The sequence below is a fragment of the Lactiplantibacillus nangangensis genome, from assembly GCF_005405065.1.
In the GTDB taxonomy this organism is placed as follows: Bacteria; Bacillota; Bacilli; order Lactobacillales; family Lactobacillaceae; genus Lactiplantibacillus; species Lactiplantibacillus nangangensis.
Genome location: NZ_BJDI01000019.1, coordinates 1 through 50,450, shown reverse-complemented (window position 1 = coordinate 50,450; position 50,450 = coordinate 1). Strand labels below are relative to the sequence as shown.

Sequence of the window (50,450 nt, the reverse complement as noted above, 5' to 3'; positions counted from 1 at the left end):
ACCGCAGTGAAGCCGCTTAAGCAACACTCGCAAAATTATATTATTTCATCTGTCAACTTGACAGGGACTAGTACAAACTAATGGTTGGTTTGGTAGGGACCTTTTCAGTTACTTTTCAATGACGATACGACCGTTATGAGGCTGATCCAATAACTCGTGGCCTTCGATAAAACCTGCCAAGCTAAAGGGTAAATGATAGCCGATATTAGTCTGTAACTGACCAATACTGAGTAATTTAAATAACATTTGTAAGGCTGCCTGATCAGAGATCGCATTCGTGGCGTGAATCGACCGGAAGCGAATAGATTTACTCGTCGCTGGTAAGCTGCCAGCCACTGACGCAATCGTCGCGTCAAACTTAGCCATGGCTAAGTCAGCCTTGCCATCGACGCCATTCAAGGCCACATTAATGATGACATCCCCACAGTCTGCTAAGACGTGTGCGGGGTCCTGATGATCATAGGCGACGAATTGGTCGACGCCTAATGCGGTCAATCGATCCGCATGTTTTTGGCTGGCGATGGCAATAACTTTTGCGCCCACGCGTTTTGAAAGTTGGACGACCAGTGAACCAACCCCGCCAGCGGCGCCTTTGACGATGACCGTTTGATCTGGTTGTACATCAGCAAAATAACGCACCGCTTTATAAGCCGTAATGCCGGGTGTAATCAAACTGACAGCTTGTGTCGGGGATAAATTATCCGGCACGGTAACGGTACTGTCAGCGTCCAAACAAACTTGTTCGGCGTAAGCGTGTTCTGTATGAGCTGCCACCAGTGTGCCAACTGGTAAGTCCGTGACTGCGGCGCCAACTTGAACCACGCGGCCAACAACATCGTGGCCGGGGATCATTGGTAATGGCGTCGATACATTGGCGCCTAAGCGTTCAATTCGATCCTCATCGTTTAAGTTGACTGCTAAAGTCGCAATCACCACCTGATTGGCAGTCGGCTTTAAAGCCGGTTGATCAATTGTTTCAAAAACGGCGGGTCCCCCAAATTTTCGATAACCATATGCAAGCATCCTGTTCCCCCTCCTTGATAAAGAAATTCCTGCAACTTAATTGTAGCGGGGGGACGGTGATAATCACAAGTCACGACCATCGGATTCGAGCTTGTGTTTACTGACTAACTTAGTAAGTTCCTTTGCTTGCATTTGGGTTATGGCTTTATGCTGGATTGATTGGGGTTATGAGAGATAGTCAATAATTGCCGCTTCCGGTTGTTGTTGAGTGCATGCGGGCGAGGGGGCCGACGTTTCTCAGGCTGGCCCCGGTCCCACGACCGCCTGTTATCAGCGGCACCCAGAGGCGGAAACGACTAGCTTAAGCTTTAGCTGGCTTTTGTCGTTTCAATCCCCAACCGGTGAAGCCGCTAATGATTGAGAAAACGGGTGATAATAAACTAAAGAAACAGAATGGCAGGTAGGCGAGGGTGGAAACACCTAACGTATTGGCTGCGAAAGCTCCAGCAACTCCCCATGGAATCAAGTAGTTGATCACGGTTCCACCGTCTTCAAGCACCCGACTTAAGGCTAGATTTGCCAAGCCTTGCTCATTAAACGTCTTTTTAAACGCTTTGCCGGGTAAAATGACTGATAAGTATTGTTCCCCAACGAAGATGTTGACGCCGATACCGGCTAAGATGGTCGCGGTAACAGTCATGCCAGCGTTTTGTAGTCGTTTTGCGAGTGGCACCATCGCAGTTTGAATCAAATTGAAACGCATCAATAGTCCCCCTAAAGATAAGGTTAAAAGGATTAAGGAGACGGTGCCCATCATCGCGCTGATGCCACCCCGTGAGAGCAACTGGTCAACGCTGGCGTTGCCGGTTTTAGAAACAAAGCCGGTTTCGATCATCGTCGCAATTTTGGTGAGCGGGGTGTGGGGATTCTGAACAAAGATCATCACGATTGCTAAGGTAATGTTCATTAATAAGGTGGCGATCGCCGGGATTTTCCGTAAGGCACAAATGAGCATTAAAATCAGCGGCAAAGCGGCCCACCAGCTAATCGTGAAATTCTGATTGAGTACGGCTAAGGTCGTGTTGATTTTGCCAAGATGGGTCTCAGTGGCGGCGCCAGCGCCGAGAATCGTGTAGCCGATCAGTGAGACGATAAAAGCGGGGATCGTTGACCACATTAAGTTACGAATGTGGTCAAACAGGTCACTTTCAGCAATTGCGGCCGCTAAATTGGTCGAATCGGAGAGTGGGGACGTTTTGTCGCCAAAAATAGCCCCAGAAATAATTGCTCCGGCAATCAAGGCCGGATTGATACCCATAGTGGTTCCAATCCCAAATAAGGCAATCCCAATGGTGGAAATAATCGTGAAGGCACTCCCAATGGAAGTCCCGATAATTGCACAAACTAAGAAGACTGATGGGACGAACCATTGCGCTGAGATCAAATGGAACCCGAAGACCATCATAGATGGAATAATCCCGGCCGCAATCCAAACACTGATCAGGGCCCCAATTAATAAGAAAATAAAAATTGGAATAATCCCAGTTTTGATGCCATCAATAATCCCACCATGAATGTCATCCCAGTTGGCACCGCGGACCCGTCCCCACAAAATAACCAGTGCAATGACTAGAATTACTGGGGTCTGCGGCGACAGTCCAAATTTAATGACACCCAATCCCATAATTGCCAACATAATCAGTAAAACCGTTAAGGCTTCCGGCAAATGAACCGGCCGCCAATTAGCTGTATTTTTCATTTTTTTAACCACTCCTCTAAATTTTTTTACAAAAAAATCGTCCCTGTTACAATAAATGCAACAGGGACGATTGATTAGACCGTGGTACCACCCAGCTTGAAAGGCCAGACGCCTCTCCACTCGCTAGCTGGTAACGGCCGCTAGATGATCCGCCGGGTGACCCCGGACGTGAACTACCGTATTTCATGATGAAACACCTGATCGGTTCGCAGCAACCACCGACTTCCTGACGCACAGTGTTTATCCTACTTGAAAGTAGTTTTATCGTTCGCTATGAAGTTAATTGCGATGATAGCATGAACAATTGCCACCGTCAAGGACTAGTCTTTAACTTGCGCGGCATCATCGTTAAAGGTTTGTTCCACAATATCCATGATTTGTTTGAATAGTCCAATCGGAAATTGGTGGGCGCGCCGGATCAAATTAATATGGACGCTAGGAACTTGGACGTCTTCAATTGGAATCTCAATTAAGTCATCATCTGGTGGCGTGGCGATATCGGAAATGAAGCCCAACGCTAAGTTCTCTCGGACTAAGCCACTGATTAAAGTGCTGTTGTCGGATTCAAATAACACTTGTGGTTCAATTGAAAGTTGTTCCGCCAATTGATGGAAGACCAGTTTGTTCAAGTAAGTGGCGTTCAAGATGACAAATGGGGACTTTAACGCCTCTTTGAAAGTTGGATGTTCTACTTGCGCGAGCGGATGTCGCGGACTCGCTAAAATCTTAAATTTGAATGGGCGAAGGGGCGTAACTGCCAAGCGTTCATCCAACGTTTGGTCCAAGTTACCACTGATCGCCAAATCAAGCTGACCACCGAGCACTTGTTTAACTAACTGATTGGCGCCCATTTCAACCGTATGAACGCTGCTTAAAAGGTCCTGTGCAATGATTGGCTTGGTTAAAGCTGGCAAATAGTGTTCGCCAACGGCTGGTTCAACGCCTAGGCGTAACGTGTGTTGACGCAAGTGACCGATGGATTCGTTGACGTGTTGCCAATTGGAGATAATATCGTTAGAAGCTAATAAAAGTTGCTGCCCGCTTGGCGTCAGGACTAAAGCTTTGGTCTTGGCCTGACGGAAGAAGAGCGTCGTTTGGAAATGACGCTCTAAGCGCTTGATGGCTTGCGAGATGGTGGGCTGACTGACATGGAAATCAGCAGCCGTTTGAGTGTAACTTTGAGTACTGATTAGACGCTGGAAGTAATACAGATCCTTAATGTTCATGAAAAATGCAGCCTCCATAAAAATTATTGATGTTAAGTGATACTTAGCGGTAACTTTATTAAGCAAACTTGCTGTTAAGTGGCGTTTATCAATCCTTTTATTAATTAAGACGGCAGGTTACTTTACCGCCTTAATAATATAAGTTACTGATTAATCATACCACTGATAAACTAAATAAGTCTGGTCGTTAGTCTGACGAAAAAACGAGGAAACTGGAGTTAGCCGTTTTTGATAACGCTTACTAATATTCTTTTGACTTAACTTGAGCTGATCCCGGATGTGCTAGGTGTTGGTGAAAATGACTATTAGGTTAACTTATCGGTTAAGGGGTTGTCATATATTATGGCAACAACAGTCCCAATATTAATTAATTTATCAAAATTTAGTCTAAAAAGACCTAATTAAGTGTGACCATTATTAACCACCAGTAGAAAGATTAATGGGTTTAAGTGATAAGAAAAAGTTATCGCATGATAGCGCTTTAACTAGTGATTAGTGATAAAATCCATGATTGATAAAATGTGTTATAAATTATTTTTATCAGTTAAAGGGCTGTCATATATCGACTGATAATTGAAAGCGCCTAGTGTGGCCTTAGTCGGCAGTAAGGCTTATCTTCATTTTAGCGTTCCTTCACCGAAATAGCTCGAACTAAAGTTAACCCCTTGAAACGATAAAAGTGCCTAATGGTCATTTAAAATGACGGATCAAAGCACGCTTGAAAAAGCTAAGGTCCATTTGAGCTGTCATAAGGCTAGCTTATTAGTTAAAGGGGGTGACTTAAAGTGACGCTGCTAGGTCGTTAGTAAGTCTTAGCAGAATTAGACCACAATTTGACAATAAACCATTTATAATGATAATTCAACCGAACATAAATTATTATAATACCTAAAAATTATAAATGCCTACAAAATGCACTTTGTGTTAATGTTCGTTAAGTGAACATAAATGTTTGTAATAATCATTTCGACCATCAGGATAGCAAAAGCCAATCGGAAATCATCTCTTGATGTTTCTGATTGGCTTTTTGAATTTTGTTCCATACTTAAAATCAATTCTGATGATTTTCGTCATCATTTTCGTCCGTTGCTAATGCTTGTAATTTAATGCGGCCAAAAATATCGAGGCCGATACCTAAGACGACCATCCCGGCTAAATACAGTCGTAAGGTGGCATAAAGGGTAGCGGGATTGTCACGCAGGGTAATCATGGCGGCACCGATGACACTGATCAACGCGAAGATCAAGCGACCGTTGACCATAATGAATTTTCGATCCAAATCAATTTTCCTCTCAGTTATCCGAATGAACTTACTTACCAATTTGCAAAATTATAAATGCGAGAGCGTTTGCAAGTCAATTTGTTTGACTGAAATTTAATTTTCAGTTAATCATCAGATAACGAAAGATTGCCGCTTCCGGTTGTTGCCGATAACATGCGGCCGAGGGACCGGGTCAAGCCTGGAAGCCTTGCTTAAAACCACAAGACTGCATTCTAGCTGGCACCGTCCCTCGTAGGACACCAATTCTGGCATAACTGGGTTTACGCGTAATTTGTCACTTTCAACTTCTTTAGTAAGTCATTTATCGATTTGATTCGGTTGATTGATGTTTAAGCAAGTGATTTAAGGTCAGAATAGTGATTAGCGCTAGTCCAGCAAAAAACGCGCCGCCGTAACCTAAACGTGTTAAACCACCATGTGCTAAGACACCAGCTGCCGTCGCGGACCCAACGGAGATGCCAATGTTGAAGAAAATGGCATTCAGGGAGGCGGCCAGTAGAGTGGCTTGTGGATAGTCGGCTTCTGCCACATCCAAGAAATGAATCTGGACTGGCGAGCTTTGGACACAGATGATCAGTGCCAAAATTAGAAAAACGGCCATGCCGGTAATTTGATTTTTCATTGCTTGCGGTAATAATAACAAGAGGACGATATCGACGATGTAGAATCGTGGTAAAGTCGTTAACCCGTGGCGTTCAGCAACGGTGCCAGAAAGTCGGTTGCCCAAAATACTCATGAGTCCTAATACAAAGAGTAGCCAGTTTAGTTCGGTCGTATTAAAACCCAAAGCAGTGGTGAGTAGCGGCCGGATATAAGTGTAGTAAGCGTAAAAGGCCGCTGCTGAAAAGAGAATCAATACCGCACCTAGCGTAATGCGGCGGTCGGTTAGGAGAACGAGTTGACCTTTTAAATGGCTAGCTGGTGCTTTGGGTAGCTGTCGTGGCAAAATTATTGCGAGCGCAATGCAAGTCAGTAAGCTCAGCACTGAAATGAGGTGAAATGCCATATGCCAACTCGTGGCAGTGCTGATGGCAGTACCGATGGGTAAGCCAATGACGGAAGCAATACTGAAACCCGCTGCAATCCAAGAAATCAAAATCGCGCGTTTATGACGTGGTGCTAAATCATTGGCAAAGAGCGTGATCAAAGATTCAATCGTCCCAGCAACGGCCGCTGTTAGGAGTCGTGACACTAAAAACCAGTTATAGCTGGTTGCGAAGCCACTGGCAGTGTTGCCAATGAAGAAAAGCACCATCAGCACCATTAATGTCCGGTACCGATCAAAGCGATTGGCAAATAGCGTCACGATCGGTGTACTGATTGCGTAGACAACGGCAAAAATTGTGACCAAGTATCCCGCGGCGGCAACAGTTACTTGTAAGGATTTGGCAATATCAGAAATCACGCCAACGACCATAAATTCGTTACAGCCTAACATAAATGAGACTAAAACTAAGACGCTGGCTTGCCAGCGGTATTTATTCATTAAAATCTGACCTCTCTATTAATATCGTCATAATCTAATTGTACTATAGTCAGTTGTTTACTAGGGATGATGGCGAAAATTAGGCTAAAAACATGGCTAGAACGCGATTATTACGAAAAATAGTAGCTTGAATCAGCATAATGGTTAATTAGATTGACGATATTTAACTGTAATCATTGTTATGCTCATCTAAGTTGGCTTATAATTAGGTGGCTGGGTTAATGTTGAATTAGCTTAACCATCATAAATCTAAATCAGAAGGGAGGGAAAGAGATGCGATTAAATAACAATCGAGTTCATCAACGTTTGACCGTTTTCTTAGCAGGAACTGCGACCTTGTTAACTTTGTTAGCAACGGGTACCACTGCTGCGAAAGCTGATACCACGGTGACAACAACCGCCAAAACGACGAGTGATGCCACGATGACTAGTAAAAGTGCGGTGACACCGGCAAAAACGGTGGCACTACGCGGGAGCAGTGCTGAAAGTCAGTATCGTTCAACCAGTTCTAGTACAGTGGCGGCATCGACTAGCCAAAGCGCCAGTTCTGCGTCAACTAGTTCGACCGCCTCAGTGACCGCCACGACGAGCGCTGCTAGCACGAGTTCGACCAAGTCCGATACGACGGACCCAGCCAAATTCGTCAGCAGTGTTTCGACGGCTAGCGCTAGTCAGCGCCAAAGTAGTTCGGCGCAAGTTCAAGCTAAGGCAAAATCTAGTAGTGCTGAGCGCCAGAACCAACAGTCGACAACGACCCAATATTCGGCGGTGACGACGAGTCAAAAAGGCTCAAGATCGCAGTTGAAGTCCATGGCGATTCAATCGAAAGCTAGCGTGTCTAAACTCAGCTTTACTCGGTTGGCGACGTTGGTTGCCAAGGCTGAAATTCCGGTTCATGGCATGACTGCTGCGGATGCAACTGTCACCGACAGTGATGGTAAAATTTATAGCGCCAGTGATGTTTTGGGCTTTTATGAAGGCTATAAGGCTCATTATAATTGGTCGATTGATGACGATGTGACAATTAGAACTGGAGATACTGCGACACTGACATTACCGAAGAATGTGTTGTTTACTACTGGAACGACGGATTTAGATATTACAAATCCGGCAGGCAAAATGATTGGAAAATTTAGTGCTGCGGCAGGGTCCCAAACAGGAACCTTAACGTTCAATAGTTATTTTGAAGAGTATCCGGCTTCCAGTCGTAGTGGTAAATTTGATTTTTATGTTACTGGTACAGATATGAAGGTCGGTGATGATTCTGCCAAGATTAACAAAGTTGGCTGGGTTGATCCGAATAATAACTCGGACATGGTTTGGCAAGTTGTTGCAAATCTTGGTAGTGAAAAATGGGATAATGTGGAAATTGTTGATCGTTTGGGCCAGTACCAGACACATAATAGTGTGATTACTTTTGAAAAAGGCGCTTATGTGAATGGGCAATTTGTAAAATCTGCAGAATTGGGAACTTATGATTTTGATACGGATAAGTTTGTACCTGCGGATGGTGCTGAAGATGCAAACGTGACGGTTAGTGTCATTGGGAACCAAATGAAGATGAATCTGGGAAACATAACGACTGCGATTAATATTTGGTACACGGTCGTCATGATTCCTGGTCACACTTACACGAACAGTGCGAGTGCAACTTACACGCCAGCGGATGCCACTGATCCTGATACCGGAGGAACAACCAATCCCGGTGGCGGTGATGGTGATGGCGGTAATACGCCAGATAACTCACAGACTGTGAATGCCAACCCTTCTTATGGTTTCGGCGGGAGTGGTTCTGCTGATTGGAAGACATACAGTTTAATGGTCAGCAAAATAGACTCCGTGACTGGCGTAGCAGTCCCAGGTGCCACCTACCAGTTGCAAACAACTGACGGGACAGTCTTACAAGCCGGTGCAGTGACAAACGCTACTGGTCAAATTGTATTTACCAATTTGGCAGCAGGGACATATGTGCTTGTTGAAACGACGGCACCAACTGGTTATCTCTTGAACAAGACGCCACAGTCAATCGTGATCAGTGAGGATTCTGCCATTAGTGGTATTGTTTCACAGACCGTTAAGGACACTAAAATCCTAACGACCAATCTCAAAGTAATTAAGACTTGGAAAGCTGTTCCAGCCGGTGTCACGACACCAGATGTTACCGTGAAATTGTATCGTGGTGAAGAAACGACGCCGGTGCAAACAGTGACGTTAACTTCAGCCGGCGGTTATCAAGGATCATTTAACGGCTTGGCAACCACGGATGCTAACGGTAAAAAGATAACTTATCGAGTGGTCGAAGACGACTTGACGGGCTATGTCGGCGCACAAGCTACTGCTAGCGATGGCACAATCGAGTTAACGAACACGTATCAAACGGGGACGTTAACGGTTACGAAGACTAATGTTGCTGGTGATCAGGCTTTGGCTGGTGCAATTTTCACGTTGACCAATGCTAGTGGTCAGGTCGTTCAAACGCAAACCACCGACATCACTGGTCAAGCGAAATTCACGGGACTAGCTCAAGGTGTTTACACTTTGCAAGAAGTACAAGCGCCAGCGGGGTACTTATTAAATCCTGAGACTAAGACGGTTGAGCTAGATCGTAAAACTAACTATCAATCTACTGTGACAGTTGCCGATGAACTAGAACCCACAGGTCATGTCACGATTACGAAAACCGATACGGCTACGGGAGCTGTTTTAAGCGGTGCCGAATTTACTTTGACGGATGATAAGGGCAACGTGGTTGCAACTGGAACCACTGGATTAGATGGTCAATTAATTTTTGACAATTTGACTGTTGGAACCTATCTCTTAAGTGAAACTAAGGCACCAATGGATTATCAACTGACATTCAAGCCACAAAAAGTGACAATCAATGCAGCTGATCATTATCAAACAACGGTTGCCGTTAAAGATGATGCGATCAAAGGTAGTTTAACGATTACTAAAGTTGACGGCACAACTAATGTAAAATTAGCTGGTGCGACCTTTGAATTAATTGATGCGAATGATAAAGTTGTTGCTTCAGGAACGACAGATGTTAGTGGTCAATTAACGTTTGAAAACTTGGCAATTGGCACATATACACTGCGCGAAGTTTCAGCGCCAACCGGGTATAAGTTGGCTACTGAAACTCAAACGGTGGCGATTGACAGTGCCAATAATTATCAAGCCATTGTGACAGTTAAAGATGACGCAATCAAAGGTAGTTTAACGATTACCAAAATCGATAGTGTCACTAATACTAAATTAGCTGATGCGACCTTCGAGTTAACTGATAACACTGGTAAAGTTGTTGCTTCTGGAACGACAGATGCTAGCGGTCAATTAACGTTTAAAGATTTGGCAATTGGAACGTACACGTTGCGTGAAACCAAAGCGCCAACAGGTTATGATCTAAATGCTGACTCTCAAACAATTTTGATCAATTCAGGCAATGATTATCAAGCCGTTGTCACAGTTAAAGATAATGCGACACCAGTAGTTGTGCCAACAGGTAGCTTAACGGTTACCAAAGTTGACAGTGCAACTAAGGCTAGATTAGCTGGTGCAGAATTCGACTTAATTGATGTCAATGGTAAGGTGATTGTTTCTGGAATCACTGATGTAAGTGGTCAATTAATGTTTAAAGATTTAGCAATTGGCACTTACACGTTACGTGAAACCAAAGCACCAGCGGGTTATGATCTAAATCATGACTCTCAAACAGTTTTGATTCAGTCAGCGAATAATTACCAAGCTGTTGTCACAGTAAAAGATGATGCAGCACCAGTAGTTGTGCCAACGGGTAGTGTAACGATTACCAAGGTTGACGGTGCAACTAAGGCTAGATTAGCTGGTGCAGAATTTGACTTAATTGATGCCAATGGCAAGGTGGTTGTTTCTGGCATTACAGATGTTGCTGGACAATTAACGTTTAAAGATTTGACGGTTGGCACTTACACGTTGATTGAGACTAAGGCGCCAGCTGGTTATCAGCTAAACGCACAATCGCAACGAGTTGTTTTGACTGAAAGCCAGACGTTAGTTGAGTTGACAGTAGCCAATACGGTGATTCCACCGGTGAAACCAGTTGAACCTGACAAACCGGTTGAACCTGACAAGCCAGTTGAACCCGGCAAGCCGGTTGAACCCAGCAAACCGGTTGAACCTGGCAAATCAGCGGAACCTAATAAGTCAACAGTACCTGTAACACCGATACCAACAACGCCAAACAAACCAACGCCAGTAACACCGGCGCCAGTTCGTCCGGTGATGTCGACGAAACCGGTAGTTGTTGCTGATCAGGTGACACCAACAGTTGTGGTGAAACCGACTAAAACTGAGGACGCTGCAAAAAATGTTACACGTGAAACATCGCAAAAAACCCAGACGCTACCACAAACTGATGAGTCAAATTCAGTTTGGTTAGTCTTGATTGGTTGGTTAATGTGCTTATTGACTGGCTATGAAGTGGCTCGGCGCGTGCGTGCTTAGTTTTAAAGAATAACAGGACACTAAAACAGCTCGTCGGGATTATGCTCAATCCTAACGAGCTGTTTTTTGATTATCTGACGATTAAATTATCGACGATTTTGGCCTGAGCGTTCATCGTGTCGTACTCTTACTGGTTGTGCTGCTGGGACGCGATTGCCGGCGACAACACCTGCAACTGCGGCGAGCCCAGCGGCCGCTAATAAACCTGCTAATAACATGTGCAGGACCTCCTTACCGTCTAAACCATTTCCGCTTGTTACCTACAGCTTAGGCGATATTTGCGCCAGTTGCAATTAATAAGTCAGGGCTTAACGTGATTTTGAGAAACTTGAAATTTTCTTAATTAATTGACGATTATTGTTGATCCGTGCAAAGGCCGTCGCATCATTAAGCAATTCCGTAGTTCTGGCTGGTTCAATGCTTAATTGTGCTTGTAGGAACTTAACCTTAGCCACGTAGAAAGTGACATGGAAACGCGCACAAATCTTGATTGCGTAGGCGAGTAGCTTTTCACTTTGGGCGGTTTCACCGATGCTAGCGTAAAAGTTCCCCGTATAGTAGGCCAAGTTAATGACACGCCAAACACTTGCTGTGGTCTCGAGTGATAAATTGGGCAGTGCATGGCGAACTTTTTCAAAGTAATACTGAGCCTTATCTGCTTCATGGTTATTTTGATAAGCAATCCCAGTGCCACAATAGGCCAGTTGGGTGTAAATTGTCGCGTGCGGCTCATCTAAATCAGTAATAATTTGATCAAAGTTAAAAAGCACGTCGCTAATTGGATGTTGATTTAAAGCAGCGACGTAACCCTTGAGAAAACAGTATTGTAGCTTGGTTTCTAAATCGTGCCGTGGTTCATCCGCAATTTTGTCTAACCGCTTTTCGGCATCCGCATATTCACTAGTGATGAGGTCGAACTCGATCTTTTCCATTTCGGTTAAAACGGCGGCGTCGGCCACGCGTTCGGTTGGAAAGACGTCTTCTAGTTGTAAATGTAGTCGTTGACAGAGTTGCGCCACAATCCGAATCGCAGGCGCTTTACCGTTGTTTTCAAATTTACTTAACGTTGCTTGAGTACAAATTCCCGCTGACAATGCTTTTTGTGACAAGCCTAGAGCCTTCCGGCGGGCGATGAATAGTTCAATGTTCAAGTGAATGACCCCCCTTAAAGGTTATCGAATTAACTTTAGCAGACTTGGTGCTGCACGACAAGTTAAATTAAACGGACTAATGCTTATTTGACGGCATTGAAATCGCATTCAAAAACTGTTTGTCAGGCGAACGACCTGCTGACGACTAAAGTCAGTAATGATTTAATTATATAACAGGACATTACTAAAATGTGTTTATTTTATTCGGCTAGTTAATTAGTTGACCAACGCTTAGCGCTACCAAAAAACGCCTGGAATCATTTCCAGACGTCTTTTTACAAATTAACTATTTAGCCATGTAGGCTTCTTTAAAGTTGTAGTTGATACTGGCAGTGTTGTAAACCAAGCCTTTCAACTTAGGATTGACCATTTGTGCGACCACGTTTTGTGAGAGTGGTGCGACACCTTGGTCCGTACCGATTTCTTTTTCGGCTTTGACTAAGGCTGCCCAACGTGCTTTGGTGCTAGTCGTACTGTTAGCCGTCTTGATGGCTTCATCGAAGGACTTGTTAGTCCATTTTCCGAAGTTGTAGTCGTTCGTCGAGGTCATGATCCCTAAATCAGAGATTGGATCGGCGAAGTCGGCTTGCCAGGCGGAGATGACCAATTCAAAGTTACCAGCGACTTCACGCGCAATCCGTGTCTTGTAAGGAACGGTGACACTCTTGACGGTTAAGCCAGGCAGTTCCTTTTCTAATTGACCTTGAAGATATTCGGAAAGAGCCTTCATCTGGTCAGTATCATCATGCGTCAAAGTTAAAGTCAGCTTCTTCTTGCCAACTTCAGCCAAACCGGCTTTCCAGAGCTTCTTGGCTTTGGTAGTGTCATAGCTGACAGAATCGGTTACCTCATTTTCGCTAGCAAAGTCTTTGCCGGTGGTTGGGTCTTTGGCTAGTCCCGCCGTGACGAATCCTTTAGGCGTCACGGATCCATCACCTAAGACGTTATTGACTAATTGTTTCCGGTTCAAGGTTAGAGACATTGCTTGGCGAAGCTTCGTGTTGCTGAGCGCTTTAACTTTCTTTTGGTTGAATTCCAAATAGTTCAAGCGTGACGATTTGCGGATGACGAGCTTGCTGTTGTTCTTTTCATTCTTAACTTGTTGGCCGGAGAGGGTGGCCATGTCGAGCTTGCCACTCTGGAAGAGGTTGAAGGCGGTCGTCGTAGATTTAACGACTTGATCCTTGATCTTCGTCAAATGAACGTTCTGCTTGTCCCAGTAGTTGTTGTTTTTAACCAAGGTCCAGGTAGAGTTCGTTCCTTGCCAGCCCGTCATCTTAAACGGCCCATTATAGACCATCTTACTTGAGCTCGTACCGTATTGCTTACCATACTTTTCAACCGCGTGTTGATTTTGCGGGAAGAAGACCACGAACCCCATCAAAAGTTTGAAGTATTGGATGGGTTTTTCCAGCGTCACGGTCAACTTGTAATCGCCATCGGCTTTGATCCCCAAGGTTGAGGCTTTAGCCTTACCGTTCGTGATTTTGTCCGCGTTTTTGATACCGGAATAGAGGTAGGCGTATTGTGAAGCCGTCTTAGGATCAACGGTCCGCCGCCAGCCATAGACAAAGTCTTTTGCGGTCACTTTATCGCCGTTACTCCACTTGGCGTTCTTGCGTAACGTGAAGGTGTAGGTTAGCTTATCCTTAGAAACTTTAGTGCCGGTCGCAATGCCGGGAGTGGCTTGGCTATTTTTGCCTAAGCGATAAAGGCCTTCTTGCGAGTTGTTGATCATCGTCCCACTAATGACATCAACAGCCAACGATGGGTCCAAGGTTGAGAGGTCTTGGCCATTTTCAGACCAATTTAAGACTTGTATTTTTGCTAACTTCCCGCTAGTGGTGCTAGAACTAGTCGTTGATTTTGATTGGCTCCCGCAACCGGTGAGCAAAAAGCCAGCCGCGGCGGTAACCACTACGGCAGTAGAAACTGTTTTCCATTTCATCATATGTATGCCCCTTTTTATGTGTGCTGTCGTTGTGAGTGACTTAATGGCGATAGCAGTTGTTTATGATATGACAATGAGAATACATTAAAAATAGATTAAAATCAACATTTCTTTTTCACATTTTGATCAAAAAGCGCTCGGAAAGGCTGGTTTCCGGGCGTTGATTGAATATAAAAAATTTTATTTAGCCATGTAAGCACTCTTGAAGTTGTAATCCAAGCCCGCAGTATTGTAGACGAGCCCTTTCAATTTAGGATTGAGCATTTGAGCGATGACGTTTTGTGATAATGGTGCGACGCCTTCGTCTGTCCCAATGATCCGTTCAGCCTTAGACATTTCTTCCCAACGTTCCGGCGTGCTGGTCGTCGCATTCGCAGCTTTTACAGCCGCGTCATAGTTGGCGTTGGCCCAGTGACCGAAGTTGTAGCTGTTGTTGGTAGTCATGATGCCAAGGTCTGAGATTGGGTCAGAGAAGTCCGCTTGCCATGCCGAGATGACTAACTGGAAGTTGCCAGCAGTCTCACGTGCTAAACGGGTCTTGTAAGGCAATGTAATGCTGGTGATCTTCAAGCCTGGCAAATCTTTTTCCAATTGGCCTTGAACGTATTCGGAGAGGGCCTTCATTTGGTCGGTATCGTCATGCGTTAAGGCTAAGGTCAGCGTCTTCTTACCAGTTTCCTTTAAACCTTCCTCCCAAAGCTTTTTGGCTTTAGTTGGATTGTAATCGGTTGAGCCGGCAATCGCGTTTTCGGATGCAAAGTCTTTGCCAGTTGAAGGGTCTTTGGCTAAGCCGTTGGTGACGAAGCCTTTTGGAACCACGGAGCCATCACCCAAAACATCGGTGACTAATTGCTTGCGGTCCAAAGTTAAGGACATGGCTTGCCGTAACTTGGTGTTAGCTAGCGCTGGCACTTTCTTTTCGTTGAATTCCAAATAATTCAGGCGCGATGTCTTGCGGATCAAGAGTTTACTGTTATTCTTTTCACCTTTGACTTGTTGCCCAGACAAGGTCGCCATATCCAACTTACCGCTCTGGAACAAGTTAAACGCGGTCGTGGTTGATTTAACCACTTGGTCGTTGATCTTGTCTAAGTACACATGCTTCTTATCCCAATAACTGTTGTTGCGAACTAGGGTCCAAGTTGAGTTAGTCCCTTTCCAGCCCGTCATCTTAAATGGCCCATCGTAGACCATCTTAGCTGAACTGGTCCCATAATCTTTGCCGTATTCTTGAACCACTTTTTGATCTTTCGGGAAGAAGACGTCAAAGCCCATTAATAACTTGAAGTATTCCAATGGCTTTTCGAGCGTGACCGTTAACTTATACTTGCCGTCCGCTTTGATGCCTAAAGTGTCGACATTCGCTTTACCAGCGGTAATTTTATCGGCGTTTTTAATGCCAGAGTAGAGGTAGGCGTATTGTGACGCGGTCTTAGGATTGACTGTCCGCCGCCAGGCATAAACGAAATTGTCCGCCGTAACCGGATCGCCATTGCTCCATTTAGCGTCTTTACGCAGTGTAAACGTATAAACTAATTTATTTTTTGAGACAGTAGTCGCCGTTGCGATCCCCGGGGTGACCTTGCTATCATTCCCTAAACGATACAAACCTTCTTCAGAGTTACTGATCATCGTACTACTAATGACGTCGGTGGCGAGTGACGAATCCAAAGTTGTAATATCTTGGCCATTTTCAGACCAATTCAAAACTTGTGATTTAGCCATATTTCCCGTTAAATTGCCACCATTTTCACCACTACTAGAACTTGCTTGTTTGCTACCACAACCAGCCAGTAATAGCCCCACCGAAGCGGTGACTGTTGCTGCCGTTTCAATCATTTTCCAGGTCATAATGATTCCCCCTTGAATCCTAGTTAGGATACAAGGATGAGAATACATTAGAGAATGATTAAAATCAATTTCAAAATTAATAATTTTTTTGTCGGTTAAAATCGAAAGCCCCAACACCTTGTCACACTAAGCATGAGTAGGGGTTGGGGCTTGATTAGCAATCCTGATTAACGATGCCAGCGCATCTGATATTCAGGTTGGTGTGTCGCCTTATCGATTGTTTGGCGGTGGACTTGAAAATCACTGTGATGATAAAAAGCGACGGCGACGCGATTAGCAACGTAGACGTCTAATTGTAATTTAGGCTGTTGCGTCTTAGCTGTGGCTAATAATGCCGTTCCAACACCGTTTTTTTGGGCGGTGGCGGCGACAAAGATGCCAGCAATATAGTTGCCTTGGAGGCCGATAAACCCGATGATTTGGTTGGCCTCAGTGGCAATCGTCAAACGAGCTGTCGGTAGGGCCGCACGAACGGCTGGTAGTTGTTTGCGCCAATAGTCTGCTTTGACAAAGGCATGGGCGGTCAAATTGCCAGCTAGCCAAATGGTCATCAATTGGTCAAGCTGGGTTTCAGTCGGCTGTTTTAGCGTTTCGATTTGCATACGATTTCCTTATTGATGGATTAACAGTCGAACGCGATAGACTGCTGGAATTTTATTTAGCGCGTCAATGAGTTGTTGGCTACTTTCGTGGTCCAAGTCGTCCACGTCGATAATCGTGTACGCGGTCTGTTGTTTCGCGGCGTTTGCCATGGTGGCAATGTTCAAACCCGCATCCGCTAATTTTGACGTGATTTGGCTGACCATATTAGGCACGTTTTGGTGAATAACGGTGAAACGGTAAGCGGCGTTAAAGGGAACGTTCAAAGCGGGTAAATTGATGGCGTATTGCACGTTACCAGTCTCCAAATAAGTCATGATTGTCCGTGCTGCTTGGGTCGCACCGTTCACTTCGGCTTCGATCGTTGAGCCACCAATATGTGGGGTTACTGTGACGGCTGCTTGGTTGGCTAGCCGCGGTTCACCAAAGTCGGTATAGTAATGGGCCACGCGCCCAGTCGCGAGTGCGTCCAAGACAGCGCCGTTATCGACGATGCCGCCGCGCGAGTAATTAAATAATTGGACGCCAGTTGGCATTGCCGCGAGGTCTGTGGCACTGATCAGGTTTAGCGTATCGTCATTTTTAGGGACGTGGACGGTGACATAATCGGCATTTTTAACAGCTATTTCCATAGTTGCGGCGCGTTGAACTTGTTTAGAAATATTCCAGGCGGCATCTGCTGACAAGTAAGGATCGTAGCCGATAACGTGCATGCCCAGACTGAGTGCAGCATTGGCCACGAGTGAACCTACGTGGCCTAAACCGACGACGGCCAAAGTTTTGCCGAGCAGTTCGGACCCATTAAACTTAGTCTTATCGTGTTCTGTCCGTTGTGAAACGTCGGCTTCGGTATGTTCAGCGGAGTAGTCAGCAGCCGCCATTAAATTGCGGGACGCGATGACGAGTAAGGCGATCACGAGTTCTTTGACGGCGTTGGCATTACTCCCAGGCGTATTGAAAACAGCCGTCCCGTTCGCGGTGGCGACGTCTAGGGGAATATTATTGACGCCGGCACCGGCACGGGCAATCACTTTGAGGGACTTTGGAAAAGTCTGATGATGTAAGTCGACCGACCGAATCAAGTAAGCGTCTGGTTGGTCCGATTGATTTAAAGCATAGTTGTTAGTGAAAGTTGCAAGCCCAGCTTGGGCAATTGCGTTATAAGTTTTAATTTGATACATTTTCGAATTCTCCTTTAGCATGGTCAGCTTCGAAAGCAGCGAGATAATCGACGAGGGCCTGAACACCAGCGAGTGGCATGGCGTTATATAGGCTTGCCCGCATACCGCCGACTAAACGGTGACCTTTTAAGTTCAATAGTCCGTGTTTGGTTGCACCGGCAATCACTTGTGCGTCTAGGTCAGGGTTACCAGTGACAAACGGGACGTTCATCAGTGACCGGTCGGCTGGCTTGACTTGGCAATTGAATAAGGTCGATTGGTCCAAAAAGTCATAGAGTAAGTTTGCTTTCACGCGGTTACGCTGTTCGATGACGTTGAGCCCACCTTGCGCTTTGAGCCATTTCAGGACCAGTCCGGCCGCGTAAATCGCGAAGACGGGTGGCGTATTGAACATTGACCGTTTGTCGGCAAATAGTTGATAATCGAGCATGCTTGGTAACTGCTTAGCGTGTCCGATCAAGTCGTCGCGGACAATGACGATCGTTAATCCGGCCGGACCTAAGTTCTTTTGCGCACCCGCAAAGATCATGCCAAAATCATTGACGTTGTAGACTTGGCCTAAAAAGTTGGAGGACATGTCAGCGACTAGCGGAACTTGACCAGTTTCAGGTAAGGCCGTATACGCAGTTCCTTCAATCGTGTTATTCGTTGTGATGTGGACGTAATCCAGCGTTTGATCGACCGGTTTGTTCAAGCGTGGGAGCGTCGTAAAATGTGTCGGTGCCGCGGTGCCCAGAATATCAACTTGAGTGTTGACGCGTCGGGCTTCTTCGGCGGCCCGGCTAGCCCAGTGACCACTATCTAGTAAGCCAATGTGATGGTGCTTGGTGGCGAGATTCAAAGGTGCGGCAGTGAATTGTAAGGTGCCGCCGCCTTGGAAAAAGAGCACGCGATAGTTGTCGGGAATCTGCATCAGGTCACGCAGGTCAGCTTCGGCCTCGTTAATCACCTGGTCAAATAGCTGAGAGCGATGGGAGATCTCCATGATACTCATTTCGGAGCCTTGAAATGACGGTAATTCAGCCTGAATTTGGGCAATAACTGGTTTTGGCATGACTGCTGGGCCAGCGGAAAAGTTATACGTTGACATAAAAAAATCCTCACTTTCAAAATTTAGACGATGATGATTAACCACAAAAAAAGTCCCAATGGTCATCATTGACCACGAGGACTGTTGATTTCAGTAATGGTGCGGCCCTCGTCATCGAATGTTAGGTAACATCCGTGTCGGGCCGTTTTAAGTCAAACGAAATTAGGCCGACACAGCTGTTTGTGTTGACCAGGAGGAGACGATTAAGTTAGCATTACGATTGATAAACATACTGACCACTCCCAAAATTTCATTGCCTTAAATTTACCAAGTTGGTAAACTTTTGTCAAGACGAAAAATTAGAATAATTACGATAAGGATTAGAAATAGACAATCGTTTTTAACGAAATATTAATTTTAAAGTGAGGTCGTAACGAAATGACAATTTTTTATATTGTGCGTCATGGGCAAACCACCGCTAATGCGCAAGATTTGAAGCAAGGGACTATTAATACCGCCATCACACATTTGAACGCGGTTGGTGAGCAACAAGCCCAAGCACTACAAGCGGCATTTGATATCAGTTTTGCGGATCAATTGATTTGTAGTCCCTTAGCGCGGACCCAAGAAACTGCCGCAATTTTGAATCATGGTCGCGGGTTGCCGATTAAAACGGATGACCGGTTATTAGAAATTTCGTATGGTCAATGGGATGGGCAACAGAACGCGAAGTTACAAGCGGCCTACCCACAATATTTTGATCAAGCGTTACAAGATGTGTTGCCAAGTTACGTTGAGGTGGCGACTAAGGGGGAACGGTTTGAACAAGTCGTCGCCCGCGCACGGGACTTTTTAATGACGACGGCGCAACGGTTTCCAAATGAAAAAATTATTGTGGTGACCCACGGTTTTACAGTCAAGGCCATGGCGTTGGCAATCCTACAGCCAACCGACCCAATGAGCATTCCGGAACCAGAGAATACGAGCGTGACCAAAATTACCGTCGCACCGACACTGAACCGTGCTTTTTTAACGTACTATAATCGCCAAGTGGGCTATTAGGAGGGGGCAGAATCGCATGACAAAATATGAATGGCGCAAACAGGATCAGGCGTTGTATTTACCCAAGGCTGTGCCGACGCCGCTAAACGTTCCCGCATTTAACTATTACACGATCAGCGGTCATGGCGACCCGAACGAACCAGAGTTTGGCGCGCGAACTGGGGCGTTGTATCAAGCGGCGTATGGGATTCGCATGATGCCGAAAAACGGGATCACCCCAGCTGGTTATTATGAGTATACAGTTTTTCCACTAGAAGGCTTATGGACACTGGACCCGGCAGATGTGCGGCCAGATGGCAGCTTTGATAAGGCAGATTTAAGCTACAAGCTCATGTTGCGCCAGCCGGACTTTGTGACGCCAACCTTAGCCGCCGAAAATTTGGCCCGGGTCGCAGCTAAAAAGGCTAATCCGTTGTTAACAGCAGTGACCTTTGAAACGTTAACGGATGGCGATTGTTTACAGATTTTGCACGTTGGCGATTTTGATGATGAACCCGCGACCTTCCAGCGGTTAGCGACTTATGCTGCCGAACATGACTGGACTCGGCGGACGTTGGCACATAAAGAAATCTATTTGTCAGATCCACGACGAACAGTGGCCGCCAAACGCAAAACGGTCCTCCGTTGGTTAATGACAACACCAAAAGCTTAACGAATCCGCAATTTGGTCCTACAATGGACATGAAGTTGACTTGGGTCACCCTAGCCTGTTGCTCTCGGACCCAAGTTTGAGTCACCAAGTAGCAGCAACAGCAGACATCACATATCTGTAAACTGCTATGCAAAATATGGAGAAATGTAGAAAAACATGACTGATTTCTACATTCAGAAAGGTTACATATTTCCTTTCTAAATTTTGCTTACTGCCGTTATTACGCCGGTATTCCGATATTCCACTGGGGAGTAATCACATTGACCAACTATGACAGTTTAAGGACTTAGCCAGCCCCGTTAAGTTATTATTTTTTAGATTAAGGCCAGTAAATTAGCAACCGCATTTTCATCACGATCAAGTATTGCACCACAACTATAACAAACATATTCACTATGCTTAGTTTGATGTGTCGAATTTCCTTGGAGCGTGATTTTATCGTTCCCTGATTTAGTATATCCACACTTTGAACAGCGCTGAGTCGAAGGATATTGTCGATCCGCCAGTATCAGCTTTTTGCCATACCAGTCACATTTATAAGTTAATATCTGTCGAAAATAACCAAACATTGACCGTTGTAAGCCTTTAGAAGCAACGTGGCTCATCTGCATCGCTTTGACAGCCAAATTTTCAATCACGATTGTATCATAATCGTTGACTAGCTTTGTTGTAAACTTTTGCATGATGTCATGTTGGACATTAGCAACTTTGCGATAATCACGTTGTAATTTGGCTCTCATTGCAACGTAACGACCACTCTTGGTTGCTTTATTACCATTCATGACGCATTTATGAGCTAACTGCTTTTGGTAAAACTTGATCCGTTGATATAACTGACGTAATCGTTTTGGTAAGGTATTAACAATACCGGCAGTATAGGTTAGATGACCAACATTCACGTCAACAGCTGAATTGTTACCTGTTCGCGGTTTGGCATCAAGTTCAACTTCTAGAGAAAAACTAGCCCAGTATTTGCCATTTTCACGATAAATACTAACCACTTTCAGAACACCTGATAAATCCGCATGTTTGCTTAGCATAATGTTATAACAACCTTTAGTCCCACGTGGTTTATCCAACCGAAGTTTTCCAGCAATGATTTTAGCCCGGTCGGTTTTAAATCCTTGCCGCGCGGCGTTTTTTGACTTGAATGTTGGTTTACCCCAATCAGGTTGTGATTTATCGAAGAAGTTCTGCCAAGCTTTTCCTAAATCAGCCACAGCTAATTGTAAGGTACGTGCTGATAATGTATACTGCCAATCAGCTTTATTCGCGACTAATTCATTCCGAATTGAATAGGTATTAGGACGGGGATTATTTGAATCAAGTGTGTATAAATCATACATGTCGTTCCAGGTTGCTAATCCCTCATTCCAGCAATACCTCCGATAATCACAGAGGTTATCAAGCACCTTTGCCAAATGATGGTTGGGGTAAAGCCTTACCTTTTGTGTTCGAATCGTCATCATCATCACCGCCAAAATTAGTGCCATTCTTTAGTTTGTAAGTACACTTTTAATTATAATTTATATCACGGACAATGTCAGTGATTTGATCATCAAAGATGGTTGTTTTGGTGTAAATACACGACTTTATTTGGGAGAGACGTATTGTAAATTTGTACAGTGTTCGAATTGTAACGCCAATTCACTAGTCTTAATCATAACCAAGCTCACCACCTCTATATATATTCTCTGTAGGTGCATGGTATTCGCTTCTACATATTCCAACGCTTTTTCTATATTTTAGATGATGATTCCCTCCTCCTAAGTGAAGGCAATCCTGACGAAATGCGAGGACTGCCTTTTTATTTTGGATTATAATAAAATTAATCAACTAACTCACTGGAGGGTTTCAAACATGGCATTTTCTGCAGCAACCACACGTTACAATGACTTACCAATTCGCCGGGTCGGTAAGACGGGCTTACAATTACCCGCGATTTCATTAGGGCTATGGCGCAATTTTGGGGATGAAGCGCCGTTTGCTAATTCACGGCAAGTCGTTTTAGACGCCTTTGATCACGGCATCTTTAGTTTTGATCTGGCTAATAATTATGGGCCATCAAAAGGTTCCGCCGAAGAAACGTTTGCTAAAATTTTGGCGCGCGATTTGAAGCTGTATCGCGAAGAACTCGTGATTACGACTAAAGCCGGCTATCCCGCTTGGCCAGGACCATACGGCGCTTTTGGTTCACGCAAGACGCTGGTGGGCTCACTGGATCGGAGCTTACGGCGGATGAACCTAGACTACGTCGATATCTTTTACTCGCACCGGCCAGATCCAAATATCGACTTGCAAGAAACCGCACAAGCGTTGGATTTGTTAGTACGGCAAGGCAAAGCGTTATATGTCGGTATTTCTAACTATACGCAAGCGCAGACGGCGGAAATGGTGGGCTATTTTAACGATATGCATACGCCGTTTACGGTCAACCAAGTCTCGTATAATATGTTGAATCGCCAAGCGGAAACTACCGGCTTACTGGACTACTTAGGCCAAAATAACGCGGGGTTAGTCGCTTATGGTCCCTTGGCAGAGGGACTCTTAACCCAACGTTACTTGGATGGGATTCCGGCTGATTTTCCAATTCATCGGACGAATAAGTATTTATTGGCTAAGGGCGCCGATGTGGTGGTCGAACAATTGAATGCTTTGAACAAAATCGCCATTGAACGTGGTCAAACCTTGGCACAGATGGCATTGGCTTGGTTGTTACGTTCAGAGACTGTGACGAGTGTCATTATTGGGACGACCAGTGTGGACCATCTGCACGCGAACTTAGCGGCAACACAACAGTTGACCTTTAGTGATGATGAAGTCAAGCAAATCAAACAGATTTTAGGGTAATTCAAAGACGCTGGCTGCACACCGGCGTCTTTTTCGCTGGGGATTTTTGAGAAAATTCTTAGCAGTTTTCACCGCGCTAACTGACACGGGGACAAGTAATCAAAATGTAATTTAAAATATCGAACACACGTTCTAAATATGTGCTATGATTAAGCTATTATTTTCGATGAGGTGATCTGAATGGAACAGCTGAAGACGTTAGAAGCGTCATTATTGCAAGCTTATGAATTGAATTGCGTGGTGCGGTTGACCTTGATGGATGGACGGCGACCAAGCGGGCTGATTGCGGCAGTGGATACGGATCATATTTTTTTGAATCAGCAAGCTGGCGTGGTCAATCAACTGAAAATCAGCGATGTGACTGAGATTGCCTTTTTGAAAGAACCTTGGTGGCAGCGGTAAAAACGCTTGGAAAAAAAGTGGATTTTATGAATCAAAATCGTATATCTGTGTCTCTGAGTAGTTGTTTTTGACATTGCTACACTACTAGCTTATGCTCACAGTATCGAGTATGTAGAGGATTAGTTCCTCTGTAGATTAAGTTCTAATGGCATTATGCCTAACATACGTTGTAAACGGATTGTTTTTTTCGAGCGTTGAGCTTAATTCAATTGAGCTCACATGATTAGGTTCATGTCGTCGCTTGACCCAGTAGCAGAGAGGTTGCCAATGGTGACCTCTTTTTTTGTCCAATTGAAAAATGAGTTTAGTTCAAAAAACTAAACTCATTTTTAGCAGAAATTGACTAATTACAGCTGATATTTTTCAATGATTTCCTGTTTGCGAAAAGCCGTAATGCGGCGGACTAGGTCTAACGGCAGTGGGGCGTCAAGTGGGAACTGAATGGCGCCCTTACTGGTTTTATAGGTGGTGAGTTCGGTTGCAAAAGCAGTCACACCACTTGGCGTTGGATATAAGCCAATATGGTGTTTGTACAACGCAAAGTGGATCACGTTTTCGTGCCAATAAAAGGTTGGCATTTGGTACTTTAGCTGTTCTTCAGCATCTGGTAGGACGGTTAAAATCGTCGTTCGCAGGGCTTTTAAGGCTGGCTGGTAGTCAGTTGGTGCGGCGTTAATATAGGCTTCGATTGGGTTCATGGTCTTATTCCTCGACTCTCAATTGTTTAACTAATTCAGCGTCTGGCCGGACGGTAATCGTTGCGGCTTTCCCTGAAAAGGTGACTAAACCAGACTTCGCACCTTTAGGCTTGCGCAATTGGCTAACTTTGAGCACATCGACCGGAACCCGCGGATATTTGCGACCTTTGCTATAGTAGGCAGTTAACACCGCCGCTTCTTCCAGGGTCTGTTGGCTCGGATGGTTACTGTGAATGACAACGTGGGACCCCGCGAGTTCGCTAACGTGCATCCAGTAATAATCTTTGCGCGCTGTCAAAGTTAAGTGATCATTTTGGTCACTATTTTTACCGACTTCAACCAACACGTGATCAGTAGTGTAAAAACGCCGCGGATGGGCGGGCTCAGGGGCCTTCGAAGAATGCAAAACTTTGGTCTTGAGCGCCCCCTCGGTAATTAGCTGTTGTTTGATTTCGGCGATTTGAACGGCGTTTTCAGGGTCAAAGCTGGCCTGCCGTGCTAATTGTTGCTTTAAGTCAGCTTGGGCTTGGTCACGATTACTGATGACCGTTTGTAAGCCACGTTTGTCCTTACGATATTGGTGGAAATAAGCTTCGGCATTCGCCATAATTGATTTCGTAATATCGAGTTGAATGGTTAGCTTATGATCTGGTTGGCGATAGTCAGGGAGTTCGACAAAATGATGACGACCGTCGATCTGACTCGCGTACGTTTTTAAGAGGGTCCCTTTAACTTGGAGTTCGGTGGCATCATCGACGCGATCGATAGCTCGGGTTAAAGCTTCAATTTGTTTATTAGTGCGAAAAATTTGCCGCGTCATCGCTTGTTGAACTAAGGTGACATCGGTTGTTTCGGCTTGAGTTGACATATTTGGCCGTCCTTTTTTAAAATTAATCTTATTTTTAGTATACCGCAGTCAAAATAATTGAGCAGATTTCATGAAAATTCGGTATCCTAGTAGAGGGAGCGTGATAAACGATGCAAAAAACGTTAATTATTAATGCCGGTAGTTCATCTTTGAAATGGCAGTTATTTGAAATGCCAGCCGAAACAGTCTTAGCCAGTGGACTGGTCGAACGAATCAGTATGCCAGGCTCAATCTTTACAATCAAGTATGGTGACCATCAAAAATTTGAAACAACTGTTGATAATTTGGATCAAGGTCAAGCAGCGCAAATGATGTTGACTGAATTACAACGCTTAGAAATTATTCAATCACTCAGTGAGATTACTGCGGTTGCCCACCGGGTCGTCGCTGGTGGTGAAACCTTCAAACAGGCGGTCGAAGTGACCCCAACCGTATTGGCCCAAATTAAAGGGTTGAGTAACTTTGCACCGTTACACAATCCAATGGAAGCCAAGGGGATTGAAACCATGGCGCAGACGTTGCCAGACGTAAAACAATACGCCGTTTTTGATAGTCAATTCTTTACCGACTTACCAGAAATGAATGCGATCTATAGTTTGCCATACGAGTTGACTCAGAAGTACCATATTCGCCGCTATGGAGAACATGGGATTTCCCATGGGTATTTGACTGGTCGGGCGGCAGAATTGCTGAATAAGCCTAAGAATGACGTTGATTTAGTCACGTTACACTTAGGTAGCGGGGCTTCATTGGCCGCCGTTAAAAATGGGAAAGCCTTTGATACGTCAATGGGCTTCACACCATTAACTGGGGTCACGATGGGGACGCGGTCTGGCGATCTAGATCCGTCAATCTTACCATTCTTGATGAAGGAACTTAAGATTACTGATCCTAATGAAATTATGATGATGTTGAATAATGAAGCTGGACTGTTAGGCGTTTCTGGCATTTCACCAGACATGCGTGAAATCAAAGCCCAGGAACACACGAATCCACGTGCTAAATTAGCCATTGATATCTTCGTTAACCGGATTGCGAAGTATGCCGGCAGTTATTTGACCGAATTACACGGTGCGGATGCGGTGATTTTTGCTGGTGGGATCGGTGAACATAATGCCGAATTGCGTCAACAAATTATCAATGAACTTCAAATTTTCGGAATTAAGTTAGATGCTGACTTGAATGCTGCTGGTAACGAAGGGGTTATCAGTAGTGCTGATTCCGCTATCAAAGTCTTGTTAGTGCCAACAAATGAAGAGTTAGCCATGGTTCGCCAAGTGGCGGCAATTCAAGAGTGATTAAGCTTTTTTAAAGTCCAGTCAAGTTGCTAGTGTCGGACTGATTGACATGCTAAACTGGTTGAACAAGAACAGTTAATGTTCAACCAGCGGTCGCGACGACCGTAAGGAGGGAAGCGCCGAACATGGCGCGGATAGATGCTCGGTTTATTGATTGCTTTGGTGATTGGATTCTGGTTGCTAAAAGTTGTCTTTAAAGTTGGCTTTTGGCTACTAGGGTTAGTAGCGATGGTCCTGATTGGCCTATTCTTGATACGAGTGGTGTTATGGCTCGGATTAGCGATAGCGGCAATCGGCGGCTTGGCACTTTTAGCGATACCATTTCATAGCTAAATTAAAAATAAAGGATTGAGCTGAATTTTGCTCAATCCTTTTTCGTTACAGTAAAGTGCCTAACCAAACCGTGGTTAAACCGCCCAGCAAACTTAAACCCAAATACCAACTCGCTAGCTTCAAACGGCCATTTTGTGCTAACAGGACGATTTCATTGATCATGGTTGAGAATGTCGTTAACCCACCCATGATGCCAGTCCCTAGAAATAATTGCCACCAAGCTGGTAGTGAACTGGTCATCAGCCAACCAAGGAGTAACGCGCCAAGTAAGTTGATGCTAAGTGTCGCCCATGGTAAGGCGTAGCGTTGATTAATTGGTTTCGCGACTTGCATGATGGTGTAGCGGCATAAAGCACCTAAGGCCGATCCTAAACTAACCGTAATAATCATTATTAGCATTAGTTGTTGTCCTCTGGGTGCCAGTGGATACTGAGAGCATTGCCCGCTAAACCGGCGAGTAAGCCTAATCCCAAGCTAGTGCCAACGTAGGCCAACACCAAAACGCTATGGCCTTGTTGCATCAGCTGTAGCGTTTCAAAAGTAAATGTGGAGAAGGTAGTAAAACTCCCAATCAGGCCAACACTCATGCCAGTGACGATTGGTTCAGAGATAGGTAAGCGCCCCGGGAGTAGGGTCGTGACGAAGCTGAGTAAGAAAGCACCGGTAATATTGATAATTACGGTTATCCAGAAATGTTGTGGCCAACTGACTAGCAAATTGAGCCATTCACGTAAGCCACCGCCGATCATTGCAAAAATAATAATTGCTAAAACTTTTTTCAATCCAGTCATCCTTTCAATCAATTCCTTTAGTTTACAGAAAGTGCAAGTTAGTGACAACTCAGCGAGAGTTGCAAAATAAATTAAAACATGCTAACCTATGAACCATCTTATGAAAACACGGAGGTTTCAGCCAGTGCGTAACTAATTAATTCTAGTAACTGAACAGTCAGAACTCAAATTACAGGGGTAGACTGTCTTTTTCGGGATTAATTAGTTGCGCTGGTGAGACCAAATGACCAGCGACCACAACTTAAATGCGGGCGCTTTTTTTGTGTGCTCGATTAATCCCTGAATCTTAAGGGGGCATTTTGAATGACTGAAATAAAATTAACTAAGATTGAAAAAATGATCAATGGCCGGCCGTTATTTACCATTGAGCAACTCATTGCCAATGGGGGTGACCATATTGGCATCGTTGGCCGTAACGGCGCGGGCAAGTCAACGCTAGCCCATCTATTAACTGGGACTGATCAAGACTATACCGGACAGCTGTTAGTCGACACACCAATTACTTATGTGGCTCAGATTGCGCCAACTCAAGATCGAAGTGGTGGTCAGGCGATGATGGCCCGAGTCCGAGCTGCGTTAAGTCAACGGCCAGAAATCTTGATTTTAGACGAACCGTCTTCAAATTTGGATGAACCGCATCAGGCTTGGCTCGTCAAAAAATTACGCCAGTATCATGGCCTGTTGCTGTTGATCTCGCATGACCGCCAATTGTTAAACGCGGTCACGACGCAAACGTGGGCAGTCAACCAGCAAGTCTTTAAAGCTTATTCGGGTAATTATGCGGCTTATTTAGCCCAAAGAAACCAAACGATTGCGACTCAACAAGCAGCCTATACGCGCCAAAATCGCCATGAGCATGACTTAAAGTTAGCGATGCAGGCGCGTAAGGAAAAGGCACAACGGATTCGTAAAGGAAATCGGCGGATGACACCGAATGAACGTGCGGCGTCTAGATCATTACGTGAAGACACTGCCGCGAAGATGGATCGAAGTGCCAAGAACTTAATGACCCGGGCCGCCCGAGAATCGACAGTTACTAAGCCGTTTACGCAGGTCGGTTTTAAATTAGTGGCGACTGACTTTCCGGCGTTTACGGGTAAGACTGTCGTTTCAGCCAGTGACTTAAACTTGCGTAACTATGATGAAACGTTGTTGAGGCAAACGAGTTTTCGACTCAAACCCGGCGAACGGGTCGCGCTAGTTGGTCCTAATGGTTGTGGAAAAACAACATTGCTAAAGGCGATTTTAAGCGGCCGTCGTGGGTTATCGGTGTCACCAGCGGCTAAAATTGGCGTTTTCCAGCAGGATATGACTGCCTTGGATGGTCACTTGACCGTATGGCAAACGGTTCGGGCGGCCAGCCAGTTACCGGATCAAACGATTCGTAATATCATGGGCGCGTTAGGCTTGCCAGCCCGATTTTACGACCAAGCCGTGGCCGGTCTGAGTGGCGGCGAATTAGTTAAGTTGCAATTAGTCAGTATTTTGGTCGGCGCCTACAATGTCTTAATGTTGGATGAGCCGACCAACTACTTGGACGTGGACGCGCTCGATGCGCTGGCGGATTATTTGCAAAATTATCCTGGTACCGTAATCTTTGTTTCTCATGATGTGGTTTTCCGGCAACAAGTGACGACCCGGACACTTGAATTTAAGCAACAACGGTTGGTTGATCCTGATCAAGTGGCGATTAAAGCTAGTGCGCCGTCAGAGCTACCATTATTACAGTTTAAATATGACCAAATGATGGCCGATCCAATGGCTTCAACTGATGAGATTCAACAGTTGCGGGCCCAGATCGAAGCTGCTAAGCAGTGAATTTGAGATCACACTAAATAAGTCTTCAGAAATTTTGTTGATTTCTGAAGGCTTATTTTTATGGTGCTAGTTATATTGCTGAAACGTGCGATTAAAGGCTACGACCTCCGCTTAACCCGGTATTGAGGACTACTCCAAAACCGGGAATAATCCTCAATACCACGTTAATGCTCGGTCGCAACCCGCCTTTAATCGCACTATTATGACCAAGGTATTACGAAAAGTCCCAGTTGTATTAACCCCAAACCAACGATGAAAATGGCCCAGTCTTGCCAACGTAATGGGCAGTGGCGGTAATGGGTGCGTGGTGCATCTTCAACGAAACCGTGCGAGGTCATCGCTTGGGCGAGATTTTGGGACCAATTGATTGAGACCAGAATCGCCTTGAAATAGAGCTTTGGCGACCAGAAAGAAAGTTGCTGGCCACGCATTAACCCCGCGGCGCGAATAATTTTGACCTCATGTTGAATTTTAGGGACTAAATTATAAGCGGCCAACACGCCATAAGCAAACTTAGATGGTAGGTGCCAGTTTTGTTCTAGTGAATCGGCTAGTTGCAAGATATTGGTCGTCAGTGTGAAGGTCGCACCGGTAAAGACGAAAGCATAGATTCGAGTGAATAGCACCCAAGCCATCAGGGTCTTATTGCCAGTACCGTTGATATATTGTGTACTCCACAAGCCAATGGCTGGCAGAAGTGGCACAATTAACAGCCAGCCAATTGTGCGACATTTGGTGTGGTGTAAAAGCAAATAACCGATTGCCAAAATAACGAGTGCGATATTTAGACTGATAATTAGACTGAATGAAATTTCTAGTGCGATGATAAACAATAATAAGAGCTTGATACTGGGATTCATCTATAGCGCCTCCCGGTATTGTAAATGTTGTTGTTCAAAGCGCAAGTGGTAATCGATCAGCGGGGCCAATCCTGTCAATTGGTGACTGATAATAATTAGCGACTGGTGGGTCTCCGCAATTGTTGATTTCAAGAGCGTTACCAGTGCTTGCACTGACTTTAGATCCAATCCCTTGAGTGGCTCATCCATGAGTAATACTGGGGACTGCATGATCAACATTAATAAGATTTGTAACTTCTTTTTTTGACCTTCACTTAAGGTATAAATGACTTGGTCTTCGTGACCAGTTAAATTTAATTGTTGCATGGCCGCCGTGATTCGGGCTGGCGTGAAATAGTCGCCATAGGCATATTTCTGACTTTGGGCCAGTTCTTCTGCGACCGTAATGTTTAAAAATTGGGTCTCGGCGTCTTGGAATAGTAAGGCGACTTGCCGAGCGTAGCGTTTTCGACGTAGCGTTTGAATATCATCCGTTAGATAGCTGATTTGCCCGTCATAGTCGGTTAAACGCACCAAACTTTCAAATAAAGTTGATTTGCCACTACCATTTGGGCCAGTAATCAAGGTGTTGTGGTGTCGCAGTAACGTTAAGTCAGTTGGTTGTAAGAGTCGATGGCGACCTTGGGTTAGGGCAACTTTTTGCAACTGAAAGAGTGGTTTAGCTGGCTGATTTGGAAGCCTCCAACGCTGGTCGGTCTGTCCAGTGCGCGCAAAGTCGGCAAATAGGGTCGACCAATCTGCATGAGGAACGGCAGTCAAATGGCGATCGGGGGTGATACGCACGACTTGATCAACGAGGGTCTCATAATCAGTGAGGTCGTGGTCCGCTAAGATAATGGTTTTACCGGCTTGGTCGCGTAATTGAATGAGCCGTTTGAGCAAGCTAGCTCGAGCCGCTGGATCAACGCTGGCGAAGGGTTCATCCAATAAGATGACGTCGCTATCCATGGCAACGATCACCGCCAGGGCGACTTTTTGTTTTTCACCGCCGGATAAGTGACTTAAGTTGCGTTCGCGTAACTCACTGATGCCAACAAAGGCTAGGGCAGCCGTGAGCTTCGCTTGAATTTCGTTGGCGGGTACTTGCCGGTTTTCTAAGGCGAAAATTAACTCGTTTTCGACAGTATCCATGGCGAATTGTTGGTTTGGATTTTGGAACATTAAAGCCACTTTGCCAGCCCGCTCAGTCGCTGCGATGGTTGTTAATGGTTGGTCGTTATAGCGAATGCACCCTTGGTTGGCGGGTAGCTTTAGTAGCCCCGTCATTAACTTCAATAGCGTAGATTTACCGGTACCAGATGGGCCCGTCAGCAACGTAAATTGGTGAGCTTTAAACGTGAATTGAATCTGATTCAGGGTTGGCGCTTGCGCCTCAGGGTATGTGTAAGTTAAGTTTTCCAGCGCAATGTTCGCCATGGGACTCCCTCGTTTCTAGTTAGTGTGGGTCGATTTTAAAACGTGACTCCGATCAAGCATATCGGTGATTAAACGGGTCAGAACGCCGCCAAATAAGAACATTGAACAGAAGCGCACCACGAAGTATAGGATCAGTAGCCATAATTGCAATTTGAAGTACCCATTCCGAGCTAAGTCCCAGCCAAAGGTGACGATCGTCGTTGTTAGCGCTGAAGCCGTTAAACCAAGCCAGTCATAATGCTTGTAACGCGTAACGATATAGCCTAATTCAGCCCCGAAACCTTGAGTCACACCGGAGATCAAGGTTGAAATTCCCCATTGACCGCCGAAAAACATTTCAACCGTAGCTGCCAAGAGTTCGCCTAATGTAGCCGACCCTTTCAAGCGCAACATGTAACCGGCTAGCATCCCCGGCATACACCATAATCCGAGTAACAGTTCGTTGGCTAAACCAGATAGTCCGACCGGCGCCAACGCTGCCGTTAACACATCATAAACGTAGTTAGTCCCCATAAAAATCGCACCAAAAAAAATCCCAATTAACGCAATTAAAATAATGTCACTTAATTGCCATGCTTTTGCCCATTTCATTATAAAAACCTCCCAAAGTTGTTATCATTCATGCCACCGTGGAACAAAAAACGGTCATCACTAGTTTTGACAACTAATGATGACCGGCTAAAGTCCGTATTGATGGTTCCCCAAATAAGCATTGCTCCCTTACGCTGGCATTATCCAGATCAGGTTCAATGGGTATTATCTCAGCCGAATGGCACCCCAGTTGCTATGAATGATTGCCTTTAGTGTAACCGAATTCATAGGGCAACGCAATTAGCAATTTCGATAATTGAGCAAAGTTCATTGGAAAATCATGATTTTGTGCTTTACTTAAGTAAGTAAGGCTCGCAGATTAATTGCACGACGAGTTGGAGGTTGATAAGATGACAACAATTTATGATTTTAAAGAAACTGAAATGAGCGGCGAAGACCTGTCGCTTGAAACCTATCGTGGTCAAGTTTTATTGGTCGTAAATACGGCTAGTAACTGTGGGTTGGCGCCACAATTTAAAGGTTTAGAAGCTCTCTATCAAAAATACCAGGCAGAGGGGCTCGTGGTTTTGGGGCTACCGTCAAATCAATTTCATCAAGAAAAAGCGGATGATGAAGCGACCCATGATTATTGCCAACGCCATTATGGGGTGACGTTCCCGATGACTAAACGGGTGATGGTGAATGGCGAGGACGCGGATCCATTATTTAGTTATTTGAAGCAAGCGGCTGGGCATGGCCGGATCAAATGGAATTTTACGAAATTCTTGATTGGTCGGGATGGTCAAGTTTTAGAACGATTCGCGCCAACGACCCGCCCACAAACATTTGAAACGGCGATTCGTGATGCCCTTGCTGACCGGTAATTATGCTACGATATTAATATAATAATTATTTGAGGGGGTATTTTGGTTTGGAAACTTATACGTTACGTGACGGGCTAACGCTGCCTAAAGTTGGTTTTGGAACTTATAAACTAAATGGCGCGCACGGTGTCGATGTGATCGATTCTGCGATTGATCGCGGCTATCGACTCTTAGATACGGCGTTCAATTATGAAAATGAAGGCGCAGTCGGTGAGGCCGTTCGACGCTCATCCGTGCCGCGGTCAGAGTTGCTCATTTCATCGAAGTTACCTGGGCGTCATCATGATTATCATGAGGCCATCGACACGATTCAAGAGTCCCTATATCGGGCTGGCTTGGATTATTATGATCTTTATTTGATCCACTGGCCGAATCCGAAAGAAGACCACTATGTTGAAGCTTGGCAGGCTTTGATCGATGCTCAAAAATTTGGCTTAGTGCGGTCTATCGGGGTGTCAAACTTCTTGCCAGCTCATTTGGACCGGCTAAAAAAGGCCACTGGCGTATTGCCAGTCATTAATCAAATTGAATTACATCCTTATTTCAATCAACAAGCGCAACGTGACTATGACGCTGCTAATGGCATTTTGACGCAAGATTGGAGCCCGCTTGGTCGTGCAAGTGAGATGTTACAAAATCCAACGCTAAAGCAACTGGCTGCCGAATATGGTAAAAATGTTGGTCAATTGATTTTACGTTGGGAGTTACAATTGGGGACGTTACCAATTCCGAAGTCTTCAACGCCTAAGCGCCAAGCCGGTAATCTGGATCTGTTTGACTTTGAAATTTCAGCTGCGGATATGGCGACTATTAATGGGCTTAGTTCGGCAGATGGTCGTTTGAAGAATCAAGACCCAGCTGTTTATCAAGAATTTTAGACAAAAAGATTGGCCGTTACTGGTCAATCTTTTTGTTAGCGCTGAACCCATCTGAAGTTAAATAATGTCGAGCCGGTTTGCCACGGAATCAGGGCAAAATAAAACTGGCTAGCAGGTTTCCAGTTGTGTCCTGGAAACAGACTAGTCAGTAAACAATGTTCAAACTTTAAAGCTCAACTAAATGATCTAAAGAAAGTCGATTTGGTGGAGGTTTGCGGGCATTTTACCAGTGTGATGGTCTACCGTCTTTACTTGCATTGCCCGTGAGGCATTCACAAAATGGACACCCGTTGCTGCAATTAACCCCATACCTAAAATAGTAATAATACTCAATACCATCATCATTCACCCTTTTCTGATTACTTTACGGGTCTATTGTAGCGCTTACATCAGTCCTGTCATTTGAGAACCATTAAAGAAAGATTAGGGTTTTCTTTTTTTAGTATTTTACGTCAAAAACGTTAGATTATTAAGTTTCAAGTGCTGATCACTAACGATTCAGTGGTTTTGGGCTTTATAATGTAAAGCCGTTTATAACGATAATTGTCATCAAAAACACTAAAATGGGATGAGGCTGAAAAGATTTGGCCTCATCCCATTTTAAAAGTGACACTGGACGATTAATTTCTGAGCAGTGCCGTTATTTTCAATTTAACTACGGTGAATTTCGATAATCTTAACTTGGTAGCTGCCATTCGGGGCGGCGACGGTGACGACATCGTTAACGGTGTGATGATCGAGCGCGGCGCCAATTGGGGAAGTGAAGGAAATTTTATTTTGTTCTAAATTCGCTTCTTGTTTGCCAACCAGTTGATAGGTGACTTGATCGTGGTCATCCATAAATTCTAGCGTTACTGACTTACCGATGTCGAGCTGGTCATTATCGGCTGGTTCAACAACTTTGGCGTACTGTAACTGTTTATTCAAAAAACGGACGCGACTTTCCAAACGACCTAAGTCTCGTTTAGCATTGGTGTATTCAGCGTTTTCGGACCGATCACCAAGCGCGGCAGCGGCGGCTAAAACTTTGATGCGGTGTGGTCGCTGCGCAATTAAATCAGCAATTTCTTGTTCGATGGCATGATAACCGGCTGGGGTCATTTTATTAAAGGTTGGTTCCATAGGATAAAACCTCGCATTTGTTGGATTTTACTGGGAATAGTTTAACGCACTTTGCCGAAAATTTGTATTTTTGTTTTAGAAAAAAATTTTGTAATGTTTGCGTATGTGAGAGCGTGTTTTTTGAACGGAAAACTAGTGCATGAGTGACCGTGCGATATTAATACTATTTGGGTTGGACTTACTATTATATTGGGGAGCGAGGGCTACTGAGATAGCCGTAACGTGTAATTCAGGGCAGCAACCTGTGCTTGCTACGCTAACCAACAACTCGGAAAAATCGCCGAGTAATTGGTTGGCTAGGCAATGCTCGGTGGCTGGTCGCCCTGAATTACACTCATAAAAAATAGCCAATGACTTTACAGCCTTGGCTAGTCGTAGAGTTTCTCACGCTCTACGGAGTTACGAACTCTTTAAGTATAGGCAAATTAATTAAATAATACAATTGTTATGTTGCCCGAGTTTACTAAAAACGACGGTATTGGTAGCGATTCCAAAGAAAAAATAAACTATTTCGAACAAAACCCTTGAATTTTAGTCTAGACCAATATACAATTGGACTATACCAAATAAAGAGGGAGTCAGTTAATTATGAAAGTTATCGTAGTAAAGGATCAAGCTGCCGGCGGTGTAGAAGGATACAAAGTATTTAAGAATGCCTTGGACAATGGGGCTAAAGTATTTGGGTTGGCAACTGGTTCGACACCCGTTACAACTTATCAAGAAATCGTAAAGAGTGACTTAGATTTCAGTAACTGCACATCCGTTAACTTGGATGAATATGTTGGTATTGCACCAGATAACGACCAAAGTTACAAATATTTCATGCAATCACATTTATTTAACCAAAAACCATTTAAAGAATCATTCTTGCCAAACGGTTTAGCTGCTAACCCAGCCGAAGAAGTAAAACGTTATGACAAAGTGATCGATGAACATCCAATCGATTTACAAATTTTAGGGATTGGCCGCAATGGTCACATCGGTTTCAACGAACCAGGGACTGCCCGCGACGTGACAACGCATGTTGTTGACTTAACGGAATCAACCATTGAAGCCAACGCCCGTTTCTTTGCTAGCGAAAATGATGTTCCTAAGCAAGCCTTCTCAATGGGCTTAGCTTCAATCATGAAGAGTAAGCACTTGATTCTCGAAGCCTTTGGCGACAACAAGGCGGATGCAGTTAAGGGTATGATCGAAGGCCCTGACACCGTTGATTGCCCAGCTTCAATTTTGCAAAACCATCCTGATGTTACGGTTATCATTGACGAAGCCGCAGCTAGCAAGTTAAGCAAAAAATACTAGAATTTAAACTTAACTAAATTTAAAAATTAATGCGTGTGCACTTTAAAAGACTATTCGAAATCCAACGATTTTGAATAGTCTTTTTGTTTTCCGAAGACAATTGCCATGTTAGTTAATTAGGGGACGAGTTGGGACGACCTTAAACTTCCAGTTGACTGTAACGTTGGGGCACAGTTTAAAATGAAGGAATACTAAACTAAAGCGATATAAAAATGTGGAAGAAGGAATTTGAAATGTCACATCCTAATAAAAAATTTAACAATGTTCAAGAATGGCTCGGGATTCCTTATGGTACGGCTAGCCGGTTCCAAAAGGCTCAAATTGTCCCATTTGACCCCAAGAATGACGATAGTCAAAGCGGGCCAGCGTCATTGCAATTAACAGATCCAGCTTTTCTAAATTCTGACAAAGGTAAAAGTGAAGATTGCTTAAACCTTAATATCTGGGCGCCCGAGCATGTTCAAGGAAAACTACCCGTGGTTGTTTATATCCACGGTGGCGGTTGGACTTATGGCGCTAATTCTCAAGACACATCGGATTTGTCAGGCTTAGTCGCAAGTGGCAAAGTGATTGGGGTTTCAATTAATTACCGTCTAGGACCACTTGGCTGGCTTGAATTATCTCAATATGGTGGCAAGTTTAAGGATGCCAGTAACTTAGGATTACAAGATATGGTCCTAGCCTTAAAGTGGATCCACCAATACATTGGATCATTTGGTGGTGACGCCGACCAAGTGACGCTTACGGGTCATAGTGCCGGGTCATTTTCACTTTTAACGCTCTTAGCGGTCCCTGAAGCTGACGGGTTGTATCGCAGATTAGCTGCCTTCTCTGGTTATGCCGCCCGTTATATCCCAGCTTGGTGGGCTGAAGAATTAGCGGATCAAGTTTTAAAAACACTAAAACTGACGTCACCAGAACAGTTATTGACGGTTGATGCTAAATCACTGATGGCTGCGGTTAATCAAGTTTTACCAACTGATGTTTTGAAACGTGGCAATCTCAATACCATTTCAATCGGTATTGTTGAAGATGAATTTTTACCAAATGGCGTCTTGAAAGCTAACCCTGCTGAGGTGATTAAAAGCGGCGAACATAAAGATGTTGATTTAATCATGACTTCAACAACGGCCGAAGCCAGCTGGTATGCAGCTAATATTCCAGATAATGTTGATCCTAAAACCATCGAAGCTGTGATTGATGAAATGGTTTACGATTGCCATATTCCACGCAAACAGGCTAAGGCCATCACGTTGCATTGTGGTGCTGGCAAAGCGTCACCGCTTGAAGTCAGAACCCGCTTCTTTACCGATTACAATTTTACCTTACCAGCGATTCGGGAAGCCCATGATCATGCTCAGGCTGGCGGGCGTGTTTACCAACTAAGTGTTGGCCCAACTGAGGGGTCGCCCGCTTATCATGGGACTGATATGTATGGGATTGTCGGTCAAACGGCACCTGATGCGAGTCAAGAACAACGCGATCGGGATCAGTTTATTAGTCAAACATTACTGAACTTTGCGACTGATCAACATGAGAAATTATGGTCACCGGTGAAGGCAAATCAAATAATGATCAAAGATATTGGTCAGAGACCATATAACGGAATTGAGCATGCCAAATTGGTTCTGCAGCTATTTAAAGGCATTTCTCGTCCATAATTAATCCTTACGAAAGGGCGGTTATAACCGTCTTTTTGTTTGACCAAAAGAGAGGAACAAGTTTTGACAAAGAAATTTTCATTTTTTTCAAAGGATATTGTTTGCGTCATGTTAGCCACCTTTTTTTACCAATTTAGCATTCAAGCGGTGAATCCACTAATGAATGGCTATGCCCGTAATTTAGGGATTAATAGACCTTTTGCCGGCATTATTGTGGGCATTATGAGTCTGACCTCAATGGTATTAAGACCTTTTGCCGGCAATTTAACGGATCGCATTTCTAAATATCGATTAGCGCTAATCGGGGGTAGTCTATGTGCGATTAGTGATTTTGGTTACTTTTTTTCATTCGATGCATCATGGTTATTATTTTTTAGGCTCATCAATGGGTTAGGCTTCGTCCTATGTACTGTTTGTTTAGCAACTTGGATGGCCTATTTAGTGCCACGACAACATCTTGGCGCCGCGATGGGATATTATGGCTTATTAAATGCGCTTGCAATGGCGATTGCGCCAGCGCTAGCAATTAGTATTTATCAACTTTTAGGCTATAAATTCATTATCAGCTTGGCGGCCTTGAGCGCTGTGGCCATGGTAGTTGTCATCCAATTAATCGATAATCATGCCAAACCTGCAGTCAACTTAAAAGACCAACATTTTAAGATTATTCAACGTGATGCCTTGCCAGTAGCCATGATTTTTTCATTATTGTCTATTCCCTATTTCGTGACGCAAGCTGATATCGTCATGTATGTTCAAGAACGCCATTTGAACATTACCGTCAGCCTATTCTTCCTATGTTACTCACTTGTTTTGATCGTTATTCGGCTATTATTAAAAAATTATTTTGATACGATTTCATTTGGGCTTTGGTTTGCGATCTGCATAATGGCAACCATTGGCTATATTATCCTATTAACAATCATGCAAAATAACTTCGAGATGATCTTGGCAGCCGGGCTAATGGCGGTTGGTTTTGGGGTGATGGTTTCTGTTTCTCAATCAACAGCGCTCTTGTTAGCGCCTATGGCAGAACAGGGACTTGCTAATGCCACTTATTATTTGGGAAGCGATATTGGTATGTCGATTGGGCCGATCATTGGCGGTATCCTACCAACTATTTTGCCACTAAAGTTCTTTTACCCAGTGATGTTACTCGTTGTTCCTTTAACGGCAACTATCTATTTAGTTAATCGTCGTAAACTCAACGCCGCGGTACAGTACAATTAAAATGACATTGTGATGAAATTGATGGCTTAACAGTGTTTTGAAGTAGAAAGTCGCTGAGACAAAAAAATAGGCCACTGTCGCGCAATGACAGTGGCTTATTTGCTAAATAAATATTTCAGTGCCGAAGTAAATAATCAGTAAACCGAGAATATGAAAAATGTGAGTGTCCCTTAGAGTATCGTCAGTGGGACATTTTTGATGTGCAAGTAGAAATGTGGTGCCTCTTTCACCATTTGGGCGATTATCACCACTGTTAGAATCTTATTATTGGCGGTTATTTATCGGTAAATTGGAAAATAGCAGACTAGTCATTGGAGGACTGTTTTCGTAGGTTGAATGGTAAAAGTAACATTTTATTAACCTTAAATTAGAAAACGGTGTGATTTTGATTGTATCAGCGATACTATTACTATATTAAGTTGCTGCGAGGAGGGATTGAATGTTTACAAAATATCCTGATTTTAGAAGAATTTGGTCGGGCAGATTGGTTAGCAATGCTGGCGATAGTATCTATAATATTGTGATTACTTGGTTTGTTTTGCAATATACTAACTCAAGCTGGTGGGTTGGCGTTTTGAATTTCTTTATTTTAATCCCAGAAATGCTCTCGTTTGTGATTGGGCCAATTATCGATAATAACAATAAGAAGTTATTGTTAATTATTTGTGAGTTAGGTCAGATGTTAGCTATTATGGTCATCATCGTGATGATGACCATCGGCAATGTTAATATGCTACTGCTTTGTCTAATGGTGTTTATCGCGTCTTTCTTTGGAATGAACACTTATCCAATTCAGGATGCTTTTATACCATCTTTTGTTGCCAATCGAGATTTACCAAAAGCAGAATCCTTTTTGTCAGTTGCTTACCGGGGAACGGATTATTTGTTTAATGGCGTTACTGGCTTTCTGTTAAAAGCCTTTTCATATTTACCGTTATTGATCACTGATATTTTGACCTTTGTTTTTTCAATCGTGATGTTCAGTCGAATCGATTTTAATGATAAGCAGACCAAACGATTCGCTTTTTCGCTGGATAAGCAGTTTTTTAGAGATATTGGGCTAGGATTTAAGCTTATTTTACATAATTCAGTGATCCTGTTTATTACGGTTGTTGCGGCGCTCATTAACTTTCTATTTGGCGGGTTAAATATTTACGAAGTCTTGTTGGGGAGAAGCATGGGTGGTAGCCAATTTTATGGCATTATCACGGCAGTGTCTGCGATTGGTCTATTAATTGGTTCAACGTTAATGTCGAATGTGGTTTTAAAGAAGATTCCTCTCGGCAAGCGATTTATCTTGGCACATCTCATCGGTGGCCTTTTGATGTCAGCACTAGTCTTATGCGCCAAAAACAATGTTGCTTTGTTAATCGTTTGGTTATTGACGTTCCTCTTTTTGGGTGTGACTCAGGTTTTGCAAGTGCCAATGATTCAGCTGGTGACTGACAAACAGCATATGGGAAAGGTCATGAGCACTTTTTACAGTATTACGTTACTATTTATGCCCATTGGGTCACTATTCTTTGGCTATATTGGCAGTAAGCTAAATATATTCAGTTTTTTGTTAATTCTGGGTGTCGCTTATATTGCTGCGGGGCTATTTTTAACGTTGAATAAACGTCTTTTTAGAATGGTACTGGCGAAATAAGCTTAACTTTCAGCTTTTAATGAGTTGATTAGACAATTAATGGGTCCGAAACAGCTGATCTGTTTCGGACCCATTTTGTTTTAGACTGATTTTAGAGATTTTGACCTTTTTCCCAGCTGGTCTTTGATAAAAGTAACCCGTGTTTAACGAGTTCATCAAATAAGGCGTAGGTCCGTTTGGAAATTTCACCGGCAGTTTCAGCATTGGCTTTCGTCAAATAGTCGGTCACATCACCGGTCACGTTGGCATCGGTGGCGGCGACGCGACCACGGGCATAAGATTGACAGCCGTTGCGATAAGCGTTGACGGCTTCGGCAAATTCATGCCAATGTGGCTCGATCAATGTTGATAACGTTTTGTTGAGCCAGTAAACATTATGCACATCGACGGTTGCCGTTGTATTGCGGTAATCGAGTGGGGTGTCGTTGATATTCGTAAAGAATGGCACGGACGGCGCGTAGGCGAAGAAGCCCATGGCGACCCATTGGATAGCTGCTTGTTCAGCAGGCACATCGTTACGAATCTGCAAGATCGATTGACATTGGTTCCGATCCATCGCGATTGACCGGTATTTCTTTTGGTCGTCGGCAGTACCGGAAGCATAGGTGTCAAATGGATCATATGGGGTCCCATTATAGTGGGACGCTAAGAAAAATTGGACGTCTTCAATCGCCAATAATTTGCTGGGTTTCCGGTACATCGGCATCGTTTGGTCGGTCGGTTGTTGGTCCGCAATTTCGGGATTGAACAATTTTTGACCATACCATGTCCGCGGCGTGTTGTAATAAGCGTCGTCTTCGCCATGGGTGCCAAAAATTTCACGGAAATTGAATTGGCCGGGTGTTGGGTTCAAATGATTCTTTTCAACGAATTCGGCTAAATCCGTTGCGCCCAAGTAGTTATCGGCGTCGCTCAGGTCGAGCTTTTCCACGACTGTTTGGTTAGGGACAATCGCATAGGTGTCATCGGGTAAGCGCATGGCGCCCCAATGATGTCCACCGGCCGTCTCTAAGATCCAGATATCATCATGATCATTGAAGGCAATACTGTTACATTCGCCAGTGCCGTACTTTTCAATTAAAGCCCCCAACCGTTGGACGCCTTCTTTGGCGCTCTTAATATAGGGTAAGACTAAAGTTAACATGGCTTCTTCGTTGACCCCGTCGTTGACGAGGGGATCGTAGCCTAAGACGCGGGCATTGGTCGCAGTCGTTTCGGTTGCACTCATCCCGACGTTTAGTTCGTTAATGCCAGCTTCCTCATATTGACCATCACTTTGGTCAGCCTGTGGCGTTGCCGTGTAGCGATAAGCGTGATCAGGCAATGGTACGGTTACACCGGTGGTTACGGATTTAAATTCAGCTGCAGTTTGATCCTTGGCTGAATGAACCACGAATTTAATTGGATTAATTGGGCCATAACCATCTTCGTTACGAGCCACGATCGTCGAGCCATCAATAGTAGCGGCTTTACCGACGAGTATTTCGGTACAATCAGAACTTTTTTTCAACATTAGTTCTGCCCCCTTTGTACTTCCAGTATAGGAGTCCAAGTTGGGAATACAACGCTAAATCACAAAAATCGGTCTAAACCACTTGTGAAATGGGTGACAGGTGGATGATAAAAATATTTGTGAAAAGGTTGTAAATGCTGATATAACAATATTTATATCGATTGTGCCAAAAGCTAATCTTGTGAATCAGTGAGTTTAATTTTGGCACAACTTCCTGTGCCACGGGTCTGCCTAGAACTTCTTGAAACCGTTTTCGGTAGCCGATATGATAGAGACGTTAAGAAAACGGAAGGAGCTTTAATCGAATGAGTGAAGCAAATGTAAATAAAAAGTCGACATCACCCGCACCAAAGAAGAAAGTGGGACTGAAAGCCCGCGTTCAAAAATTTGGTAGCGCTTTAAGTAACATGGTTATGCCAAATATCGGCGCCTTCATTGCTTGGGGCCTAATTACCGCCATCTTCATGGCCGGTGGTTGGTTCCCGAACGCTGATCTTGCCAAAATGATTCAACCAATGGTCCACTACTTACTCCCATTATTAATCGCGTTTACCGGTGGGAATATGATTGCCGGTCATCGTGGTGGGGTCGTTGGGGCCATCGCCACGATGGGTGTCATTGTAGGGTCTTCGATTCCAATGTTTATCGGGGCCATGATTATGGGACCTTTAGGCGGCTGGGCTATCAAGAAATGGGACGACGCCATTGCCGACAAAGTCCACAGCGGGTTTGAAATGTTGGTCAACAACTTCTCCGCTGGGATTATGGGAATGTTATTAGCAATTATTGGTTACTTTGGAATCGGCCCATTAGTTGCCGGCGCTAGCGCTGCGATGGCAGTTGGGGTTAACTGGATCATTAAGGTTAACTTATTACCATTAGCTAACGTCTTCATTGAACCAGCCAAGATTTTGTTCTTGAACAATGCGATTAACCAAGGTATTTTGACACCGCTTGGGATTCAAGCCGCTGCCAGTGCCGGTAAGTCAATTCTGTTCTTACTTGAACCAGATCCAGGTCCCGGCCTTGGGTTACTCTTAGCCTTCGCCTTATTTGGTAAAGGAACTGCCAAGGCTTCAGCGCCAAGTGCGATGATCATTCATTTCTTCGGTGGGATTCATGAAATTTACTTCCCATACGTTCTGATGAAGCCAGCATTATTCTTAGCGGTTATCGCCGGTGGGATTACTGGTACCGCAACCTTTAGTTTGTTAGATGTTGGATTGAAATCAACCCCATCACCTGGTTCGATCATCATGTTATTCGTGATGTCACCACGTAGCGTTTCTAACTACTTGGGCTTGCTACTAGGGGTCACGTTAGCTACGGTGGTTTCCTTCTTGGTTGCCGCAGTCATCTTGAAACGCGATAAGACGATGGTTGATGATTCCTTAGCCGCTGCACAAGGTCAAATGAGCAACATGAAGAATGGTGGCGCTGAGGTTGAAACGAGTGCCGCTGAACCAGCCGACGTGATTGCTTCTTATAAAGATGTTGACCACATTATCTTTGCTTGTGACGCTGGGATGGGGTCATCCGCAATGGGTGCTTCCTTACTCCGTGACAAAGTCAAGAAGGCCGGCATTGATATGTCAGTCACGAACACCGCAATTAGCAACTTGAAAGATGAACCAGGGTTGTTAGTCATTACGCAAAATGAACTCGCTGATCGGGCAGCGCAAAAAGCACCGCACGCCTTACGGTTGTCCGTTGATAACTTCTTGAGTAGCCCTAAGTACGATCAAGTTGTTGTTAATTTGAAAGCTCGCGACCAAGTCAGTGATGAACCAGCACCAGTCTCTGCCGCACCACAAGCAGCCTCAACCGATGCCACTGATTTGCCAGCCGGTTTGGACTTGTCAGTTGTTAATGAAATTGTCTTTGTGCATCACGATGGTCATCTAGGCACAGCCACCATGGCAACGTCCTTAATGAAGGATCGGGTGAAGAAAGCCAATAAGCAAATCACAGTTAAGAATGTTGGTATCGACGAACTTCAAGATGAAAACAGTTTGTTAGTTGTTTCTAGTCCAGAGGCTGCCAAGAACCTTCGTACCCGTTACACCAAGGTCCAAGTGCTTGTCACCGACGATCTTCTGAACTCACCTAAATATGATAAGATGGTATTAGCGCTAAAATAAACCGTTATCATACGAGGTGGCCCCATGGTTAAGTTCACAAAACGTCAAGACGAATTATTACAACTATTGTTAGCGAGTCCCACTGGCTTGAGCATGAGTCAGATTGAAACCGCCATCAATAGTAGTCGTCGGACGATTTATCGCGAATTTAGTAATTTGGAATTGGTGTTAGCCAATGCCGAGTTACAGATTGTCAATCAAGATCATCATTTTCAATTGAGTGGGACGTCAGCTGCTTTAGCTGATTTCCAGTCACGATTGTCGGACAGTCATGGCATTGCGCCAGCGTTTGATTCGCAAACGCGACAGAATGCACTGGCTTGTCGGGTCTTGATGGCGAATCGATCCATGAAGCTCAAAGAATTGGCGTTAGATTTCGATGTCAGTATTGCCACGATTTCTAACGACTTGAGTACCTTAGAAGCCCCATTTGCCGACTATGAATTGTCGATTGAACGCTTGAAGTCACGTGGCATTCAAGTCGCTGGGACGGAAAGCAATATTCGCAGTCTCTTCGCCACAATTTTGAACAATGCGATCAATGATTATGAATTTTTCAAAACGATTGGGAAGTTACAGCGAGGACTGGCGATTGCCGCCACGGATGAACAATCTTACTTCTTACAACAGCTAGATCCGACCGTGTTGTTACATTGTTATCTCGCGGTGCGGAGTTTGAAGAAAAAATACTTTGCGTCCGTGCCAGATGGTCAGTTACAACAGTTAATTATCACTTTAACCACGGCGGTCATGCGTTTACAACATGGTCAGCAGGTCACGTACTTGCGTGGAATTAACCGGGATGACTTTCTGAAGTATCAACAGTTGGCCTTGGCGATTTTGACCCAGTTGCCAGCTGAAATTAAGTCGCAGATCACCGGCGCCGAAATTGATTTTCTCGCGCAGCAGATCAAAGGCTTAACGTTTCGGATTGACCGGGAGTCCTCGCTAGCCAATTATGACTTGCAACTGACATACCGCGTGAAAAAGTTGATTGACGCGGTGGCGACTAACTTTGATTGGTCGTTTGGAACGGATGATCAATTATTGAACAACTTGACTGCCCACATGCAAGTCGCGTTGAAACGCAATGGGCTGCCTGGACCAGTCTCGCCAAGTCCGGAGTTACAAGCTGTGCGGACCCAATATCCGAAGTTGTATGCGGCAGTTGTACGCGGTTTTGCCGCCACGTTTCCTGATCAGAGCTTTCAAATCGATGAGTTAACGTATTTGTTGATTCATTTTGCCAGTACCTATGAGCAACAGTTGAGTCACCAGAGTTTGAAAGTATTGGTCTTATGTCCCAACGGTATGACAACCGCTCGCATCTTGAAAATGCGGCTGGCGCGGTTGCTACCGGAAATTACCACGATTGAGGTCGCTAGAATTGGGAATCTTGGTCAGATCGACTTACAACAATTTGACATGATTCTATCGACGACTCAGTTGCCAGGATTCAAATTGAACTATCGGGTGGTCAGCCCGTTGTTGCTTGAAAATGAAGTCAGTGCGTTGCGTGAGTACATTCATCAGTATTTTCCTAATACGCGACCGGATGAACCACAGCCGGCCCCCCAGCCAGTAACGACACTCGATTTCGAAACGGTGTATCAACGGATGACAATTGCCAAACAGATTTTGGATCGATTTATGATTTCTCCAATCAACAATGATGCTGAAACAATGGCGGAAACGCTAGTCAAAATCACACGTCACATCGATTCAAAGTTGATCCGTGATCCCCTAGAAGTCGCGGGTAAGTTGTTACATCGGATGGGTCTAGCCCCGGTTGGGATTCCTAATACTAACTTGGCGTTAGTTCATACGCTGAGCCAACAGGTGACCGCCCCGTATTGCGCAATCTTTGAACTGGCAACGCCAATCGATTTTAAAAGCATGGACGCCCAAACGATACGACTACAACGGATCGTGTTGATGCTCGGTCCGGCCGACATTAGCGATTTTGAGAATCGGCTCATGGGCAAGTTGAGTGCGTTAGTCATCGAAAGTCAGGAAAATACTGAGACTTTTATGACCGGCAGTCGCCAACAGCTCTATCAGTTAATTAGCAGTGCGTTTTTGAACGAACTAACGAAATAGTGTAGGTGAATAAAATGGAAGCTTTAGATAAAAAAATGATTGCGCTAAACCAACAAGTGGCAACGCAAGCAGAAGGCATCCGCTTAGCCGGTCAATTATTGGTCGATGGCGGTTGTGTCGAACCGGAATACATTGATGCGATGCAGGCACGAAACAAAGATGTTTCCGTTTATATGGGTAATTTCATTGCCATCCCCCATGGTACTGAAGATGGCATGAAGTACATTAAGAAGACTGGTATCTCAGTCGTCCAAGTACCAATGGGTGTGAGCTGGGGTGATCCAGAAAATGATGATGACGATAAGACCGTCACGGTGATTTTCGGGATTGCTGGCTTGAATGGTGAACACTTGAACCTCTTGTCTCAGATTGCGATATACTGCAGCGACGTGGCAAACGTTGCCAAACTAGCGGACGCTCAATCTGAAGATGAAATTATTAATCTATTAAAGGAAGTTGATTAGCATGTTAGACGTACATTTTGGTGCAGGTAATATTGGTCGGGGCTTCATTGGCGAAACTTTGGCTGACAATGGCTTTAAAATTACTTTCGTTGACGTTAACGAAACTTTGATCGATGAATTGAATAAGCGCAATGGCTATACCATTGAACTTGCGGCAGAAGGTCAAAAACATATCGAAGTTCATGATGTCAAAGGAATCAACAATGGCAAGGATCCTAAAGCGGTCGCAGAAGAGATTGCAAACGCTGACATGGTGACAACGGCCATTGGTCCTAAGATTTTGAAGTTCATTGCACCCTTAATTGCTGACGGGATTAAGTTACGTCAAACGAATAACAACACCCAACCAATCGATGTGATTGCGTGCGAAAACATGATTGGCGGGAGTCAATCATTAAAGAAATCAGTTTATGAAGCATTGAACGACGATGAAAAAGCTTGGGCTGACCAATATATTGGTTTCCCTAACGCTGCGGTTGACCGCATTGTGCCATTACAAAAGCACGACGATCCATTGTTCGTTTCCGTGGAACCATTCAAGGAATGGGTTATCGACAAGTCACAAATGGCTAACCCTAAGATTGAACTTAAGGGTGTCGACTATGCGGAAGACTTGGAACCATACATTGAACGCAAGTTGTTCTCTGTTAACACTGGTCATGCCACGGTTGCCTATACTGGCAATATGAAGGGCTACAAGACTATCGGCGAAGCGGTCAAAGATGACAGTGTCGTTGAACAAGCTAAGCACGTTTTAGCTGAAACTGGTGATTTGCTCATTCAAAAGTGGGGCTTTGATCCTGAAGTTCACCATGCTTACCAAAAGAAGATCTTGAGCCGTTTCGAAAACCCATATATCTCAGATGATATTGAACGGGTTGGTCGGACGCCAATTCGGAAGCTTGGCTTTGACGAACGCTTCATTCGCCCAATTCGCGAATTGAAGGAACGCGGCCGTGACTACAGTGCCTTAGTTGACACTGCTGGTATGATGTTCTTCTTCAACTATCCAAATGATAGCGAAAGCGTGAAGTTACAACAAATGCTGAAGGACGAACCAATCGAACAAGTGATTCGCGAAACAACTGGGTTGAAGGATGAAGACTTGATTAACGAAATTAAGGCTGCATACGAAAACCATGTCGCTGAAACGGAAGACTAAACAACCTAAAAAAGGTGCTGATTAGCACCTTTTTTTGTTGGCTACGAGTGGATCGTTGTCGCCTGCCGAGAAACGAATTTCAGATGAGTGATGGCGTTAATCATAAAATCGCGATTCAGAAAGCTTCAACTGATTTCTGAATCGCGATTTTATTAGTGCTATTACGGTGGTCAAAGTGTGCAACGAAAGGCTAAACAGTTGTGATTAGTCTTTCCAGAAGTGCCACCATGGACGCTGTGGGTGTGGCGCTGCTTGTTGGTCAAGCTTGACTAAAACTTGATTTAATCGGCTGTTAAGCGAGTCAAGACGGCGAATCATCTGTTCTTGTTGCTTGTATAACTCCTGATTAGTCGGACCAGTTGGTTCTGGCTGTCGTGGCGCAGGCTTAGGTGTTGCCACTGACGTGATTGGTTTGTTTGTCACGGTCTTTTCAACCACTAAGGTCGTCTTGGGCTGTGGCTGGTGAAAGCTCTGTTGCAGCGCTTCGGCTAAAGTCGTTCCCTGTTCCGTTAGCGTGATGGCGTCCTTGAAGGCGGCCAAATCAGCTGCGGTATACAGGCGGTGACTCGTCCCGCTACTGCGAAAGAGATCTTCGTTGTTGAGTTGTTTTTCAATCATAGTACTGTATTTTCGTAAGGTCACTGCTTTGATGCCGAGTTGGTCAGCGGCGACGGATGCGACTAATTTAGTGGTCTGATCTGATTGTGCTGGTTTAGTTGGCAAAATTTATCCCCCTCCTTAAGCTATATCGTTTCTATAACGCTATTATATCGAATCTGAAACTATTTGTGTAGGGAATTGATTGCGTCAGGTTACGATTAGCGGTAGTTGACGAACTTTAAAGGCGAAAATTGGGGTGCAAACGTGCTATCATAAAAACAAACTTGAGTTGAAACGAGGAATTGAAATGATTGAACCAGTCAATGGCGCTGACTTTGAATCAGTTGCCGAGGGCACAGCACTAACTGTGGTCGATTTTTGGGCGGATTGGTGTGGACCGTGCAAAATGCAGACGCCGGTGCTAGAAGCCTTGGATGTTGACTACGACGGCAAAATTAAATTTGCGTCGTTGGACGTTGATGCGAATAAAGTGATTGCGGAACAATTTGAGATCATGAGCATTCCCGCATTAGTCGTTTTTAAAAATGGTAAACCCGCGGAAAAAGTAGTCGGTTTTCATCCACAAAGTGCCTTGAAAAAGTATCTAGATCAAAAGTTGGCAGAAGTAGCGGCCGACTAGCGTTAAGAGGACTGTTTGCGAAACAGTTCTTTTTTATTATTTTCATAATAATTGTAATAAATGCGGGTCACTGTCAAGTTAGATTCAAATGATAATTTGAAAACTGGTGGTTAACAGACGCTGCTTGGTTGCCGACAACATTATTAATAATTAAACTAGTGGGCGTCACCGGCATATAACTCAATTTTTTGATGGTATCCTTGATTAACTTGTGGACGATTGAGTTTGAACGGGGGATGAAGAATGAAAAAAATGTTACTAGCTGTAAGCACTGGAATTGGCATCTTGAGCGCTGTCTTGATTTATCAACAGCAACAAGTTCCAACCGAGCAAGTTCAGCACGCCCAAGCAGTACCGCGACCGCAGTCTCAGCAACGTCAATCGGATGAGTTTGAAAAAATAGCAAATCAGCCAACGGATAGGTTGCCAGTTAATCAACTCGTCCGATTAGCGGTTTAATACCATTTTCATAGGATCATTCATCAATAGCCGTTTGACAAAGAGCCTATAAAATACGTCCTTGGAAAACTTAAAATTCCGAGGACGTTTTTTAATTTTGAAAAG

Annotated in this window: 43 protein-coding genes and 1 riboswitch; of the genes, 20 read left to right on the top strand and 23 right to left on the bottom strand. The window is 44.5% G+C overall.

The window, feature by feature from the left end; translation table 11 throughout:
- Positions 1–108 precede the first annotated feature (108 nt).
- From FFM70_RS12935 to FFM70_RS12915, 5 genes are all read right to left on the bottom strand, one after another.
- A complete protein-coding gene (locus FFM70_RS12935) occupies positions 109–1,023 on the bottom strand; it encodes an NADP-dependent oxidoreductase (RefSeq protein WP_137617259.1) in 915 nt (304 codons plus the stop codon).
- A gap of 301 nt (positions 1,024–1,324) precedes the next feature.
- Positions 1,325–2,722 (bottom strand): Na+/H+ antiporter NhaC, encoded by a 1,398-nt coding sequence (gene nhaC, locus FFM70_RS12930; protein WP_137617258.1) that lies wholly within the window; start codon positions 2,720–2,722, stop codon positions 1,325–1,327.
- A 320-nt stretch (positions 2,723–3,042) separates the two neighbouring features.
- Positions 3,043–3,948 carry a LysR family transcriptional regulator gene (locus FFM70_RS12925; RefSeq protein ID WP_137617257.1) on the bottom strand — a complete coding sequence of 302 codons (906 nt, stop codon included), beginning with the start codon at positions 3,946–3,948 and terminating at the stop codon, positions 3,043–3,045.
- 1,051 nt (positions 3,949–4,999) lie between these two features.
- Positions 5,000–5,227 carry a hypothetical protein gene (locus tag FFM70_RS12920; protein ID WP_137617256.1) on the bottom strand — a complete coding sequence of 76 codons (228 nt, stop codon included), beginning with the start codon at positions 5,225–5,227 and terminating at the stop codon, positions 5,000–5,002.
- A 304-nt stretch (positions 5,228–5,531) separates the two neighbouring features.
- Complete coding sequence (locus FFM70_RS12915; RefSeq protein WP_137617255.1) at positions 5,532–6,716, bottom strand: MFS transporter; 1,185 nt, start codon at positions 6,714–6,716, stop codon at positions 5,532–5,534.
- 273 nt (positions 6,717–6,989) lie between these two features.
- Between FFM70_RS12915 and FFM70_RS12910 the strand changes: the two genes are divergently transcribed.
- Positions 6,990–11,198: a SpaA isopeptide-forming pilin-related protein gene (locus FFM70_RS12910; protein WP_137617254.1), complete on the top strand. Its 4,209-nt coding sequence runs from the start codon at positions 6,990–6,992 to the stop codon at positions 11,196–11,198.
- Between the two features lie 86 nt (positions 11,199–11,284).
- On the opposite strand, the gene FFM70_RS14070 is transcribed toward FFM70_RS12910, so the two are convergent.
- The 7 genes from FFM70_RS14070 to serC all read right to left on the bottom strand — a co-directional run bounded on the left by FFM70_RS14070 (position 11,285) and on the right by serC (position 19,022).
- The gene (locus FFM70_RS14070; RefSeq protein ID WP_263390610.1) at positions 11,285–11,416 is read right to left on the bottom strand and encodes a hypothetical protein; all 132 of its coding nucleotides are present in this window, start codon (positions 11,414–11,416) and stop codon (positions 11,285–11,287) included.
- Positions 11,417–11,506: 90 nt separating this feature from the next.
- A complete protein-coding gene (locus tag FFM70_RS12905; RefSeq protein ID WP_137617253.1) occupies positions 11,507–12,349 on the bottom strand; it encodes a helix-turn-helix domain-containing protein in 843 nt (280 codons plus the stop codon).
- 286 nt (positions 12,350–12,635) lie between these two features.
- Positions 12,636–14,297 (bottom strand): peptide ABC transporter substrate-binding protein, encoded by a 1,662-nt coding sequence (locus FFM70_RS12900; RefSeq protein WP_137617262.1) that lies wholly within the window; start codon positions 14,295–14,297, stop codon positions 12,636–12,638.
- A 183-nt stretch (positions 14,298–14,480) separates the two neighbouring features.
- Positions 14,481–16,151, bottom strand: coding sequence for a peptide ABC transporter substrate-binding protein (locus tag FFM70_RS12895; protein WP_137617252.1), 1,671 nt, complete (start codon positions 16,149–16,151; stop codon positions 14,481–14,483).
- Between the two features lie 167 nt (positions 16,152–16,318).
- Entirely contained in the window at positions 16,319–16,753 is a 435-nt protein-coding gene (locus tag FFM70_RS12890; protein WP_137617251.1) for a GNAT family N-acetyltransferase, read from the bottom strand.
- 9 nt (positions 16,754–16,762) lie between these two features.
- Positions 16,763–17,932, bottom strand: coding sequence for a phosphoglycerate dehydrogenase (locus FFM70_RS12885; RefSeq protein ID WP_137617250.1), 1,170 nt, complete (start codon positions 17,930–17,932; stop codon positions 16,763–16,765).
- A complete protein-coding gene (gene serC / locus FFM70_RS12880; protein WP_137617249.1) occupies positions 17,919–19,022 on the bottom strand; it encodes a 3-phosphoserine/phosphohydroxythreonine transaminase in 1,104 nt (367 codons plus the stop codon). Before serC ends, FFM70_RS12885 begins: the two co-directional genes overlap by 14 nt.
- Positions 19,023–19,400: 378 nt before the next feature.
- Here serC and FFM70_RS12875 point away from each other — a divergent pair, with 378 nt between their 5' ends.
- Both FFM70_RS12875 and FFM70_RS12870 read left to right on the top strand, forming a co-directional pair.
- Positions 19,401–20,024, top strand: coding sequence for a histidine phosphatase family protein (locus tag FFM70_RS12875; RefSeq protein WP_137617248.1), 624 nt, complete (start codon positions 19,401–19,403; stop codon positions 20,022–20,024).
- A gap of 16 nt (positions 20,025–20,040) precedes the next feature.
- Complete coding sequence (locus FFM70_RS12870) at positions 20,041–20,676, top strand: GyrI-like domain-containing protein (RefSeq protein WP_137617247.1); 636 nt, start codon at positions 20,041–20,043, stop codon at positions 20,674–20,676.
- A gap of 314 nt (positions 20,677–20,990) precedes the next feature.
- On the opposite strand, the gene FFM70_RS12865 is transcribed toward FFM70_RS12870, so the two are convergent.
- Complete coding sequence (locus tag FFM70_RS12865) at positions 20,991–22,142, bottom strand: RNA-guided endonuclease InsQ/TnpB family protein (protein ID WP_223877502.1); 1,152 nt, start codon at positions 22,140–22,142, stop codon at positions 20,991–20,993.
- A 394-nt stretch (positions 22,143–22,536) separates the two neighbouring features.
- Between FFM70_RS12865 and FFM70_RS12860 the strand changes: the two genes are divergently transcribed.
- Both FFM70_RS12860 and FFM70_RS12855 read left to right on the top strand, forming a co-directional pair.
- Positions 22,537–23,526: an aldo/keto reductase gene (locus FFM70_RS12860; protein WP_137617246.1), complete on the top strand. Its 990-nt coding sequence runs from the start codon at positions 22,537–22,539 to the stop codon at positions 23,524–23,526.
- A 180-nt stretch (positions 23,527–23,706) separates the two neighbouring features.
- Positions 23,707–23,928, top strand: a complete 222-nt coding sequence (locus FFM70_RS12855; protein WP_137617245.1) for a hypothetical protein — start codon at positions 23,707–23,709, stop codon at positions 23,926–23,928.
- 347 nt (positions 23,929–24,275) lie between these two features.
- Here the strand turns inward: FFM70_RS12855 and FFM70_RS12850 are convergent, their stop codons facing one another.
- Positions 24,276–24,626, bottom strand: a complete 351-nt coding sequence (locus tag FFM70_RS12850; RefSeq protein WP_137617244.1) for an iron chaperone — start codon at positions 24,624–24,626, stop codon at positions 24,276–24,278.
- A gap of 4 nt (positions 24,627–24,630) precedes the next feature.
- Positions 24,631–25,494, bottom strand: coding sequence for an NFACT RNA binding domain-containing protein (locus FFM70_RS12845; protein ID WP_137617243.1), 864 nt, complete (start codon positions 25,492–25,494; stop codon positions 24,631–24,633).
- Between the two features lie 110 nt (positions 25,495–25,604).
- Between FFM70_RS12845 and FFM70_RS12840 the strand changes: the two genes are divergently transcribed.
- Positions 25,605–26,792: an acetate/propionate family kinase gene (locus tag FFM70_RS12840; RefSeq protein WP_137617242.1), complete on the top strand. Its 1,188-nt coding sequence runs from the start codon at positions 25,605–25,607 to the stop codon at positions 26,790–26,792.
- Positions 26,793–26,930: 138 nt separating this feature from the next.
- A complete protein-coding gene (locus FFM70_RS12835) occupies positions 26,931–27,125 on the top strand; it encodes a small multidrug resistance protein (RefSeq protein ID WP_137617241.1) in 195 nt (64 codons plus the stop codon).
- A gap of 45 nt (positions 27,126–27,170) precedes the next feature.
- Here the strand turns inward: FFM70_RS12835 and crcB are convergent, their stop codons facing one another.
- A complete protein-coding gene (crcB, locus tag FFM70_RS12830) occupies positions 27,171–27,524 on the bottom strand; it encodes a fluoride efflux transporter CrcB (RefSeq protein ID WP_137617240.1) in 354 nt (117 codons plus the stop codon).
- A complete protein-coding gene (locus FFM70_RS12825) occupies positions 27,524–27,907 on the bottom strand; it encodes a fluoride efflux transporter FluC (RefSeq protein ID WP_137617239.1) in 384 nt (127 codons plus the stop codon). Before FFM70_RS12825 ends, crcB begins: the two co-directional genes overlap by 1 nt.
- A gap of 312 nt (positions 27,908–28,219) precedes the next feature.
- Here FFM70_RS12825 and FFM70_RS12820 point away from each other — a divergent pair, with 312 nt between their 5' ends.
- On the top strand, positions 28,220–29,734 hold the full coding sequence (locus FFM70_RS12820; RefSeq protein WP_137617238.1) for an ABC-F family ATP-binding cassette domain-containing protein: 1,515 nt from the start codon (positions 28,220–28,222) through the stop codon (positions 29,732–29,734).
- A 200-nt stretch (positions 29,735–29,934) separates the two neighbouring features.
- On the opposite strand, the gene FFM70_RS12815 is transcribed toward FFM70_RS12820, so the two are convergent.
- Genes FFM70_RS12815 through FFM70_RS12805 form a run of 3 tightly spaced genes read right to left on the bottom strand, consistent with a single transcriptional unit; the run spans position 29,935 to position 32,601 of the window.
- On the bottom strand, positions 29,935–30,594 hold the full coding sequence (locus tag FFM70_RS12815; RefSeq protein WP_137617237.1) for an energy-coupling factor transporter transmembrane component T family protein: 660 nt from the start codon (positions 30,592–30,594) through the stop codon (positions 29,935–29,937).
- Positions 30,595–32,010 (bottom strand): ABC transporter ATP-binding protein, encoded by a 1,416-nt coding sequence (locus tag FFM70_RS12810; protein ID WP_137617236.1) that lies wholly within the window; start codon positions 32,008–32,010, stop codon positions 30,595–30,597.
- A 15-nt stretch (positions 32,011–32,025) separates the two neighbouring features.
- Positions 32,026–32,601 (bottom strand): ECF transporter S component, encoded by a 576-nt coding sequence (locus FFM70_RS12805; RefSeq protein ID WP_137617235.1) that lies wholly within the window; start codon positions 32,599–32,601, stop codon positions 32,026–32,028.
- Between the two features lie 106 nt (positions 32,602–32,707).
- Positions 32,708–32,800, bottom strand: a riboswitch (TPP riboswitch).
- A gap of 151 nt (positions 32,801–32,951) precedes the next feature.
- On the opposite strand from FFM70_RS12805, the gene FFM70_RS12800 reads away from it, so the two are divergent.
- Together FFM70_RS12800 and FFM70_RS12795 are read left to right on the top strand one after the other, a co-directional pair.
- Complete coding sequence (locus tag FFM70_RS12800; protein ID WP_137617234.1) at positions 32,952–33,425, top strand: glutathione peroxidase; 474 nt, start codon at positions 32,952–32,954, stop codon at positions 33,423–33,425.
- Positions 33,426–33,472: 47 nt separating this feature from the next.
- Positions 33,473–34,303: an aldo/keto reductase gene (locus FFM70_RS12795; RefSeq protein WP_137617233.1), complete on the top strand. Its 831-nt coding sequence runs from the start codon at positions 33,473–33,475 to the stop codon at positions 34,301–34,303.
- A gap of 651 nt (positions 34,304–34,954) precedes the next feature.
- On the opposite strand, the gene greA is transcribed toward FFM70_RS12795, so the two are convergent.
- Entirely contained in the window at positions 34,955–35,425 is a 471-nt protein-coding gene (gene greA, locus FFM70_RS12790; protein ID WP_137617232.1) for a transcription elongation factor GreA, read from the bottom strand.
- A gap of 588 nt (positions 35,426–36,013) precedes the next feature.
- On the opposite strand from greA, the gene FFM70_RS12785 reads away from it, so the two are divergent.
- From FFM70_RS12785 to FFM70_RS12770, 4 genes are all read left to right on the top strand, one after another.
- A complete protein-coding gene (locus FFM70_RS12785) occupies positions 36,014–36,727 on the top strand; it encodes a glucosamine-6-phosphate deaminase (RefSeq protein ID WP_137617231.1) in 714 nt (237 codons plus the stop codon).
- 233 nt (positions 36,728–36,960) lie between these two features.
- Complete coding sequence (locus FFM70_RS12780; RefSeq protein WP_137617230.1) at positions 36,961–38,388, top strand: carboxylesterase family protein; 1,428 nt, start codon at positions 36,961–36,963, stop codon at positions 38,386–38,388.
- Positions 38,389–38,451: 63 nt separating this feature from the next.
- A complete protein-coding gene (locus FFM70_RS12775) occupies positions 38,452–39,618 on the top strand; it encodes an MFS transporter (protein WP_137617229.1) in 1,167 nt (388 codons plus the stop codon).
- A gap of 439 nt (positions 39,619–40,057) precedes the next feature.
- The gene (locus FFM70_RS12770) at positions 40,058–41,266 is read left to right on the top strand and encodes an MFS transporter (protein ID WP_137617228.1); all 1,209 of its coding nucleotides are present in this window, start codon (positions 40,058–40,060) and stop codon (positions 41,264–41,266) included.
- Positions 41,267–41,357: 91 nt separating this feature from the next.
- Here FFM70_RS12770 and FFM70_RS12765 read toward each other — a convergent pair whose 3' ends face one another.
- Entirely contained in the window at positions 41,358–42,776 is a 1,419-nt protein-coding gene (locus FFM70_RS12765; protein ID WP_137617260.1) for a C69 family dipeptidase, read from the bottom strand.
- A 308-nt stretch (positions 42,777–43,084) separates the two neighbouring features.
- Here FFM70_RS12765 and FFM70_RS12760 point away from each other — a divergent pair, with 308 nt between their 5' ends.
- Genes FFM70_RS12760 through FFM70_RS12745 form a run of 4 tightly spaced genes read left to right on the top strand, consistent with a single transcriptional unit; the run spans position 43,085 to position 48,646 of the window.
- Positions 43,085–44,920: a PTS mannitol transporter subunit IIBC gene (locus tag FFM70_RS12760; protein ID WP_137617227.1), complete on the top strand. Its 1,836-nt coding sequence runs from the start codon at positions 43,085–43,087 to the stop codon at positions 44,918–44,920.
- Between the two features lie 24 nt (positions 44,921–44,944).
- Positions 44,945–47,020, top strand: coding sequence for a BglG family transcription antiterminator (locus FFM70_RS12755; protein ID WP_137617226.1), 2,076 nt, complete (start codon positions 44,945–44,947; stop codon positions 47,018–47,020).
- A gap of 14 nt (positions 47,021–47,034) precedes the next feature.
- Positions 47,035–47,484 (top strand): PTS mannitol transporter subunit IIA, encoded by a 450-nt coding sequence (locus FFM70_RS12750; protein ID WP_137607990.1) that lies wholly within the window; start codon positions 47,035–47,037, stop codon positions 47,482–47,484.
- Between the two features lies 1 nt (position 47,485).
- Complete coding sequence (locus tag FFM70_RS12745; RefSeq protein WP_137617225.1) at positions 47,486–48,646, top strand: mannitol-1-phosphate 5-dehydrogenase; 1,161 nt, start codon at positions 47,486–47,488, stop codon at positions 48,644–48,646.
- Positions 48,647–48,850: 204 nt separating this feature from the next.
- On the opposite strand, the gene FFM70_RS12740 is transcribed toward FFM70_RS12745, so the two are convergent.
- On the bottom strand, positions 48,851–49,369 hold the full coding sequence (locus FFM70_RS12740) for a MerR family transcriptional regulator (RefSeq protein ID WP_137617224.1): 519 nt from the start codon (positions 49,367–49,369) through the stop codon (positions 48,851–48,853).
- A gap of 184 nt (positions 49,370–49,553) precedes the next feature.
- Here FFM70_RS12740 and trxA point away from each other — a divergent pair, with 184 nt between their 5' ends.
- A complete protein-coding gene (gene trxA, locus FFM70_RS12735; protein ID WP_137617223.1) occupies positions 49,554–49,886 on the top strand; it encodes a thioredoxin in 333 nt (110 codons plus the stop codon).
- A 243-nt stretch (positions 49,887–50,129) separates the two neighbouring features.
- On the top strand, positions 50,130–50,345 hold the full coding sequence (locus tag FFM70_RS12730; RefSeq protein WP_137617222.1) for a hypothetical protein: 216 nt from the start codon (positions 50,130–50,132) through the stop codon (positions 50,343–50,345).
- Positions 50,346–50,450: the final 105 nt, after the last annotated feature.

What these genes read in the sequence shown, in the direction of transcription:
- FFM70_RS12935 (WP_137617259.1), bottom strand. Translation starts at nt 1,023, where the DNA reads ATGCTTGCATATGGTTATCGAAAATTTGGGGGACCCGCCGTTTTTGAA.
- nhaC (WP_137617258.1), bottom strand. Translation starts at nt 2,722, where the DNA reads ATGAAAAATACAGCTAATTGGCGGCCGGTTCATTTGCCGGAAGCCTTA.
- FFM70_RS12925 (WP_137617257.1), bottom strand. Translation starts at nt 3,948, where the DNA reads ATGAACATTAAGGATCTGTATTACTTCCAGCGTCTAATCAGTACTCAA.
- FFM70_RS12915 (WP_137617255.1), bottom strand. Translation starts at nt 6,716, where the DNA reads ATGAATAAATACCGCTGGCAAGCCAGCGTCTTAGTTTTAGTCTCATTT.
- FFM70_RS12910 (WP_137617254.1), top strand. Translation starts at nt 6,990, where the DNA reads ATGCGATTAAATAACAATCGAGTTCATCAACGTTTGACCGTTTTCTTA.
- FFM70_RS14070 (WP_263390610.1), bottom strand. Translation starts at nt 11,416, where the DNA reads ATGTTATTAGCAGGTTTATTAGCGGCCGCTGGGCTCGCCGCAGTTGCA.
- FFM70_RS12900 (WP_137617262.1), bottom strand. Translation starts at nt 14,297, where the DNA reads ATGAAATGGAAAACAGTTTCTACTGCCGTAGTGGTTACCGCCGCGGCT.
- FFM70_RS12895 (WP_137617252.1), bottom strand. Translation starts at nt 16,151, where the DNA reads ATGACCTGGAAAATGATTGAAACGGCAGCAACAGTCACCGCTTCGGTG.
- FFM70_RS12890 (WP_137617251.1), bottom strand. Translation starts at nt 16,753, where the DNA reads ATGCAAATCGAAACGCTAAAACAGCCGACTGAAACCCAGCTTGACCAA.
- FFM70_RS12885 (WP_137617250.1), bottom strand. Translation starts at nt 17,932, where the DNA reads ATGTATCAAATTAAAACTTATAACGCAATTGCCCAAGCTGGGCTTGCA.
- serC (WP_137617249.1), bottom strand. Translation starts at nt 19,022, where the DNA reads ATGTCAACGTATAACTTTTCCGCTGGCCCAGCAGTCATGCCAAAACCA.
- FFM70_RS12875 (WP_137617248.1), top strand. Translation starts at nt 19,401, where the DNA reads ATGACAATTTTTTATATTGTGCGTCATGGGCAAACCACCGCTAATGCG.
- FFM70_RS12870 (WP_137617247.1), top strand. Translation starts at nt 20,041, where the DNA reads ATGACAAAATATGAATGGCGCAAACAGGATCAGGCGTTGTATTTACCC.
- FFM70_RS12865 (WP_223877502.1), bottom strand. Translation starts at nt 22,142, where the DNA reads ATGACGATTCGAACACAAAAGGTAAGGCTTTACCCCAACCATCATTTG.
- FFM70_RS12860 (WP_137617246.1), top strand. Translation starts at nt 22,537, where the DNA reads ATGGCATTTTCTGCAGCAACCACACGTTACAATGACTTACCAATTCGC.
- FFM70_RS12855 (WP_137617245.1), top strand. Translation starts at nt 23,707, where the DNA reads ATGGAACAGCTGAAGACGTTAGAAGCGTCATTATTGCAAGCTTATGAA.
- FFM70_RS12850 (WP_137617244.1), bottom strand. Translation starts at nt 24,626, where the DNA reads ATGAACCCAATCGAAGCCTATATTAACGCCGCACCAACTGACTACCAG.
- FFM70_RS12845 (WP_137617243.1), bottom strand. Translation starts at nt 25,494, where the DNA reads ATGTCAACTCAAGCCGAAACAACCGATGTCACCTTAGTTCAACAAGCG.
- FFM70_RS12840 (WP_137617242.1), top strand. Translation starts at nt 25,605, where the DNA reads ATGCAAAAAACGTTAATTATTAATGCCGGTAGTTCATCTTTGAAATGG.
- FFM70_RS12835 (WP_137617241.1), top strand. Translation starts at nt 26,931, where the DNA reads ATGCTCGGTTTATTGATTGCTTTGGTGATTGGATTCTGGTTGCTAAAA.
- crcB (WP_137617240.1), bottom strand. Translation starts at nt 27,524, where the DNA reads ATGCTAATAATGATTATTACGGTTAGTTTAGGATCGGCCTTAGGTGCT.
- FFM70_RS12820 (WP_137617238.1), top strand. Translation starts at nt 28,220, where the DNA reads ATGACTGAAATAAAATTAACTAAGATTGAAAAAATGATCAATGGCCGG.
- FFM70_RS12815 (WP_137617237.1), bottom strand. Translation starts at nt 30,594, where the DNA reads ATGAATCCCAGTATCAAGCTCTTATTATTGTTTATCATCGCACTAGAA.
- FFM70_RS12810 (WP_137617236.1), bottom strand. Translation starts at nt 32,010, where the DNA reads ATGGCGAACATTGCGCTGGAAAACTTAACTTACACATACCCTGAGGCG.
- FFM70_RS12805 (WP_137617235.1), bottom strand. Translation starts at nt 32,601, where the DNA reads ATGAAATGGGCAAAAGCATGGCAATTAAGTGACATTATTTTAATTGCG.
- FFM70_RS12800 (WP_137617234.1), top strand. Translation starts at nt 32,952, where the DNA reads ATGACAACAATTTATGATTTTAAAGAAACTGAAATGAGCGGCGAAGAC.
- greA (WP_137617232.1), bottom strand. Translation starts at nt 35,425, where the DNA reads ATGGAACCAACCTTTAATAAAATGACCCCAGCCGGTTATCATGCCATC.
- FFM70_RS12785 (WP_137617231.1), top strand. Translation starts at nt 36,014, where the DNA reads ATGAAAGTTATCGTAGTAAAGGATCAAGCTGCCGGCGGTGTAGAAGGA.
- FFM70_RS12780 (WP_137617230.1), top strand. Translation starts at nt 36,961, where the DNA reads ATGTCACATCCTAATAAAAAATTTAACAATGTTCAAGAATGGCTCGGG.
- FFM70_RS12770 (WP_137617228.1), top strand. Translation starts at nt 40,058, where the DNA reads ATGTTTACAAAATATCCTGATTTTAGAAGAATTTGGTCGGGCAGATTG.
- FFM70_RS12760 (WP_137617227.1), top strand. Translation starts at nt 43,085, where the DNA reads ATGAGTGAAGCAAATGTAAATAAAAAGTCGACATCACCCGCACCAAAG.
- FFM70_RS12755 (WP_137617226.1), top strand. Translation starts at nt 44,945, where the DNA reads ATGGTTAAGTTCACAAAACGTCAAGACGAATTATTACAACTATTGTTA.
- FFM70_RS12750 (WP_137607990.1), top strand. Translation starts at nt 47,035, where the DNA reads ATGGAAGCTTTAGATAAAAAAATGATTGCGCTAAACCAACAAGTGGCA.
- FFM70_RS12745 (WP_137617225.1), top strand. Translation starts at nt 47,486, where the DNA reads ATGTTAGACGTACATTTTGGTGCAGGTAATATTGGTCGGGGCTTCATT.
- trxA (WP_137617223.1), top strand. Translation starts at nt 49,554, where the DNA reads ATGATTGAACCAGTCAATGGCGCTGACTTTGAATCAGTTGCCGAGGGC.
- FFM70_RS12730 (WP_137617222.1), top strand. Translation starts at nt 50,130, where the DNA reads ATGAAAAAAATGTTACTAGCTGTAAGCACTGGAATTGGCATCTTGAGC.